Raw genomic sequence first — 57,671 nt, 5'->3', positions numbered from 1 at the left:
CCGCAGGCCGTACGGAACTCTCGGTGGCCGTCCAGCAGGCCGCCAGACTCGAATCGCTCGCCAACGCCGCCGGGCTCGAGGGCAACATCGTCGAGAGCAATCAGGTGGTCAGCGAGCTCGCCATTTCCCGCGACGGTGAATACCGCCGCGAGCTGATCTCGCTGATCGCCCCGATCGCGGAGACTCCGGATCTCCTCAAGACCCTCCGCACTCTCTACGCGCTGGACCTGGACCGGACGAGGACCGCCCGCCGACTCAACGTTGCACGGCGTACCCTGACCTACCGCCTGGAGAAGATCGAACAACTGACGGGGATCAACCCCGTCCGCACCCGCGGGATCCTGGCGTTCGTGCTCGCGCTCGCCGCCCAGGACCTCGATCAGGCCTTCGCCGTGTTGTAGAGCCCGGCTCGTGCCCGGCCGGTCCGGCGGTCTCTGCTCAGCAGGGACCGCCGGCGGGTGCCCGGCCTGTGAGGGCGAGCATGGCCGCACCCAGCCGGTCACGCGCACCGACGGAGTCCGATGCCGTCCGCCAGCCGATGAAGCCGTCAGGACGGACGAGCACGGCTCCCCCGGGACCGATTCCGTACAACGCCCGGAACGTCCCGTGGACATCCACATAGACGGGACCCTCGCCGGGCGTGCCATCACCGGGCCCCACGATCCGCAGTACGGTCACACCGGGTACCGAGGCCTGCCACAACTCGCCCTGGGCGTCGGTCATCAGGACGAAGCCGTCACCGAACAGGTCAAGCGTGGAGGTTGTCCGTCCCCCGTGGTCCAGCACCACATGGGGGGCCCTGGTTCCAGGACGGCCCGACGGTTCGTGGGGGTTCTCCGCGATCACGGCCTCGCCATCCGCCATGTCGCAGGCGTCCTTGCAGGGAACTGTCGCCCACAGCGACGGGTAGCAGTACCCGAGCTGCACCGTCGCGCGAGACTCGGTGGACGACTGTCCGATCCGCGCCATGGTCTCCTGCACGGTGAAGTCGGCGATCGGTCGACGCTCGGCGTCGTAGGTGTCGAGCAGTGCCGCGCCGGCGGAGCCGTCCAGCACTGCCGCCAGCTTCCAGGCCAGATTGTGTCCGTCCTGGACCCCTGTATTCCCGCCGAACCCGCCGGCCGGAGGCATGGCGTGTGCGGAGTCACCCACCAGGAACACGCGGCCGTCCCGGAACCGGTCGGCGACCAGGGCGGCGCTCTCCCAGGCCATGGCGCTGTGAACGGTGAGATCCAGCTCCGGGTCGTCGGCGGCAGTCCGCACCAGCTCCCGCGTCCGCTCACGCAGCCCCTCCGGGGAGGAGTCGATCCCCTCGAACAGCGGGAAGCCGAGCTGCCACCTGCGCGCCTCGCTGTTGCCGCGGGCGAACAGGAAGGAGCCGGCCCGCTTGACGATCACGGCCATGGCTCGCCGTCCCCTGATCACCGGTTCCAGATCGGCATCGAAAATCGCACTCACCGAGCGACCGAGTGGGCCGGGGCCGTGCCGGCCGATGCCCAGCGACTCCCGCACCGGGCTGCGGATCCCGTCCGCGGCCAGCAGGTAGTCGCAGCGCACGACCGAGGTTGCCGAACCGTCTGCCTGGCGCAGCGTGGCCGTGACCCCGTCCTCGTCCTGGACGAGGCTCTCGAAGCGCGTCCCGAACCGGACCTCGGCGCCCAATTCCCGCGCCCTCGCCAGCACCAGCGGTTCCAGCTGCTGCTGATCGCAGAGGCGCATACCGGTCGGGCTGATGTCGAGCGTCTCGTCGTGATGGTTCCCGGTCGGCGCGTAGTGCGCATCCGCGAGGGTGTCCACCACGACGAAACCGATCGGCCCCGGATCTCCGGCCTTGCGGACGGCCTCCTCGATGCCCACTGAACGGAACAGCTCCATCGAACGAGCCGTCACCAGTCGCGCCCGTGGATGTACCGACGTCCCTGGCCGCTGTTCCACGACCAGACACTCGACGCCCTTCGCAGCAAGGAACAGGGCGGCCGACAGGCCGCTCAGGCTCCCCCCGACGATCAGGACCCGTACCTGTCGTTCAGTGTTGTCTTGGTCTCGCATTCAAGCCCCTCGTCATGACCGATCACGGAGCGGTCCCGTTCCCGCCCTTGACCAACATAACGAAAGGCGGAGGCTGTTGATGGAGCAGCCGGCTCGGCTCGCTCTGCTGGAACGTGGACTTGAGGTGCCAGGCAGCTCGCTCCGCGTCCCGCTCCCGGGTCACCACCGAGATGCACGTGTCCGTGGCGGCGACCATCTCCACGGCGACCTCGGCGTCGCGCAGACACTCGAAGTACCGGGCGATGATCTCCGAGTTGGAGCGCAGGCTGGCACCGACCATGGCGACCCTGCCGATTCCGATGTCCACGCTGACGGACTCGAACCGGATGCCCTTCCGCGCCTGCTCCAGCACAGCCAGCGCCGTCGCCGCATTACTCTCGTGGACGACGAAGGACAAATCGTTGCGGCCGCCGGGCGCGGTGGTGTTCTGTGCCATGTCCGACTTGACGTCGGAATCGGCCAGACACCGGAAGACCTCCGCCGCGATGCCCGGCCGGGTCGGCGCGCCGGCGACCGTCACCCGTGCCACGTGGATGTCGTGGCACACACCGTAGATGATGGGGTGCTCCATCGAGAGCCTCCTGTCGTTGCACCAGCCTGACCCCTTGGCCCACGGCCGCTGCTGCTCCATTACCTGGACAGCGGCCGTGCCGCTGTCCAGGCCCGTGCGAAACCGGTCACCTCGATACCCATCGCGTCCAGCTGCGCCGCCGTACGGTCGTCCGGGCTGCCCGACAGGTCGGTCGGAGCAGCGCCGATCACCACCCCGAGCGGCGTCGGCCAGCCGCGCAGCGCGTGCACGATGTCCCGCAGGCTGCGCAGCGCAGCGGCCGGGCCCTGCGGCCCCGACCCCACTCCGATGCAGCCGACCACACGTTGCTCCAGATACGGACGGGAGTCCTCGCGCAGGTCCTCGAAGTAGTCCAGCGCGTTCTTCACCAGTCCCGAGACCGCGCCGTGGTAGGCGGGCGACGCGATCAGCAGGGCGTCGGCCCGGCGTACGGCCTCCAGAAGGCGCTGGGCCCGCACGTCGCGGACGCGCGACGAAGGGTCGTACAGCGGCAGTCTCAGCTGCTCCCCGACGAAGAACTCCGCCTCGGCGCCGGCGGCGACCGCCGCGGCGGCCGATCGCCGCAGGGCCGTCTCTGTCCGCGACGGGCGTCCCGCAGGCCCGATGCTGCCGCCGATCGCGACCAGCCGTACGCTCATTCCTTGTAACCGACCGCGAGCCCGTCCCCGAGCGGGATCAGGGTGGTGAACAGCGATTCCTCGGCGAGCATGGCATCCACTGTCTCGCCGATCGCGCGGCCCAACGGGTCACGCGTGTAGCCGGTCAGCGCGTCTCCGTTCCAGAAGATGTTGTCGGCGACGAACAGACCGCCGTTGACCAGTCGCGGGAGGGCCGTGGCGAACACTTCGGGATAGAGGCGCTTGTCGATGTCGCACAGAATGAGGTCGAAGTCGCCGTCGACCGCGCGGAAGGACTCCAGTGCATCCCCGACCAAGAGCTCGACCCGGTCCGAGACGCCCGCCTTCTCGATGAACGACGCGGCCTTGGCGGCGAGCTCCGGATCGGACTCGGTGTAGTAGACCTTGCCCTCGGGCCCCACGGCCCGCGCCAACCAGATGGTGGAGAAGCCCACCGCCGAGCCGAACTCGAACACCCGCTTGGCGCCGGAGATCTTCGCCAGCTGCCACAGGAGTCGACCGGACAGCGGCCCGATGATCGGTACGTTCTTCTCCCAGGCGTACATACCGATCTCGGTCATCACCGGATCGTTCTTGGGGGCCTTCTTCCATGCCCAGTTGAGTGCCGCATCGTAGCGGAAGTCGAACCGGTAGATCTCGGTCGGGATCAGCGACGGGTCGAACGCCCCCGGGCCCCGGCCCGAGTTCGCCGCCGGGGCGGCGGGGGCTCCCTGCCAGGCGCTCGGGCCGAGCGCCATCGACCGGAACATCTGCCGCAGTCCGGCGGCGACCGCCTCGGCTGCGGGACCGCCCGAACCGGTGGTGTCCGGTGCCGCCGCCTGTGTCTGGAACGCGGCGATGCTCTCCACCAGGGGACGGCGCTCCGTCTCGTACTCGGCCAGCGAACCGGCAGAGAGGTCCTGCTCGGCCAGGGCCCGTACGGCCGTCCGGGCCGCGGCCTGGGCGTCGTACAGCGCCAGGTTCATGTTCTGGCCGCCGAAGGTGGTCAGGCTGTGTGCGGTACTGCCGATCAGCATCACGCCGTCCGCCACCCACGTTTCCGCGATGTGCCCGGGGAAGGCGTGGTGGCGCACGTCCTCCCAGCTCCTGATCCCCTCCAGGGCGGGACGCAGCCGGGGCTCCACCGAGAGGATCCGGTCCAGCAGTGCGTCGAGTCCCTGAGCCCTGACCTCCTCGAAGGAGCCGCTGCGGATCCCCCACAGGACGCTGAGCTCGTCGGGGGAGTAGGCGGCCAGGCCCAGATAACGGTTGTCACTGGCACGGTAGTTGCTCAGCACGGAGGGCCAGCCGTCCGGACGCGGGGCGAGGAACGTGATCGCCTCGTAGTCCCAGGTCGCGGGCTGTACCGAGATCCCGGCCAGGGCGCGCGTGGGCGAGCCCTCGCCGTCGGCGGCCACCAGGAGGCGGCACTCCACGGCGCGCTCGGTGCCGTCCTGGGTGAAGGACACGCCGTTGAGGGTGCCGTACGCGTCCTTGAGCAGGGCGCCGACAGCGGCCCCGTCGAAGATCTCGAAGTCCGGGTGCCCGACGAGCTCGTCGAGGAACGCGTGCTGCATGACCCGGTACGGCACGCCGAGGCCATGGCCGAACGGGCTGTCCTCGATGTCGGCGTAGCGCAGCGCGGCGATGCGGTCGCCGTCGACGTAGTAGTCGTACCCATCGAGGCGGTGCGTCTGTGCCTCCACTGCCGGGCGGACCCCCAGGGAGTCCAGCACCTTGATGGCTCCCGGCTGGATCAGCATGGTCTGGCGCTTGCCGGAGCGGTCGGTCTCGCGGTCCACCACGGCGACGCTGTGTCCGGCGTCGATCAGGGCCTTCGCGAAGGCGAGGCCGTGGGGCCCGGCGCCGACGACGCAGACGTCCACCTTCGATGCGAGGTAGTCAGACATGGATGGTGCTCCTTTGGTCGCAAGTCAGGAAGTAGAGGAGTCCGTCGGCCGAACCCGCGGTGAGCCGGCTGTCGTCTCGGGCGACGCACAGAACGGTGTGACCAGCCTGATGGCGCCCCAGTTCACGGCCGTCGCGGTCCAGGAGGTAGAGGTGGTGGTCGGCCGAGGCCACGGCGACGGTGTCCGCTCGCACGTCCACCCCCTTGACCCAGGATCCCGTGGTGAAGCGCCAGAGCTCGGTGAGCGCGGAGTCGTACGAGCGCAGCGTCCCGTCCACGCAGGCGGCGAGCAGCTCGCTGCCACCTGCGCGGACGGTCATGCGGACGGCGTGGGTGGCCCGGCGCTGCACGACCGTGCCCGACAGGTCGAGGACGGCCAGGGACCCCTCGGCGGTCCCCACGGCGTAGCCGCCGTCGACCGCCGTGCATCCGTACACCGGGTAGGGCTCGGTGTACCGCCAGAGCAGTTCCCCGGTCGCTGCCGCGCGGCAGCTGACGGAGCCCTCGGTGCTCGGCGTGGCCACGAGGCCGTACCCGAGACAGATGTCCCAGGCCGAGGGACCGGACTCGGTCCACAGCGGCTTGAGCTGCTGATCGACCAGGGCGACCGAGCCGTTGCGGTCGACTGCCACGAACCCGCCTGCGTCGCCGGCCAGCCGCCACCCGCCGACCCCGTCGCGCCGCTCCAACACCTCGCCCCGCCCGGAGACGAGTACGAGACTCCCCGCTTCCAGGGACAGCAGCCAGCCGTCCGGATGGGCTGCGAGATCGGTGATGGCGCTGTCGAAGCCGATCACGAGGTCCGGTCCGGTGCTGCCCCAGGTACCCAGTGCCAGGCGGCCGGGTGCGGCGGCTGCCGCGACCTGTTCCTCGCGCAGCCGCACGGTGGTGACCCAGCCGTCGAGCCGCCAGGTGTTCCGGACGGTCAGCTCCGCACCACGTGGGTGAGTTTCCAATTCTTGAAGCCTCCTCCCCGCTTGGTGAGTTCGTTGAAGTCGAAGGACAGCTCGATCTCCAGGGGCAGGTCCCGCGCGAGCAGTGCGGCCTCGGCGAGTCGGGTGATCTCGGCGCACCTGGCCGGGTCCTGGTGGTCGCGCTCCACCTCCAGGCAGAGCAGAGGCCGGCCGTCGTCCTCGAACCGGATGCAGTAGCCGAGCAGACCGGGGATCGCGAAGACGATCTCCTCGACGTCGTACGGGCGAAGCCGGCGGCCGGCGATCTCCAGTTCGTCGGTGACCCGGCCCAGCACCTCCACCACTGGCAGGCCGAGACCGCACGGACAGTCGCCGGGCAGGCGTCGGACCAGGTCGCCGGTGCGGTACCGGAGCAGCGGCCGGGCGTCGGCGGTGAGCGTGGTCACCACGAGCTCAGCGGTCTCCGCGGTGGTGGGGGACCCCGTATGCGGGTCCACCCACTCGAAGTGGTACATGTGCTCCAGCAGGTGCATGCGCTTCTCGGGGCACGAGGTGGAGCAGGTTCCCATCTCGGAAGAGCCGTAGGAGTTGATGTAGACCTGCGCGTTCCACATCCGCTCCAGCATGCCCCGCATGGGTTCCGTGAGCAGTTCACCCAGGAGCAGGATGGTGCGGATGCCGAAGGCGGTCGGGTCCAGGCCACGGTTCTTGAGCTCCGCGTAGAAGTGCAGGCTCAGGCCCGGAGTGGTGAGGACCGTGGTGATACCGGTCTCCCGGCATATCCGCACGATCTGGTCCCATCCGGAGACACCCCGGGTGAAGGGGAACGCACGGACGCTGAAGACGTCCATCGCCTCCAGGCCGTAGACCATGGCGTCGGCGACCGGCGCGATGTCGGAGGGGACGAGCAGGATCGCCTTGTCCTCGCGAGGCCGCAGGATCCGCCGCCAGTTCAGCAGCAGCCCCTCGGTGTTGGCCGCGATGTCCTTCTTGGTCTTGGGCGTCGGCGTGGGTGTGCCGGTCGTCCCCGAGGACTCGTAGTAGCGGACGGTCTCGGCCAGGGGTACGGACAGGAAGCGCAGCCCCGCCTCGCGCAGCTGCGCCTTGTCCGTGAACGGCAGCCGTTGCAGGAGACCGAAGTCGGCGCTCTGTAACGCCTCGGTGCCGAGGCCCGCGAGCACGGGGGCGTAGTACGGCGACTTCGCGGCCTGGGCCAGGGTGGTGCGCAGCAGCCGCAGCCGCTCGGTTCCGCTCAGGCCGCCGGGGACGTCGTGGCGGGCCGCGGTGGCCGAGGTCATGCCGCCTCCGCTGCCGGTGCCGGGTTCCGGGTGAAGCACCAGGTGCAGCCGCCCGGCTTGAGCTCGAACGTCGCCGTGAGGTTCTGCTTGGCCGCGATGGACGACTGGAGCTTCGTGCAGTACTCGCGGCACGGGTCGTCGAAGGTGAGCTCGATGCCCAGCTTCGCGGCGCTCTGCCGGTAGGAGAGGATGCCGCAGTCCGCGATGTCCACCTCGGACCTGTCGGCCGATGCAGTGCGCACGGTCACCTCCGAGCCCCAGCAGTCTCCCAGGATCCGGGACAGGTTCTCGGTGAAGGGGATGGCCCCCTCGGTCTTGTAGCGGTCCGACTGCTTCGCGGTGGCCTCTGCCGAGAAGTCGATCCACTCGTCGATGGCGCCGTAGCCGTAGTTGGAGACCATGTAGCGCTCCATGCCGGCCTGGGCGCGGAAGTACATCGCCTTCCACATCTCGGCCTTTGCCTCGGCCGTCATCGTCGGCCGGCTGTTGATGTCCGTCACGTCAGTTCTCCTGGGAAGATCCGGTGTAGTCGAGGCCGCGTCCGCCCTGGCCGCGCGTGCGCAGGTAGACGGGCTTGAACATGGCTTCCTGCTCGGCCTGCCGGTCGAGCGTCATGCCGGTGCCGGGCGGGACCACGCTGATCGCGGAGCGCATCCCGAGCCGGTCTTGAAGCGCGGCGGCCAGGCCCTCGGTGCGCCGGCGGACCTCGGCCGAGCCGGAGTCCGTGGCCTCCAGGACCAGCGTCAGGAGGTCGTCGTCCACCTCGCCGGACCAGAAGACCGGTTCGCAGCCGAACAGCGCCCCGTACACGACGTCTTCGACGTCGATCGGGAACAGGCTCCGCCCGCGTACGGTGAACCGGTCTGCGGCCCGGCCGTGGACCAGCACCCGGGGACGGTCGCTGCCGCACCGGCACCCGGCCCCGTCCGACACGGTCACGATGTCGCCCATCCGGTACCGCACGATCGGCATGGCCCGGCGGTGGTACGAGGTGACCACCAGCTCGCCCGTGCCGTACGGGGAGCAGTGCCCGGTAGCCTCGTCCAGGACCTCGAAGAGGAAGCGGTCAGACCACAGGTGCAGGGAGCCGGCGGCGCATGCGCCGCCCAGGGTGGTGGTCTCCGTCGAGCCGTAGTCGGGGTAGAGGGTGATGGACCAGAGCTCCTCCAGGAAGCGCTTCTTGGCGGCGCTGAGCACCTCGCCGTTGACGACGGCGGCCCGCAGTTCCGGGAAGTCCTTCGCGGGGTCGAGGCCGGCGCCGAGAGCGCGCCGGGCGAAGAGCATCAGCTCCACCGGCATGCAGTAGGCGACCGTCACCCGGTAGTCGCGGAGCAGCCGCAGGGCACGGCTGTAGGGCATCAGCTCGGTCCGGTTGCCGGCCGGGATGACGGTGGCACCTGCCCGCTGAGCGGCCCCGTGCATCTGGTGGGCGGTGGTGAGCATCGAGTACGGGGTCTTGACGAGCACGACGTCACGCTCGGAGAGCCCGACGCCGTTGAACAGCATCCGGTCCAGCCACTCGTCGATGTCGCCCCGGGTGAAGTACGCCGGCGTGGGTTCCCCGGTCGTGCCGCTGGACTCGTGGACGACGGCGACCTCGGCGGGGTCGACGGCGAGCAGGCCGTCGGGGTAGGCGAGCCGCAGGTCGTCCTTCGTGGTGAAGGGCAGCCGGCTGAACAGCCCGTCCGACCAGGAGGTCGGATCGATCCCCGTGGCCTGGTACTTCGCCCGCAGATACGGTGCGTTGAGATACGCGTGGGCCACGATGGCAGCCGTCGCGTCGTGGTCCGTCATGCGCTTGCTCCCTTCCCTGCGGTGGTGACGCGCCGGATGTTGCCGCCGAGCACGGCAGGCAGATGAACCTCGGCCACGGCCAGCGCGAGCTTGGTCAGCTCGACTCGGGGGTGCTGGATGGGGAACTCCGAACCGAACACGACGCGTTCGGGTCCGAGCGTCTCCACCGCGTCCTTGATCACGAAGTCGAAACCGCCGGACGTCTCGAACAGCACGTTCCGCGTGTCCCGGATCTCCTGGGCGGCGTCCAGATCGAAGTTGCCGCGCCCCGCGTGACCCAGGATGAACGTCACCCCGGGGTTGCGGCGCGCCAGTCGGGCGTACGCCTCGACGGAGAGGGCGCCGTTGCCGATGCAGTGTGAGTACACGGGCAGCCCCCGTTCCGCCGCGACGTCGACGTACGACTGCACCCGTGGGTCAAGATGGCCGATGCCGTGCACACCCGGGGCGAACTTGATCCCGGCGCACTTCCCGACCAGACGGTCGTCCGCCTCGTCGGCCGCCCGGTGCGGATTGACGAAGCAGAAGGCGGCCAGCGAAGACTCGTCCCGGATCGCCTCCAGCAGCCCGGCGTTGTCGGCGTCGACGTCCCGACCCGGGCCCTCCGTCACGATGGTGTGGGACAGCTCGGCGGGGGAGACGACGCCCCCGGCGACCAGGAACGCCGCGGAGATGCGCTCCGCCGCCATGGTGGCGAGCAGGCGCGGCACGAGAGCCGGGTTGGCGTGGGCGTGGGCGTCGATCACGTCCACGCCGTCCCAGGGATCACTGCTCAATGATCAGCTCATCCACTTTGACGCCCACGTGCCGGCCCGGCTCCTGGGTGAAGCCGAAGAGCTCGTCGCCCGGCTTGAGCTCGGTGATGTTGCGCGGCTTGGAGTCGGTGCCGAAGACGCGGACGTGCCAGTCCTCCTGCATGATCGTGGTGATCCTGGTGCCGTCAGCCGCCTCCGCGGTGATCTGCAGCATGGGGCGCCGCTCGATCTTGACGCGCCCGACGGTGACCGGCCGCGCGGTGCCGTCGGTGCGGACCGCGAGGACTTCCATGCCCGCGCGCAGGTCGGACAGGTACCACGTGCGGTTGTCCGGGGCGAGCACGTACATCTGCAGGGCGCCCGCGTTGACGCGGAACGGGCGCGTGGGCATGTACGGCAGCGGGTGCGTCTCACTGGTGGCGAGGATGCCGCCGCCGGAGAAGCAGCCGAGGAGCACGCCCTCGTCGAGTCCGAGGTACGAGGTGAAGTCGAGGCACGCCCGGTCGCCCATGCCCACGTGCTTGGTCTCCAGGACGGTCAGCTTCTGCAGCTGCTGGCCATGCGTGCGCTGCGCGGCGACGAGGACCTCGTGCAGGCGGTGTACCGCGGTGAGGTCGTCGACCTCGACGAGGACGCCGTCGGCGCCGATCTCCAGGACCCCGAAAACCACATTGGCCTCGACGCTGTCCTGCACCCCCATCACGGTCTGGCAACCGTGGTTCTGCGCGTCGGCGAGGACGATCTCCAGCGGGATCTTGGTGGAGTCCTTGAAGGTGACGAGCAGCAGCTTGACCAGGCGCGTCATCTCGACGGCGCGTTCCAGCGAACGGGGGTCGACGACATCGACCGCGGCGCCGACCGTGATGCCGATCCTCGCCTCGTTCTCGACGAACCAGTTGCTCGCCACGACATCCGCGTCCAGGACGAGTACGTCGTAGTCCTTGCGGATCTTCTCGAGCTTCTCCGGCGAGGGAACGCCGGAGAAGAGCTTGACCTTCCGCAGGCCCGAGGGCACCAGGGCGAGCTGCTCCTCGTCCACGACCACGGCGCCGCCGGCGTGCAGGCGCCGTACCGCCTCGAAGATCTCGGCGGTGTCGGGCCGACCGGCGGACTTGCGGAAGTCGTGCCAGGTGTACTTCTCCCCGGGAGGGAGTGGCGCCTGCACCGGGGCCGGCTCCGGTGCGGCCGTCTTCTTGTGCGGTTCCTGCGTCCGCTGCTTGGCGGAAGCGGCCTTGGGCTTGTCCTCGATGACGTCAGTCATTGTTCGCCTTCTGTTCGATCAGCGGAATGTGAGGAGTGCGGCGTGGCACTCAGACGGCGGCGAGCTGCCGGGTCGCGAGGTGGTCCTGATAGGCGTCGTAGGCGCGGTCCGCGGACCAGCCCTGGTGGACCAGCAGTCCGAGGTGGCGGGTCAGGACGGTCGCGTCGGGTGACTCGAAGATGTTGCGGCCCATCGACACGCCCGCCGCCCCGGCGCCGAGCGCCTCGGCCACGGTCGTGAAGAGCTTGCGGACGTCCCCGTGCGCGGCCCCGCCCGCGATCAGGACGGGAACCGGGCATCCCGCGACGACCTCGGAAAAGGTGTGGGGGTCCCCGGTGTAGTGGCACTTGACGAGATCGGCACCGAGCTCGGCGGCCATACGGGCGGCGTGGCCCACCTTCACGGGGTCGTACTCGTCCTCCGGGGAACTGCGGACGTAGACCATCGCCAGCAGGGGTACGCCCCACAGGGCGCATTCCTCGGCGATCTTGGCCGTGTCCACGATCTGCTCCGGCTCCGTCTCGGTGCCGGCGTTGATGTGCAGGCTCACCGCGTCCGCGCCGAGCCGTACCGCCTCGGCCACCGTGCAGACCGCCACCTTGCGGTTGAGGTGGCCGCCCAGCGAGGTCGAGGCGCTCATGTGCACGATCAGCGCCGTTTCCGGGCGGAGGCCCTTCTGTACGGTGGGCACCAGGCCCTTGTGCACGACGATCCCGTTGGCGCCCCCGTCGGATACCTGTCCGACCGTTGCGGCGATGTCACGGAGACCTGTGGTCGCGCCCACACTGATGCCGTGGTCCATCGGGACGATCAGCGACCGTCCGGATGCGGACATCAGCCGGCGCGCGCGCAGACTCTTCCCCTCGTTCACAGCTGGTTCCCCTCGTTGTTGCGCGGTTTCGGGGTGCCGAAACCGCGGGATCCTTTGTCACTGACCGCTCTCATCGCGCGGTGGCGCGTTCTGCGGCCGGGTCGAAGAGCCGCTCGACCGGGAGGAGCTTGCCCGAGGCAGGGGGTACGAGGGCGTCGACCAGGCGGACCTCCACAGAGGCGCCCTCGCCGAAGACCGGCGCGACGCGCTGGGCCACCCGCTCGGCCAGGTCCGGTGTGCTGTCCGGCAGCGGCACCACGGAGACCGTCACCCGGTCCGGGGTTTCCTGCACCAGTCGGAAGCGCCTGACCCCGCTGATGGTCTCGAACATCTCCATGAAGACTCCCTGCGGCACCGGGGCCAGGCCGGTCCCCGAACGCCGGTAGAGCAGGGTGTTCTCCCGGCCCAGCAGTTCCTTGACCACCGGAAGGCTGCGGCCGCACGCGCAACGCTCCGTACTCACCGACATCAGGTCACCGAGTCTGTAGCGGATGACCGGTAGGCTGCGGTGCCAGAAGGTGCTGATGACGATCGAGCCGAACTCGCCGTCAGCCACCGGCCGGTTGTCCTCGTCGAGGATCTCGATGCGCATGCAGTCCGTGTTGAGGTGCATCGAGCCCTGCTCGCACGTCCAGCCGATGTAGCCGGTGTCCGTGGAGCCGTACAGGTCGAAGATGCGGACGCCATCGAAGGCGGCGAGGGCCCGCTGCTGTACGTCGCGCTCCAGCGTCGCACCCGTGTTGATCAGGGCGAGCGGGCGCCAGGCGAAGTCCGGGTGGGACTCCTTGTACTCGGTGAGCATGCGCAGCGTCGAACCGAAACAGGTGAGGATCTGGGGATTGAAGTCCGCCAGCTCCGCGGCCGTCTCCTCGACGGTCACCGCACGGCCCTCCCGGAGGACGGGGATCATGCGGAAGAACTCCGGCGGCAGATGCTGCTGCATCTTGTACCCGATCATGTGGGCGCCGGTCACGATGATGGCCGCCGACCGCAGCGGTCCGCCAGGAGTGATCGAGGCGAGGACCGCCCGCATGAACCGGAAGTACTGGGCCCGGATGTGCGCCTGTTCCTGCGGGTCGTAGACGAAGTATCCGGGTTTGCCTGAGGTTCCTGCGGTGCTGACCACCAGAAGGTCCGCGTTATTGAAAGGCCTGTCGACCAGGGACCGGTCGGACAGGTAGCGCTCGACCTCGGTGAACGGGATGTCGTTGCGCGTCCTGATCTCGTCGAAGTGCTTGAGCATGACGGACTTGTCCATCAGAGGCAGGCTGCCCCAGAGTTCCGGCTGCCCCAGCAGATCCTCGGTTCGATGGTGACGCAGGATATTCGCGAAGTAGGGAGAGTCCTTCCGTGCGTACTCGAGCTGAGTGCGCATGAGATTCCGTTGTCGCGCCGCAAGTTGTTCTGCGGGCAGTCCTTCGTTCTCCTCCAGGAAGTTGTAGACCCCCAGGATGGAGGATTGTCCGGCAATCATCCGGTCGCGTATGACGTCCAATGAAACCTGCTCCTCCGCTGGCTGATGGGATCCAGTATTGGTCGCGGCTCACCCATGCTCTGCTGCGCATCCTGGCCGGGAAACGACATCGCTTGCGTCTTTGGGAAGAGACGTCCGCTCGGGTTCCGTGAAAGAGTGACGGGGGCGGCGTGGAAGCCCGGCCCCGGAACAGTTCCCCATGTCGGGCGTCACGTCGGGTGGGATCGCCGCCATCGGTTTCGCCGGCCAGGGGCGGGAAGGTCCCCTTCCCTTTCCTTAAGGGCAGCCTGAATTCATTGATGATTCGGGTGTTGAATTTCGGATCGCGTGGCGAACTCTTTGTGTGGTTTCGTTCTGGTTCGTCATCTTGCCACCCCTCCTGTCCTCAACTGTGCCGGTAGGTGATGGTCGCCCTTCGTAGGCAGAGATGCCTGGGTGCGCAACCTGGAAGCGGGAGCGTTGGGGCTGCGCCGTTGGGAAGTTGAGCCGAGCACGACCTTCCGACAAGCTGGCGGGAGGTCCGTCAGGACGTGTTGGCAGGGGAAAGGAAACCGTTACGGATGAACGCTGCGACGACGACTGAGAAAGAGCCAATCGGTCATCTGCTCACCCCGGTATGGGGTTTCATTCTGGCGATGACGGTCTCGGCGCTTGATGCGACCATTGCGGGAACAGTTACTCCCACCATTGTCGCGGAGTTCGGCCGTGTCGAGTTATCGGCCTGGGTTTTCGGCAGTTATATGCTTGCGCTCACCGCCTTGTTGCCACTGTATGGAAAATTTTCCGACCACTTCGGTCGCAAGCGCATGATCAATATTGGAATCGCCATCTTCCTGGTGGGCTCCATCTGGTGCGGATTCGCCCGGAGCATGCCCGAACTGGTCGCGGCGCGCGGGCTCCAGGGGGTGGGCGCAGCCGCGCTCTTCCCCATCGGAATGGCAGCCATCGGCCTCCAGTTCCCGCCGCGACTGCGCAGCCGGCTGCAAGGCGTTTTCGCCTCGGTGTTCGGCCTGAGCAGCCTGCTCGGCCCGCTGGTGGGCAGCGGAATCGGTGAGTACGCGGGCTGGCGCTGGGCGTTCTTCATCAACCCGCCGCTGCTGCTGCTGGCCGCCTGGCTGATCCACCGCAACTACCGCGAGCATCAGACCGAGGCCTCCGGGCAGAAGGTCGACATCCTTGGCGCCGTCCTCATCACGTACGCCATCGCCGGAGTGCTCTACGCACTCTACGAGGCCGGCGAGAACCGCGATCTGGGGGAGTGGTCCGTGTGGGCGGCCCTGCTGACCGGCATCGCCGCGTTCGTCGTCTTCATCGTCGTCGAGCGGCGCCACGAGTCGCCGATCATCCCGCTGACCCTGTTCTCCAACAGCGCGCTGAGCGCCGCGTTCGTCGTGAACTTCGTCATCGGCCTGGTGATGTACAGCGCAATCTTCTTCGTCCCGGTCTTCGCCCAAGGCGTGACGGGCGGCTCGATCGGGAAGACGGGACTGACCCTCTTTCCCTTCCAGGTCGCCAGCATCGTGGGCAGCCTCGTCGCGGGTCGCGCCATCTTCAAGGCGGGCATCCGGAGCATGGGAATGCTCTCCATGTTCCTGCTCGCGGCCGGCTTCGGCCTGTTGATGACGATGGACACCCACACCTCGGCGTGGGTCACGGCGGCCTACACGCTGCTGATCGGCGCGGGTACCGGCGTCGGCCTGCCGGTCCTGATGATCGCGGTCCAGTCGGCGCTTCCGCCGCACCTGATGGGAATCGGCTCGTCCATCACCCAGCTCGCGCGTGAGTTCGGCGGCATGATCGGCGTGAGCATGCTCGGAGTCCTCCAGTACTACCTCTTCGTCAACGAGACCGAGCAACTCACGGGCCAGGCCGCGGAACTCGTACGCGAAGCCGGCCCACGCGGCGTCAGCGAAATGCTCTTCTCGGAGCAGTCCGCCTTCCCCGCCGACCTCGTCGAGCTACTCCGCTCCGGCCTCAGCTCGGCTCTGACCAGTGTCTTCATGGTCACCGGCATCATCTGTGTGCTCGGCATTCTGGTGAGCACCCGGATGGCCAAGGAGATGCGCCGTCCGGGCCCGCCGCCCGGAATGCGGCCCCCTGGAATGCCGCCGGCCGACGTACCCGCTCCCGGGGGCGGTTCCGCCCCCGCGGGCCACCAGTGAGGAACCCATGACGGACATCCACGTCCCCACCCGCGTCCCGGTACTCGTCGTCGGCGGTGGCACCGTAGGCCTCGCCACCGCTCTCTTCCTCGGCCGGCACGGTGTGCCCGCGCTCGTCGTGGAGCGGCAGCCCGGACCGATGCCGCACCCCCGCGCGCTCGGCGTCAACGAACGCACCATGGAGCTCTTCCGCGAGGCCGGTCTGGAAGAGGCCATCCGCGCCGCATCCGTCCGGCCCCGCACCACGGTGTGGAAGGGCTCCGTGCCCACCCTGGCGGAGTCGGCGTTCCCGCCCGGCGGCGGCCAGTTGGACTTCCGCAACCCGGCCCTCGCCGCGGTGACCCCGGTGGAGGTGGCGGGCAACTGCCCCCAGGACCGGATCGACGCGCTGCTGCTGCCCGCAGCCCGCGCAGCGGGCGCCACGGTGCGCTACGGCACCGCCGTGACCTCGGTGGAGTCCCGGGCAGACGGCGCCGTCGCCCGGTTGGCCGACGGCAGCACGGTGCACGCCGACTTCGTGGTCGCCGCCGATGGGGCGTCCAGTACCGTGCGCCGCGGGTTGGGCATCGGCGTGGAGGGGCCCGGCGTCCTCGGCGTACCCAAGATGAACATCGTCTTCCGCGCCGATCTGTACGGGCGGTTCGGCAGCGTCCCGTTCATGACCGACATCACGGCGCCGGGCGCGTGGGCCGTGCTGATCACCGTCGATGCCGAAGAACGCTGGATGCTGCACGTCGACTTCGACCCGGAGGCCGGCCAGGGCCTCGAGGACTTCACCGACGAGCGCTGCGAGGAGCTCGTACGCGCCGCGATCGGCCACCCCGAGGTCGACGTGGAGGTCCTCAGCACCGCACCCTGGCGGCTGACCGCCCAGGTCGCCGAACGCTTCCGGGAGGGGCGGGTCTTCCTGGCCGGTGACGCGGCCCACACCATTCCGCCGCTCGGTGCCTTCGGAATGAACGCGGGGATCGCCGACGCCCACAACCTGGCCTGGAAGCTCGCCCAGGTGCTGCAGGGTGGGGCCGCGGACCTGCTGCTCGACAGCTACCATGCCGAGCGGCACCCCGTGGCCGTCTTCACCCTGCAGCAGGCCATGCTCCGGCTGCGCCACCCCGCACTGCACTGGAACCCCTTCGCCGGGGCGCAGCGCCAGGAGGCGGGGATGGTCAACACCCCGGTCGTGCACCTCGGGTACCGCTACGACTCGGCCGCCGTCGTGGATCCCGGCCCCCGACTGCCCTCCAGCGAGGACGTCGCCGCGTGCCTGGACGGTTCCCCCGGATCACGGCTTCCGCACCACTGGGTGACCCGCGTCGGCGAGCGCCTTTCCACCCTTGACCTGGCGGCAGCCCGCTGGACCCTGCTGGCCGGCCCCGGCGGCGGAGACTGGTGCGAGGCGGCTGCCAAGCAGGCCGAGGAGGTCGGCCTCGACCTTGTGGCCCACCGTATGGGAGGCGACGGGGCGGAGATCCAGGACCCCACGGCCGACTGGGGCGACGTCGCCGGTACCGGCCCCGCCGGCGCACTCCTGGTCAGGCCCGACGGTTTCGTGGCCTGGCGCGCACAGGGCGCCGTGCCGGACCCGGGCCAGACCTTGGCCGCTGCGCTGTCGATGCTGCTGGGCCACCCGGCCTGCAAGGAAACCGAGGTGCACAGTGACACCCGGTCCGCCCCCTCCTGAGGAGTACACGTCATGGAAGCAGTTTCCTACACCGCTCAGTGGACCGCCGCGGCCCGCGCGCTCGAAACGGAGCGACCCGACGCGCTGTTCAACGACCCGTACGCCCGCACGGTCGCCGGCGACATGGGCTTCGAACTGCTCAAGCGGTACGCCAGCCCCGTCACGGTCGACTATCTCGCGCTGCGCACGGCCTATCTCGACCAGGTGCTGCTGAACACGCTGGAGAAGCACGACATCGACCAGGTCGTTCTCGTCGCCGCCGGCATGGACACCCGTGCCTACCGGCTCGACTGGGGCACTGAGGTTTCCGTCTTCGAACTCGACCGCGCCGCGCTGCTGGACGTCAAGGCGGACCTGCTGGCTGATGCGACGCCCTCCGAGGGACTGACGCACATCACCGTCGGTGTCGACCTCGCAGGTTCCTGGGAATCGGCGCTGCGAGACGCGGGCTTCAACACCGACGCGCGCACGCTCTGGATCGTCGAGGGCCTGTTGTACTACCTGGAGGAGACAGCTGTACGCGGACTGCTGGGCACCCTGGCCAAGCTCTCGGGATCCGGGGCCAGGGTGGCCGGCGACCTCATCAGCGCCGCGGCACTCAACAACCCGGTGGCCCGACCGTTCATCAAGGCGCTCGAGGAGGACGGAGCACCTTGGCTGTTCGGCACCGACGCACCTGAGGAACTGCTCCGGGAGTGCGGCTGGGACACGGAGGAGATCAAGCAGCCGGGTGAGGAAGGCTCCGGCCGCTGGCCCTACCTTGTACTGCCGCGCCAGGTACCGGACGTGCCGCGCAACTTCCTGTTCACGGCGAAACTGCGCTGACGCGACGGTGTCAGGTGATCGACGTGATCGCCTGAAAGTACCGGGCCGGTTGCGCTGGATGGCCCTGCCCGCCGAGTTCGGGTGGTGAAGGCCGCCCACCACCGCCGGCGCCCGGCCCGTCGACGGGCCCGGCCGGCGAGCAGCGGGCCCCGCCCGCAGGTGCGGCCCGGACCACGAAGTCCGGGCCGTCACCTTCGACGGGGCCCGCTCGATGTCCTACTCGGTGCGGGACTTGCGCCACGCTGCGAGTACGTCTTCGATGTCGAATTCGCAGAGCATGAGGGGCGGCCCCGGCGGGGGCATGCGCAGCGCCGTGCGGATCTTCTCGTTGATCTCGGTGAGGATGGCCCGCACCTGACGCTCGGAACGCGCCGTGTGGACCGCCCCCATCGCGTCTTCTACTTCCTTGCGAAGTGCGAGTCCGGGTGGCAGAGAGGCGAATCCCTCGCGGTGCATCTTGCCTTTGATCCACCACATCTCGTCGTACGGTGCGTCAAGAGAGGGTAACGGCTTCCCCCAACCCGGTAGGTTCTCGAAGTCGCCGCGGTCGCTGGCTTCCCTGATCTGGCGGTCCACCCAAGACTCGAAATCCACACCAGGTGGCTTGCGGTCGGTCAAGGCCCCTCCTCGGGTCTATTTCAGACTTGTTCGACGTTCTGTTTCATGACTTTCCGTCAAAAGGGTTCCACACGGGCCCCCTTGTATTCCAGTGCAAGCGTATAGCCAGGCTTCGGGGATTTACCCGTGGGGTCGTTTCTGTTTGTCGGACAGGTGTGTTGCGCCGGTCGGATGCGGTCGTTTCACACGTGGCTGGGATTCGGTATCCGAATTTCTCCGCCAGCGCGGGCATCGGCGAGGGGGGTTCGCGTTGTCGCCGACCGGGATCGCGGCGACCCGCGGGCCGGACATCAGGATGATGCCTCTTCAGGCCTCCCCGTCCCAGGTGTCGAAGTACGCGGGAAAACCAGCACGGCGGGCGGCTTCGACGGAGCCGTGCGTGGTCGCGTCCTGGCATCAGGTCCCGCCACTCGGGCGTGGTCAGGGCGCGTACCTGGTCTTGCCCGTCGGGGTCCACAGCCGGAGCTCCTGGGGCGTCAGTCGCGGCGCGGGGCGGACGTGTCCGCGACGGGATAGGGGACGAAGGTGCTGCTGTTCTCGTCCACGGCCAGCACCCGGCCGAGCGGGGGTACCGCCCGCTGGGGGCAGTCGAGGCGTTCGCAGAGCCGGCAGCCCATCCCGATCGGGGTGGCGGCGGCCGTGTTGTCCAGGTCGAGCCCGTCGGCGTACACCAGGCGGGAGGCGTGCCGGATCTCGCAGCCCAGCCCGATCGCGAAGGTCTTGCCGGGCTCGCCCCAGCCGCCGCGGTGACGGGTGACGGCCCGGGCGGTCCACAGGTACCGCCGGCCGTCGGGCATGGCGGCGACCTGGACGTGGATGCGGCCCGGGGCGGTGAAGGCCTCGTAGACGTTCCACAGCGGGCAGGTGCCCCCGGCGCGGGAGAAGTGGAATCTGGTGGCGGACTGCCGTTTGGACATGTTTCCGGCCCGGTCCACCCGGACGAAGGAGAAGGGGACCCCGCGCAGCCTGGGGCGTTGCAGGGTGCTGAGCCGATGGCAGACGGTCTCGTAGCCGAGACCGAAGTGGTCCGTGAGGCGCTCGATGTCGTAACGGAATTCCTCGGCCGCCTGGTGGAAGGCCCCGTACGGGAGGATCAGCGCGGCCGCGAAGTAGTTGGCGATGCCGATCCGGGCCAAGGGGTGTGCGGCCGACCCGGCCGGGAAGTCCTCGGCGGCCAGCCGGTCCAGTTCGTTCCCGTACTCGAGGAGGGCCAGCTGCGTGGCCATCCGGAACGCCTGCTGGCCGGGGCGGAGGCGGTTCGACAGGTGCAGAACGCGCGCCCCGGCGTCGTAGTGGTGCAGCCGGTCGGAGTCCGGGGCGATCCTGACCCCGTGCCGGTCGGTGAGGCGGTGGGTCAGGGCACGGATGACGTCCCCGGGGCGGATGCTGATCTCGCGGGCCAGTGCCTCGGCGGCGAGGTCGGTGTCGTGGAGGTAGTTCTGCCGGCGGTAGAAGAACTCGCGGATCTCCTCGTGGGGCGAGCGCGGTGCCTCCGCGACACCGCCACGCCCCTCGGCCGCATCCGTCAGCCGCTCCGCGAGGAGCTGGCTGCGCCGGCCCAGGTCCAGGAGGACGGAGGCGACCGCAGGCATCCGAGTGGCGAGCTCGGCCAGGTCGGAGGAGGAGACGCGGGCTTCCGCGACCTCTTTGGCGAGGGCCTCGCGCAGGTCCGCGACCATACGGCTGGTGTCCCGCTCGGAGAAGAAGCCGGGGTCCACCCCGAAGGCCTCGGTGAGGCGCAGCAACACCGGGACGGTCAGCGGGCGGGAGTCGTGCTCCATCTGGTTCAGGTAGCTGGGCGAGATGCCCAGCACCCTCGCCAGGTCGGCCTGCGTCATCCGCCGCTCCTCGCGCAACCGTCGCAGCCGGGCTCCCGCGTACGTCTTGCTCACCGGACTCCTCCACCGTCGGACCCGTCGGACGGGCTCCGCCAGCCTACGGGGACCTGACTCGTCAGTAACCTTCGCAAGCTTGGCAATTTCAGCCTCGAAGATTCGCAAACCTTGGCAGCCGTACCTCCTTGATGGCACCCGGTGCCAGTGTCAGAGTCAGTCCTGCGGCCAGCCGGAACCGGTGGCCGGGATGGACCCCAGACCTTCGATTCATGCCCTGATTTCGGTGATCTGGCCGTCCGCTCCCGGCAGATCGGCAGCATTGCTCAGCTCCGGCCCACGGGCGGGTTCGGCGGCCGCACCCCTCTTTCTCAGGCACAGAGTGTCAATGCGTTGATCCCTGGCGGGGGCATTGGCAAGACAAGCGACGCGACGGAAACGGTGACGGTCATGGCAGAGGCGAACAAGGCGGCGGCCGAGCAGCTCAGGCAGCGCTGGGCGGACGACCCGCGCTGGGCAGGGATCGAGCGCACTTACACGGCCGAGGACGTGGTGCGGCTCTCGGGCAGTGTCCGCGAGGAGCACACCCTGGCCCGGCGCGGCGCCGAGCGGCTGTGGCGCCAGCTCCACGAGCAGGACTACATCCACGCCCTGGGCGCGCTGACCGGCGGCCAGGCCGTCCAGCAGGTCCGGGCCGGGCTCCAGGCGATCTACCTCTCCGGCTGGCAGGTCGCCGCCGACGCGAATCAGGCCGGGCACACCTACCCCGACCAGAGCCTGTACCCGGTCAACTCGGTGCCGCAGGTGGTCCGCAGGATCAACAACGCCCTGCTGCGCGCCGACCAGATCGCCACCGCCGAGGGCGGCTCGGACACGACGGACTGGCTGGCCCCGATCGTCGCGGACGCCGAGGCCGGATTCGGCGGCCCCCTCAACGCCTTCGAGCTGACCAAGGCGATGATCGCGGCGGGTGCGGCCGGCATCCACTACGAGGACCAGCTCGCCTCCGAGAAGAAGTGCGGCCACCTCGGCGGCAAGGTCCTCGTCCCCACCTCCCAGCACGTCCGCACCCTGAACGCGGCCCGTCTGGCGGCCGACATCGCGGACACCCCGACCCTGATCATCGCCCGCACCGACGCCCTGGCCGCGACCCTGCTGACCAGTGACGTGGACGAGCGGGACGCCGAGTTCTGCACCGGCGAGCGCACCGCCGAGGGCTTCTACCACGTTCGCAACGGCATGGCCCCGGTCATCGCCCGCGGCCTCGCCTACGCCCCGTACGCCGACCTCATCTGGGTGGAGACCGGCACCCCGGACCTGGCCCAGGCCCGCGAGTTCGCCGAGGCGATCCATGCGCAGTACCCGGACCAGATGCTGGCCTACAACTGCTCCCCGTCCTTCAACTGGAAGGCGGCGCTGGACGACGACCAGATCGCCAAGTTCCAGCGGGAGCTCGGCGCGATGGGCTACCGCTTCCAGTTCATCACCCTGGCCGGCTTCCACTCCCTCAACCACGGCATGTTCGACCTCGCCCGCGGCTACGCCGAGCACGGCATGACCGCCTACGTCGACCTCCAGGAGCGGGAGTTCGCCGCCCAGGCGCAGGGCTTCACCGCGGTCAGGCACCAGCGTGAGGTCGGCACGGGCTACTTCGACCTGGTCTCCACGGCCGTCAACCCGGCCTCCTCCACCACCGCGCTCTCCGGCTCCACCGAGGAAGAGCAGTTCCACTAGGAACCTCTGCCCCCGGAGAGTGTCCTGCCGAGCCCGGCCCGGCATCCTGCCGCTCGCCGTCCGACGGCGCCCGAGGGCCGTCCCCCTCGGGCGCCCGCCGCCCCACGCTGAGGAGAAGAACCGCATGTCCGTCACGCCCCTGATCAGCAGCGTCCGGGTTCTCGGTGCACCGGGTGAGCGCCACGAGGAGATCCTGACCCCCGAGGCCCTGGAGTTCCTCGGCCGCCTCGACGCGGCCTTCGCGGACCGCCGCTCGGAGATCCTCAAGGAGCGCCGCCGCCGGTCCGCCCGCCTCGCCTCCGGAACCCCGCTGGATTTCTCCCGGGCCGCCGCAGCCGTCCGCGCCGACACCGACTGGCAGGTCGCCGCGCCGGCGCTCGGTCTGACCGACCGCCGAGTGGAGATCACCGGCCCCCCGGAGCGCCGTATGGCGGTCAACGCCCTGAACTCCGGGGCGAAGGTCTGGATGGCCGACTTCGAGGACGCCACCGCCCCGGCCTGGGCCAACGTCATCGGCGGCCAGCTCACCCTGCTCGACGCCATCGAGCGGCGCATCGACTTCACCACCCCCGAGGGAAAGGAGTACCGCCTCGGGCAGGACCTCGCGACCCTCATGGTCCGCCCGCGGGGCTGGCACCTGACCGAGGAGCACCTGGAGATCGACGGCCGGCCCGTGTCCGCGTCACTCGTCGACTTCGGTCTGTACTTCTTCCACTGCGCGCAGCGGCAGATCGACGCCGGGTACGGCCCGTACTTCTACCTCCCCAAGCTGGAGAACCGTTACGAGGCCCGCCTCTGGAACGACATCTTCGGGTACGCCCAGGAACTCCTCGGCATCCCGCGAGGCACCGTCCGCGCGACCGTCCTCATCGAGACGATCACCGCCGCCTTCGAGATGGAGGAGATCCTCTACGAGCTGCGCGAACACAGCGCCGGTCTGAATGCCGGCCGCTGGGACTACCTCTTCAGCCTCATCAAGACCTTCGGGCACCGCACCGACTTCCAGCTGCCCGACCGGGCCGCCGTCACGATGACCGCCCCCTTCATGCGCTCCTACACCGAACTCCTCGTCCGCACCTGCCACCGACGGGGCGCTCATGCCATCGGCGGCATGGCCGCCCACGTTCCGAGCAAGGACCCGGACACGAACGTCGCCGCGTTCGCGAAGGTCCGCCTCGACAAGGAGAGGGAGGCCGAGGACGGCTTCGACGGCTCCTGGGTCGCCCATCCCGGACTCGTCCCCGTCTGCCGCGAGGTCTTCGACGGCGTCCTCGGGTCCCGGCCCAACCAGCTCGAGCGCACCCGAGAAGACGTCGAGGTCACGGCCGCCGACCTGCTGTCCGTCCGCAGGATCGCCGCTCCGCCGACCTCCGAGGGAATCCGCTCCAACGTGGCCGTGGCCGTGCGCTACTTGGACGCCTGGCTGCGCGGCAGCGGCGCCGTCGCCCTGAACGGCCTGATGGAGGACGCCGCCACCGCCGAGATCGCCCGCGTTCAGATCTGGCAGTGGCTCCGCCACGACCGGGTGGATCGGGGGACGGTCACCGACCTCCTCGACGCCGAATGCGCGGCCCTGGAGGCCGAGGACCCGCAGGCGCTGGTCCTCGAAGCCCGCGAGGTCTTCGTCGACACCGCGCTCTCGGTGCACCTCCCGCCGTTCTTCACGCCCGAGGCCTACAGCCGCCACCTGGTCCGCCGCGCCCCCGCGCAGGTGAACGCGTGAACCCCGTTGCGCAGCCGGGCCGGATCCGGCGCGTCGGAGTCGTCGGAGGAGGCCAGATGGGCGCCGGCATCGCCGAGGTGTGCGCCCGCGCCGGACTCGACACCGTCGTCGCCGAAGCGGATGCCACCGCGGCCCGCGCCGCTGGGCAGCGGGTGGCCGTCTCCCTGGAACGCGCCGTCCAGCGCGGCAAGCTCGACCGGCTCTCCGCCGAGGACGCCCTGGCCCGGCTCGTTTTGACCGGAGACCTGGAGGACCTCGGCGATCGGCAGCTCGTCATCGAGGCCGTCACCGAGAACCCCGAGGCCAAGACGGAGATCTTCACGGCCCTCGACAAGATCGTCGCGGACCCGGACGCGATCCTCGCCACGAACACCTCGGCCATCCCGATCATGCGGCTGGGCATGGCCACCGGGCGTGCGGACAGGGTGGTGGGCCTGCACTTCTTCAACCCCGTCCCCGTGCTGCCGCTGGTCGAGGTGGTCTCTTCCCTGCACACGTCGGCGGACACCCTCGCCGCAGTCGAAGCCTTCGCCCGTGATGCTCTGGGGAAGACCACGGTCCGATCCCAGGACCGGGCGGGTTTCGTCGTCAACGCGCTGCTGATCCCCTACCTCCTCTCGGCCATTCGCATGGCCGAGTCCGGGTTCGCGAGCGCCGCCGACGTGGACGCCGGCATGGAGCTGGGCTGCGCCCACCCGATGGGACCGCTCAAGCTCGCCGACCTGATCGGGCTCGACACGGTCGCGGCGATCGCCGATTCCCTCTACGAGGAGTTCAAGGAACCGCTCTACGCCCCGCCCCCGCTGCTCCAGCGGATGGTGCAGGCGGGGCTGCTGGGACGCAAGAGCGGCCGCGGGTTCCACACATACGGCCGGGGCTGAGGGTCCCGGCAGGTCTCCGGGCTGAGGGTGCGCCGGAGGCACGCATGACGGCGGGGGTGCGGCGAGTGGTGTCGCCGCACCCCCGCCATGTCTCATTTCACCGTCCGCTATCTGGATGACTCTGTCCATTCTCCAGTTCGGCGCCCTAGGGTGGACCCCGCAGCTGGTTCGCCCCCGTCCGCCAGGCGGGATGCGTCGTAAGAGGGAACCCGGTGGGAATCCGGGACTGCCCCGCAGCGGTGAGCGGGAACGACCGCCGTCATACGCACTGGGACCGGAACCGGTCCTGGGAAGCGACGGCCAGTAGGTGTCTGCCCGAGTGGCCGGCGTGCCCGCGAGTCCGAAGACCTGCCCGTTGCCCGTGCGCGGACGATTCCGTGTGCGGTTTCCCGGTGACCTCGTGGGCGGGTCGGCGTGCTTCAGGCGGATCCTCCCCGTCGCGTACCCAGCTGTACGTGACCCCGGCGGTCCGCCCGTTCCGGCACCCCCCTCGCGCCCTCGGCCCCCACCGGGTCCATGGAGACACGCTCGCGAAGGAGAGTTCCGTGACCACCGAGTCCGCAGCCGCGGCAGTACAGGCCACCGTGTACGGATACCCCCGCCAGGGCCAGAACCGCGAACTGAAGAAGGCCGTCGAGGGCTACTGGAAGGGCCGCGTCACCGCCGACGCCCTCCGGGAGACCGCCCGCGACCTGCGCCGCACCAACTGGGCCCAGCTCACCGAGGCAGGCATCAGCGAGGTTCCGACCGGCGACTTCTCGTTCTACGACCATGTCCTGGACACCACGGTCATGGTCGGCGCGATCCCCGGCCGCCACCGGGCCGCCGTCGACGCGGACGCCCTGGACGGGTACTTCGCGATGGCGCGCGGCACCCAGGACGTCGCGCCGCTGGAGATGACCAAGTGGTTCGACACCAACTACCACTACCTGGTCCCCGAACTCGGGCCTGACACCGTCTTCACGGCCGACCCCGCCAAACAGGTCGCCGAGCTGAAGGAGGCCCTGACCCTCGGCCACCCCGCCCGCCCCGTCCTCGTCGGCCCGGTGACGTACCTCCTCCTTGCCAAGCCGGCGCCCGGCGTTGCCGCCGACTTCGAGCCGATCACGCTCCTGGACCGGCTGCTGCCCGTCTACGCCCAGGTGCTGGCCGAGCTGCGCGCGGCCGGCGCCGAGTGGGTCCAGCTCGACGAGCCGGCCCTGGTCCAGGACCGCACCCCCGCCGAACTGGGCGTCGCCGCCCGCACCTACCGGGAGCTCGGCGCGCTGACCGAGCGCCCCAAGCTGCTCGTGGCCTCGTACTTCGACCGCCTCGGCGAGGCCCTGCCCGTCCTGGCGAAGGCGCCCGTGGAGGGCCTCGCCCTCGACTTCACCGACCGCGCCGCCGCCAACCTCGCCGACCTCGCCGCAGTTGGCGGCCTGCCCGGCAAGCGGCTGGTCGCGGGCGTGGTCAACGGCCGCAACATCTGGATCAACGACTACCAGAAGTCGCTGAGCACCCTCGGTACTCTTCTCGGCCTGGCCGACCGGGTGGACGTCGCCGCGTCCTGCTCGTTGCTGCACGTCCCACTGGACGCGGCCGTCGAGCGCGACATCGATCCGCAGGTCCGGCGCTGGCTCGCCTTCGCCCTGCAGAAGACCGTCGAGATCACCACGCTGGCCCGTGGCCTTGCCCGGGGCGCCGGAGCGATCACCGCCGAACTCGCCGCGAATCGCGCCGACCTGGCCGCTCGGGCCACGTCACCGATCACCCGTGACCCTGCGGTCCGGGCACGCACTGAGGCGATCACCGATGCGGACGGCCGCCGCGCCCAGCCGTACGCCGATCGCACCGCCACCCAGCGGGCCCACCTGGGATTGCCGCTGCTGCCGACGACCACCATCGGGTCGTTCCCGCAGACCGACGAGCTGCGGGTGGCCCGCGCCGACCTGCGGGCCGGCCGGATCGACACCGCCGGGTACGAGGAGCGCATCGAGGACGAGATCCGCGAGGTGCTCTCCTTCCAGGAGAAGACCGGCATCGACGTCCTCGTGCACGGCGAGCCCGAACGCAACGACATGGTCCAGTACTTCGCCGAGCAGCTGACGGGCTACCTCGCCACCCAGCACGGCTGGGTGCAGTCGTACGGCACCCGCTACGTACGGCCGCCGGTCCTGGCCGGGGACATCTCCCGCCCGGAACCGATGACCGTCCGCTGGACGACGTACGCGCAGGCGCAGACGAGCAAGCCGGTCAAGGGCATGCTCACCGGGCCCGTCACCATGCTCGCCTGGTCCTTCGTCCGCGACGACCAGCCCCTCGGGGAGACCGCCCGCCAGGTCGGCCTCGCCCTGCGCGACGAGGTCAACGACCTGGAGGCGGCCGGGACCCCGGTCATCCAGGTCGACGAGCCCGCCCTGCGCGAAACACTCCCGCTGCGTGCCGACGGGCACGCGGCCTACCTGGCGTGGGCCACCGAGTCGTTCCGCCTCACGACCTCGGGCGTGCGGCCGGAGACCCAGATCCACACCCACATGTGCTACGCGGAGTTCGGCGACATCGTCCGGGCCATCGACGACCTCGACGCGGACGTCATCAGCCTGGAGGCGGCCCGCTCCCACATGCAGGTCGCGACCGAGCTCGCCGAGCACGGCTACCCGCGCCAGGCCGGACCCGGCGTGTGGGACATCCACTCCCCGCGCATCCCCTCGGCCGCCGAGGCGGCCGCTCTCCTGCGCAAGGGGCTGGAGGCGATCCCGGCCGAGCGGCTCTGGGTCAACCCCGACTGCGGCCTGAAGACCCGTGGTTGGACGGAGACCCGGGCCTCCCTGGAGAACCTGGTGGCCGCGGCTCGCGAGGTCCGTACGGAGACCGGTAGCGCGACCGTCTGATCTGCATTCGGGCCGGAACGTCCGTCTCCTGATGTTCCGGCCCGGTTGCGTCCCCATCCGGGGGGTGTGTTTGGATGCTCCTTCAACTCGTCCGGTGTCCAGGGACCTTCAACGAGCAGACCCCGGGGGAACGATGACCGCCAAACGCGTGCCGCAGCCCGTCATAGGTCAGGTCCGGGCGGACAGTGACGACCTGGGTCACGATGCCCGGGTAAGGGCCTCAGTGGAAGCGCTTCTCGGTGATGCGCACCAGAGGGTCGCGCGGGCTCGTCGAGTGGGCGGCGTACGCGCCACGCCGGCGCGTCCTTCCCGGGAGGCCCGGTAGCCGGTCGGTGCGGAAGGCCGCCCGACCGGCCACCGGGTGGCTTGGTTGGAAGGAGGTCCAGGTGAAGGTGACCTGGTCGCCGGCCTTCAGCTTGAACTGGCAGCCGCGGAGGGGCGTCGGGGCGCCGTCGAGGGTCTGCCCGACTGGGACCGCTGCGCGGTCATGGGCGTGGTCAACGTGACCCCGGCCTCGTTCTCCGACGGGGCCACTGGTTCGACACGGCCGCGGCCATCAAGCGCGGCCCGAGCCTGGTGGCCGACGGCGCCGACCCGGTCGACATCGGCGGCGAATCGACCCGTCCCGGCGCGTCCCGCGTCGACGAGCACGAGGAGTTGCGTCGGGTCGTCCCGGTCGTCCAGGGGCTGGCCGCCGAGGGCGTCATGGTGTCCGTCGACACCCTGCGCGCGGCCGTCGCCCGGCGGGCGGTCGAGGCGGGCGCGGTCCTCGTCAACGACGTCAGCGGGGGCCTGGCCGACCCCGCCATGATTCCGGCCGGGGCAGCCTGCGGCGTCCCCATCGTCCTGATGCACTGGCGCGGATGCAGTCACGACATGGACAGCCGTGCCGTCTACGGGGACGTGGTGGCCGAGGTCGTCTCAGAGCTCCGCGACCGCATCGACGCCGCCGTCGCCGCGGGCATCGCACCGGAACGGCTCGTGGTCGACCCGGGACTCGGCTTCGCCGAGGAAGCACGGCACGACCTCGGCCTGGTGGCCGCTCTGGCCGACCTGCGCGCCCTGGGCCGGCCGGTACCGGTCGCCGGTTCCCGCAAGCGGTTCCTCGGGCACGTCCTGGCGGACGCGGACGGGACTCCGCCTCCGGCCCATCGACGGGACGCGGCAACAGCCGCTCTGTCAGCCATCGCCGCACACCAGGGTGTCCGGGCCGTCCGTGTCCACGACGTACGGGCAACGGCGGACGCGGTCAGGGTCGCCCGCGCGGTCACCCCCCCTGCGCGCAGGTTTGCCCGACTCTCTCTGGAGGCACCTCTAAATTTGGAAGAGTCTCCAAGTTTTCAGGGAGGGAGTGGGCATGCAGACCGTGCGCGTGCAGACAGCCGGAGGAGGGCTGCGCGAGCGGCACAAGGCCCGGAGACGGGTCCGGATTCTCGACGCGACGCGCGAACTCCTGCGGGAGAGCCCGGAATCGGTGGTCACTACCGAGCGGATCGCCGAGCGAGCGGAGGTCTCCCCGGCCACCGTGTACAACCTGATCGGACCGCGGGAGAAGATCTGGGAGGCCCTCGCCGACGGGTTCACGGACGAACTCGAGGACCGCCTGGCGGCGCTGGAAGCCGGTGACCCGCGGGAGGTCGTCAGGTCGACCGTCCAGCTCTTCGTCGGCGACCCGGTCGTGTCCCGTCGCATGGTGCGCAGCTGGGAGGAAAGCGGCCTCGTACTCGACCGCAGTCCGCTCGTCCAGCTCCGCCGGGCGATGGCGGACGCACGGACGCAGGGTCTCCTGCACGCCGACGTCGACACCGACGCGCTGGCCGCCGTGGTCAGCGCCTCGTGCGTGGGTGCACTGCACCAGTGGGTCGCCGCCCTGATCGATGACGACCGGTTCCTCGCACGTGCCCTGTTCGCGCTGGACGTCGCGCTCGCCGCGGCGGCTGCGGATCCTTACCGCGACCAGCTGCTGGCGCCGCTGCGAACCGGGGGCGCGGTATGACGGCCGGCGCACCGCCACGGCCGCGGGACTTCGTGGGCCACGGCGGGATCCGGCTCGCGGCGGACGTGTGGGGCGAGGCCTCCTGTCCCCCTCTCGTCCTGCTGCACGGCGGCGGCCAGACGCGGCACGCCTGGGACCGGACCGGTCCCCGGCTGGCCGCGCTGGGGTGGCGGGCCGTCGCCCCGGACCTGCGAGGGCACGGCACCAGCGCATGGTCGGCCGACGGAGACTACGCCCTCGACCTGTTCGCCGAGGACGTCCGGGCGATCGTCGCCGAGCTCGGTAGCCGGCCGGTGCTCGTCGGCGCCTCGCTCGGAGGCCTGGGTTCGCTGCTCGCCGCCGGAGAGGCACCGCAGGCGGCGATCCGCGCCCTGGTGCTCGTCGACGTCGCCCATCGACCGGATCCCCGCGGGTTCCGCCGGATCGTCGCGTTCATGCGCGGCCATCCGGACGGATTCGCCGACGTGGGGGAGGCGGCCGCGGCGGTGTCCGCCCACCAGCCGCACCGCCCGCGTCCGTCCGACCCCGAGGGGATACGGACCAACCTGCGGCGCCACGGCGACCGCTGGGTGTGGCACTGGGACCCGCGGATGGTGGACAGCTTCGAGGGCCGGATGGACCCGCCGGGCATGGCGGAGCGTCTCCTCGACGCCGCGCGCCACGCCGACGTGCCGATCCTGCTCGTCCGCGGCGGGATCAGCGACGTGGTGCGCGAAGACGTCGCCGAGGAGTTCTGCCGCAGGGTTCCCCACGCGCGGCGCACCGATGTCCTCGGCGCCGGGCACATGGTGGCCGGCGATCGGAACGAGCACTTCCTCGATGCGATCGTCCCGTTCCTGGAAAGGGTCGAGTGAGCGTGGGGACGAGCGGGGAGGACCGGCGGACCCACGGTCCGAGCAAGGAGGAAGTCCTCGCGGCCGTGGAGTCGCCGGGACTTCCGTCGACCGCGGAGGAAGTCGCCGAGCGGGTCGATGCGATGGCCGGACATGGTGACGGTGCGTCGCCGGCCTCGGTGGAAGTGGAAGCGGTGCTCGGCCTGCTGCGCGAGCTGGAGAGGACCGCGCAGGTCAAGAGCTACACGCCGGAACAGTGGAGGGCCCTGGGAGTCCGTACGGCCCGCGTGGCGCCCTATACGAGGCTGTGGTGGTCGGTGGACAAGTGGCGGGAAACCGCTGTCGCCGGAGCGCAGCGGTACCAGGAGAACAGGCGCGGTGATGAGCCGCAGTGGACAGGGGATCGGGAAGGCCCGGTCCGCAAGGCGGTGGACAGGATGCTGGAACAGCGCCGCAGGCGGGAGCGGTCCCGCAACCCCTTCGAAGGCCCGGGCGCCGGCTGACGACGTCGCCCGGTCCGTCTACGTGCACGCGTGCGGCCCGGCCCCGAGGGTGCGGGGACCGGGCTGCGGGCCGGCGGGTGCCGTGCTCCGTGCCTGTGACCCGGCCTGGGCCGTTGTCCGGGCGTGAGTACGACGTGGGTCCGTGCCTTCCTGCCTGCCGCTCTCGGGGCTCCGCTGATGTCGGACGTCGTCCCTGTTGGGCGAAGCGGTGTGCTCGGGGGCAGGCGCGTGATCGTTCAGTTGCAGGGGGAGGTGGAAGCAGCGTGATCGCCTGGCCGCTGTCGCCCTGCACACGGGCGAAAGCCCTCCGGCGGCCCCCTTCGCGACCGGGCCCGTCCCGCTGCACCTCCAGGGCCGAGCCCTGTGATCGTGAACAATTACACTCACCTTCGTGGCGTCCTCGTGCAGACACCACCGCGATACCGGTGCGCGCACCAGGGCCCGGGTCAGCCGCCGCGGGCTTCGTCGACGAGAGGGCTCTCAGTGGGAACGGGAAGTACGGAACAGTCTGAGCCACGCCAGCCTGTGATGGCCGATGTCGCGCGCGTCGCCGGTGTTTCACATCAGACGGTGTCGCGGGTGCTCAACGGCGCGCCCCACGTCCGGCCCGGCACGCGAGAGCGGGTGCTGGCGGCCATTCGCGAGCTGGACTACCGCCCCAATGTGGCGGCCCGAACCCTGGTGACCCGTCGGTCCCAGACGCTCGGCGTGGTCAGTTTCGGCAGCGCCCTCTACGGACCGGCCTCCATGCTGGACGGCATCGAGCAGGCCGCGCGCAGCGCGGGCTATTTCGTCAGTGTGGCGAGCCTCCGGTCACTGGACACGCGCTCGGTGCAGGAGGCTGTGGACCGGCTCCGGGACCAGGGTGTCGAAGGCATCGTGGTGATCGCGCCGCAGACGACGGCGGTGAGCGCGGTCGCCCAGCTGTCCACGGCGGTGCCCGTCGTCGCGGTCGGGGCCGGCAGCGGTTCGCCCGTACCCACGGTCTCGGTCGACAACGAGGCGGGGGCCGAAGCCGTCACGCGGCACCTGCTGGACCTCGGGCACGCCACGGTCCACCATATTGCCGGCCCGCCGGGCTGGCTGGAGACCGCGACTCGGCAGGCCGGCTGGCGCAAGGCCCTCGAGGCGGCGGGAGCCCCGGTGCCCGAGGCCCACCCCGGGGACTGGAGTGCCCGCGGCGGTTACCAGGCGGGCCTCCGGTTGGCCGCGGACCCCGCAGTCACCGCGGTGTTCTGTGCAAACGACCACCTGGCGCTGGGGCTGCTGCGCGCGCTGCACGAAGCGGGTCGGGCCATCCCGGGGGACATCAGTGTGGTCGGTTTCGACGACATCGCCGAAGCCGCGTACTTCGCCCCGCCGCTGACGACGGTCCGTCAGGACTTCGGTGAACTGGGCAGGCGGGCGCTGGAGCTGCTGGTAGACGAGGTGACCCGGAGCGGCCGCCCGAGCGGTGCGGCGGCCGGCAGGGGGCGCGCCGGGTCGCCGGAGTCCCCGGGCAGGCACGTCCTGGTGCCCACGGAAATCGTCCTGCGTCGCAGCTCGGGCCGCGCGCCGCGCTAGACCGGAATGCGGGCCCGGATCCAGAAGGGCCCCGGCATCTGCGCTGGTCAAGGGCCCCTCGGATGCTCCGGACGCACTGAGGTCGTCAGTCAAGATTGGGTAACGCTGTAGACGGGAGCCCTTGCCCCGGCCAATTGTGAGCGTTAACAATCGACCCAAGGCGGACCATGCCCGCCGCCCCCTCCGTCGCCCGGTGGTCATTGCGGGGCGCTGGGCTCCGTACAAAGGATGTGAACGTGACCTCGTCTCGCTCTCCGGCCGACCGGGACGCCGTGCGCTACGTCGTCGGCGTCGACTTCGGTTCGCTGTCCGGCCGTGCCGTGGTGGTTCGGGTGCACGATGGCGAGGACGTCGGTACCGCCGTCCATGAGTACCGCCACGGCGTCATCGACCGCCAACTGCCCACCACCGGGGTAGCCTTGCCGCCCGACTGGGCGCTCCAGCACCCCGACGACTGGCGCGAGGTGCTGCGCACCGCCGTCCCGGACGCCGTCGCCTCCGCGGGAGTGGACCCCGGGCTCGTCATCGGCATCGCGACCGACTTCACCGCCTGCACGGTCCTGCCCGTGCGGCGGGACGGAAGGCCGCTCTCCGAGACCGGCCTGGGCCACCGCCCCCACGCCTGGCCCAAGCTCTGGAAGCACCACGCCGCCCAGGGGCAGGCCGATCGGATCAACGACCTGGCCCACCTGCGCGCCGAGAAGTGGATCGCCCGCTACGGCGGCAGGATCTCCGCCGAATGGCAGTTCGCGAAGGCGCTGCAGGTACTGGAGGAGGACCCGCAGACGTACGCGGCGACCGAGCGCTGGATCGAGGCGGCCGACTGGATCGTCTGGCAGCTCACGGGCACCGAGACCCGCAACACCTGCACTGCCGGCTACAAGGGCATCCACCAGGACGGCAGGTACCCGAGCGAGGACTACCTCGCCGCCCTGCACCCGGACTTCGGGGACTTCGCCCGTACCCGCCTGGAGCATCCGCTCTCCCCGCTGGGCTCCCGGGCCGGCTCGCTCACCGCCGAGGCCGCCGCCTGGACGGGCCTCCCCGAGGGCATCGCGGTCGCCGTCGGCAACGTCGACGCCCACGTCGCTGCCGCCGCGGCCCAGGCAGTCGAGAACGGCCGGCTGCTCGCGGTCATGGGCACCTCCACCTGCCACGTGGTGAACGGCGCCGCGCTGGCCGACGTTCCCGGCATCTGCGGCGTCGTGGACGGCGGGATCGTCGACGGCGCGTACGGCTACGAGGCGGGACAGAGCGCCGTCGGCGACATCTTCGCCTGGTGGCTCGCCCAGGGCGTCCCGGCCGGTTACCAGGCGGAAGCCGATGCCCGCGGCGAGGACCTGCACCAGCTGCTGACCCGCAAGTGCGCCGGCCAGCCCGTCGGTGGTCACGGCCTGGTCGCCCTCGACTGGATGAACGGCAACCGCTCCACCCTGGTGGACCACCACCTCTCCGGCGTCATCGTCGGGCTCACCCTGGCGACGCGGCCCGAGGAGGTCTACCGCGCCCTGCTGGAGGCCACAGCCTTCGGCACCCGCACCATCGTCGACGCCCTGGAGCGGGGCGGGGTACCGGTGCACGAGTTCATCGTCACCGGCGGCCTGAAGAGGAACGCCCTGCTGATGCAGATCTACGCCGACGTGCTCCGCCGCCCGGTGTCCCTCGCGGCCTCCGCCCAGGGCCCGGCCCTCGGCGCCGCCATCCACGCGGCCGTCGCCGCCGGCGCACACCCTGACGTACGCGCCGCCGCGGCGGCCATGGGCCGCGTCCAGCGGTCCGCCTACCTGCCGGACCCCGGCCGGGCCGACGCCTACGACGCGCTGTACGCGGAGTACTGCGCCCTGCACGACCACTTCGGCACCGGCCCCGACAAGCAGCTGCACCGGCTGCGTGCCCTGCGCAACGCAGCCCTCACGGCCCCGAGCCCCGCCGCCCCGCCCTCCCCGACCGAGAGGCCCTGAACCGCTCATGACGTCACCCATCGAGCAGCTGCGCCGCGAGGTCAGCGACCTGCACCAGGAACTGGTCCGCTACGGCCTCGTCGTCTGGACGGCCGGGAACGTCTCCGCCCGTGTACCGGGTGAGGACCTGATGGTGATCAAACCCAGCGGGGTCCCCTACGAGGACCTGACCCCCGAGCGGATGATCGTCTGCGACCTGGACGGGGGAGTGGTCGAAGGCGACTACGCCCCCTCCTCCGACACCGCCGCGCACGCCTACGTCTACCGGCACATGCCGCAGGTGGCGGGGGTGGTGCACACCCATTCCACCTACGCCTGCGCCTGGGCGGCGCGCGGCGAGGCCGTCCCCTGCGTGCTGACCGCCATGGCCGACGAGTTCGGAGCCGAGATCCCGGTCGGCCCCTTCGCGCTGATCGGGGACGACTCCATCGGCCGGGGCATCGTCGAGACGCTGCGCGGACACCGCTCGCCCGCCGTCCTGATGAAGAGCCACGGGGTCTTCACCGTCGGCAAGGACGCCAAGGCAGCGGTCAAGGCGGCCGTGATGTGCGAGGACGTAGCCCGCACGGTCCACATCTCACGCCAGCTCGGGGAGCCGCTGCCCCTCGCGCAGGGCGACATCGACGCACTGAACCACCGCTACCAGAACGTGTACGGACAGCAGGCCGGCCGATGAGGAGCTTTCCCGTGGCAACGCTCGAAGACCGCGAAGTGTGGTTCCTGACCGGCAGCCAGTCCCTCTACGGGGAGGAGACCCTGCGCCAGGTGGCCCGGCAGTCCCAGCAGATAGCCGAAGCCCTCCAGGGCGACCCCGGCATCCCCGTCCGGATCGTCTGGAAGCCCGTCCTCACCGACGCCGAGGCGATCCGCCGCGTCTGCCTGGAGGCGAACTCCGACGACGCCTGCATCGGGCTGATCGCCTGGATGCACACGTTCTCCCCGGCCAAGATGTGGATCGCCGGGCTCGACGCGCTGCGCAAACCCCTCCTCCACCTCCACACCCAGGCCAACGTGGCCCTGCCCTGGTCGTCCATCGACATGGACTTCATGAACCTCAACCAAGCGGCGCACGGCGACCGGGAGTTCGGCTACATTCAGTCCCGCATCGGCGTGACCCGCAAGACCGTCGCGGGTCACGTCAGCGACCCGTCCGTGGCCGCCCGCATCGCCTCGTGGGTCCGGGCGGCCGCGGGGCGGGGCGAACTGCGCGGCCTCAGCCTGGCCCGCTTCGGCGACAACATGCGGGACGTCGCCGTCACCGAAGGCGACAAGGTGGAGGCGCAGCTGCGCTTCGGCGTCTCCGTCAACACGTACGGGGTCAACGACCTCGTCGAGACCGTCGACGGCGCCGCGGAGGCCGATGTCACCGAGCTCGTCAAGGAGTACGAGGACACCTACCGGGTCGCACCCGAACTGCGGTCGGGCGGGGACCGCCACGCCTCGCTGCGCTACGCCGCGCGCATCGAGCTCGGCCTGCGCGCGTTCCTCACCGAAGGCGGCTTCCGTGCCTTCACCACCAACTTCGAGGACCTCGGGGGCCTGCGGCAACTGCCGGGGCTGGCCGTGCAGCGTCTGATGGCCGACGGGTACGGCTTCGGCGGCGAGGGGGACTGGAAGACCTCGGTCCTGCTGCGCACGCTCAAGGTGATGGCACAGGGGCTGCCCGGCGGGGTGTCCTTCATGGAGGACTACACCTACCACCTGGAACCCGGCAGGGAGCTGATCCTCGGCGCGCACATGCTGGAGGTCTGCCCGACGATCGCGGCCGCGGTTCCCTCCTGCGAGGTCCACCCGCTGGGGATCGGCGGCCGGGAGGATCCCGTCCGCCTGGTCTTCGACGCGCACACCGGTCCGGCGGTGGTCGTCGGGCTCGCCGACATGGGCGACCGGTTCCGCCTGGTCGCCAACGAGATCGACCTGGTCGAGCCCGCCGAGCCCCTGCCGAACCTGCCGGTGGCCCGAGCCGTGTGGCGGCCCCGGCCGGACCTGCGGACCTCGACCGAAGCCTGGCTGATCGCCGGAGCCCCGCACCACACCGTGCTGTCGAGCGCCGTGGGCACCGAGGAACTGGGTGACCTCGCCGACATGCTCGGCACGGAGTTGCTGGTCATCGACGGGGACACCGGCATCCGCCGGTTCACGCAGGAGATGCGCTGGAACCAGGCCTACCACCGGCTGGCGCAGGGTTTCTGAGCCTGCCACCTCCGCGCCCGCCGTTCAGAAGGGACACACGTGATCCACTTCCGCTCGCGCCGCACCGCGTTACGCCGTACCGCACTACGACCTTCCCGTCCGCCGCTCTGGATCGCCCTGTCGGTCGTCCTGCTGGCGCTGCTCCCGACCACGGCGGTCGCCGGCGGCCCTGCCGAGGCCGCAGCCGGCCGGACGTACACCAACCCGGTGAAGGTCCAGAAGGGCGCCGACCCCTGGCTGCAGTACCACGCGGGCAACTACCACCTGGTCGCCTCGACCTTCACCGGCGAGATCACGATGCGCAAGTCGCCGACTCTGGAAGGTCTTTCCACCGCCCCGAGCGTACGGGTGTGGTCCGACGACACCCCCTCGCGCAGCACCAACATCTGGGCGCCGGAGATGCACTTCGTCGACGGGCGCTGGTACCTCTACTACTCGGCCGCGCAGGCAGGGTCCGCCTGCTGCGACTCGCAGCGCACCCACGTGCTGCAGAGCGCCGGCAGCGATCCGATGGGCCCGTACACCTACAAGAACATCCTGACCGGCGCCAACCTGGTACCCGGCGGATGGCTGATCGACGCGAGCCTGCTGCGGGTCGGCGAGAGGCTGTACCTGCTGGGCAGCGGCTTCGTCAACGGCAGCCGGCAGAGCCTGGTGATCGCTCCGCTCAGCAACCCCTACACCCTCAGCGGTCCGTTCAGGGTCATCTCCAGTCCCACCCTGAGCTGGGAGGGCCAAGGCGGATCGGTCAACGAGGGCCCCGAGCCGCTGTACCACGAAGGCCGGACGTTCCTCACCTACTCCGCCTCCAGTTGCAACACGCCGGACTACAAGCTGGGCCGGCTGGAGCTCACCGGCGCAGACCCGCTCAGCGCCGCGTCGTGGACCAAGGCACCCGCCCCGGTGTTCCAGCGCAGCGACGCGGCAGGGGTGTACGGGCCGGGCCACAACGGGTTCTTCACCTCCCCGGACGGAAGGGAGAACTGGCTCGTCTACCACGCCAACGACACCACCGCAGGCGGCTGCGACAACAGGCGCACCACACGGGCCCAGAAGTTCACCTGGCGCCCGGACGGCACACCGGACTTCGGCAGTCCGGTCGCCGCCGGAACGCCCCTGCCCGCCCCGGCGGGCGAGACGGGGACCGCCCCCGCCGCATACACGCTGGTGAACCCCCACAGCGGTAAGTGCCTGGACCTGGCGAACGGGTCCTCCGCCGACGGAGCGGACGTGAGGCTGTGGTCGTGCAACGGCAGCGCCGCGCAGAAATGGCGCTTCGAGGACCAGGGGGACGACACGAGCCGGTTGACCAACGCGGCCAGTGGCAAGGTGCTCGACGTGGCGGACTGCTCCACGGCCGACGGAGCGGAGCTGCGCCAGTGGACCTGGCTGGACAACGCCTGCCAGCGGTTCCGGCTCATCGCCGGCGCCGGCGGCCTGCTGCGGCTGGAGAACGCACACAGCGGGAAGGTCGCCGACGTCGCCGACTGCGGCACCCGCGACGGCACGGAAGTCCGCCAGTGGACCCGGCTCGCCGGCCCCTGCCAGGAGTGGCAGCTCCGGACCGGCTGACCCGGCGACTCCGTACGGAAGAGGAGAAGACATGACCGGAACACTCCTGTACGGCCGCGTCCTCGCGGCCGTGGCGGCCCTGCTCACCGGCGTCGTACTGCCACTCCCCGCCCACGCCCTGGCGGGCCCGCACAGCCCCGCCGCCTACACCAACCCGCTGGCCGAGCGGCGTGCGGACCCCCAGATCCTCAAGCACACCGACGGCTACTACTACTTCACGGCCACCGTCCCCGAGTACGACCGCATCGTCCTGCGCCGCGCCACCACCCTCCAGGGACTGTCGACCGCGCCGGAGACCGTGATCTGGACCAGGCACGCCACCGGTGAGATGGGGGCCCACATCTGGGCCCCCGAGATCCACTTCGTCAACGGCAAGTGGTACGTCTATTTCGCCGCCGGCCGGAGCGACGACATCTGGAAGATCCGGATGTACGTGCTGGAGAGCTCCGCGGCCAATCCGCTGACCGGCGGCTGGACCGAGAAGGGGCGGATCGCCACGCCCATGGACACCTTCGCGCTGGACGCCACCACCTTCGTGGTGGGCGGCATCCGCTACCTCAGCTGGGCGCAGAAGGATCCGGCCATCGCCACCAACTCGAACGTGTACATCGCCAGGATGGCGAACCCCTGGACCATCTCCGGCACACCGACCCGTCTGACGGTTCCCACCCACTCCTGGGAGACGGCCGGCTTCAAGGTGAACGAGGCTCCCGCCCTCATCGAGCACGCGGGCAGGGTGTTCCTCAGCTACTCCGCTTCCGCCACGGACAGCAACTACTGCCTCGGCCTGCTCTCCGCATCGGCGTCGGGCAACCTCCTGGACCCGGCCGCGTGGACCAAGAGCCCGACCCCGGTCTTCACCAGCAACACCGCCACCGGCCAGTACGGGCCGGGACACAACTCCTTCACCAAGACCGAGGACGGCAGGAGCGATGTCCTCGTCTACCACGACCGCGGTTACAAGGACATCTCCGGCGACCCGCTGAACGACCCCAACCGCCGTACGCGTATCCAGAAGCTGTACTGGAATGCCGACGGCACTCCCCACTTCGGCGTCCCGGTCGCCGACGGCGCCGCACCGTACGGCCTCGGCTCCGTCAACCCATGAGCTGTTCCGTCCAGATGGTCTTGCCGGCCGCCGTGTACCTGCTGCCCCAGCGGTGGGTGAGCTGTGCGACGAGGAACAGGCCGCGGCCGCCCTCGTCGGTGAGCTGCGCCCGGCGCAGATGCGGCTGCGTCTGCGCCGGATCGGAGACCTCGCAGATCAGCACGCGGTCCTTGATCAGCCGCAGACCGACCGGGCCGCCCGCGTACCGGATGGAGTTCGTGACCAACTCGCTGACGATCAGCTCCGTGGTGAACACCAGATCCTCCAGTTCCCAAGCGGTCAGCTGGTCCGAGACGAGCCGGCGGGCCCGCCCGACGAGAGAGGGGTCGGCGGGCAGCTCCCACACGGCGGTGGCGTCGGCGGACACCTCCCTGACCCGCACCACGAGCAGGGCGAGCTCGTCGAGCGTCGGCTCGCTCGCCAGGGCGCCCAGGATGCCGCGCCCGACCTGGTTGACCGGCAGCCCACGGTCAGCGCCCTCCCGCGCCCCTGCACCGATCACCCCCCGCTGCCGCTCGGAGCGGTCGGTGCCCTTGGCGAGCGCGCCACCGCAGAAGACGAGCACATCGCCGGCTCCCAGGCGCAGCTCCACCGGTTCGAACGGCTGCCCGCCGGTGCCCAGGACAGGGCCCGGACGGTAGGTCACCGTGCCGCTCCCGGCGCCTCCCCGGGCGGCCAGCACGGGCGGAGCGTGGCCGGCGCCTGCGAGCACGCAGGTACGGGACACCGGATCGTAAGTGGCGTAGAGACACGTGGCACCGGTCAGCGCGCTGGGCGCCCCCGCGGCCGGTTCCTGGCGGTCGTCGTCCTCGATGAAACGTACGACGAGGTCGTCCAGGTGGGCCAGTAGTTCGTCCGGACTGAGATCGAGATCGGCCAGGGTCTGCACCGCCGACCGAAGTCGCCCCATCGCGGCCGTGGCGTCGAGGCCGCGTCCTTCGACCGTGCCCATGACGAACGCAAGTCGTGTGGAGGGGAGTTGGATCACGTCGAACCAGCTGCTGCCGACGGCCGCGGTCGTGGCGCCGGCCACGTGGACCCCCGAGGTCTCGGCGCCGGTGACGTCCATGACCGGCCTGGGCAGGAGACTGCGCTGCAGAGTTTCCGCGGTACGGCGCTCACGGGTGTACCGGCGGGCGTTGTCCATGCTGAGCGAGGCCCGGGAGCCGATCTCCTCCGCGAGGACCGCGTCCTCCTGGTCGAAAGGGCGGCGCTCTGCGGTACGCCACAGGACCAGGGCGCCGAGCACCGAGCCGCGTGCTCTCAACGGGACCAGCATGAGAGAGGCCGACCGAGGCGGGAGCATCAGCCGTACGCGCTCCTCCTCTCCGGCGAGCACCGCGCGCAGCTCGGTCAGGTCGGGGATGAAGAACGCCGAGCCCCCGCGCAGGTGGGAGCTCTCGACGTTGCCGAGGCGGATGGTGTCGCCTACGCAGTGGCTCTCGGCCGGCCACCGCCCGTCGGCGGCCCGCACGGCGACGCGCCGCATCGGCGCTGCGGCGACCAGCTCTCCGGGCTCCTCGCCGAGCAGCACGGGTCGGGTGAGGTCGATGGCCGCGAGGTCGGCGAACGCGGGGACGAGCACGTCCACCAGCTGCTCGGCGTCGCGCACCATGTCCAGGGAGCTGCCGATCTCCGCGGCGGCCGCGTTGAGCAGCGCCTGCCGTTCGGCGGAGCGCTGGTCAGCGGGGGGCGCAGGGGGCGACCGGCGGACGTCTCCGGCGACGGCGACCGGTACCGAGTCGGCCGGATCTGCGGGCCGCAGGCGCAGCAGGAACCGCGCCGACGAGCCCTCCATCAGGGTGATGATGTCGACGTCGGCATCCAGGTGCCCGCCGTCCGCCCGCCGCAGTCGTGCGCGGGCGCGACGCTGGGCACCTCCGACAGCTCCGGCGATGAGCCGGGCCCACAGGTCGACATCCTCGAAGAGCACGTCCGCGTCGAGCTGACCGGTGTGGGGACCGCCGACCTGAGGAGCGCCCAGGAGAGCCGCCGCCGAGCGTGTGCCGGTCAGGACCCTGCCGGCGGAATCGAGTACCAGCACAGCCGTGGGGAAGTCCGCTGCTGCGACGGGATCTCCCGGGCCGTTGTCGCTCACTGGTTTCTCACTCCGGCTGGGATCGGCGGCGCCCCTGATCTCATTGAACACCTCGCACGCAGCGTGGGCGCGGCGGCCGGGGCGGTGCGCTTCCGTCCGTCGTCGGTCGCGTCTCTCAGGAGCCGGCCTTGCGCTTGTTCCATACGTCGAAACCGACCGCCGCCAGCAGAACGAGGCCCTTGATGACCTGCTGGTAGTCCGTGCCTATGCCCACGAGCGACATCCCGTTGTTCAGCACGCCCAGCACGAGCCCACCGATGATCGCGCCGAGTACGGTGCCGACACCGCCGGACGCCGAAGCGCCGCCGATGAAGGCCGCCGCGATCGCCTCCAGCTCGAAGTTGATGCCCGCCTGCGGCGTCCCCGCGTTGAGACGGGCGGCGAAGACCAGTCCGGCCAGCGCCGCCAGGACGCCCATGTTGACGAAGGCGAGGAAGACGATCCGCTTGCTCTTGACGCCGGACAGCCTGGCGGCGGGCTCGTTGCCACCGATGGCGTACGTGTGACGGCCCAGGACGGAGTTGCGCATCACGTAGCCGAAGGCGACCAGGAGCACGCCCAGGATGAGCAGCACGATCGGGAAGCCGTGGTAGCTGGCGAGCAGCAGGGTGAAGACCGACACCGCGGTGGCGATCGCCGCCAGCTTGACGAGGAAGAAGCCCATCGGCAGCAGCCGCAGTCCGTAGGCGGCGGCCTGCCGGCGGCCTCGCACCTCCTGCACGACGGCCAGCGCGAGCACGCCGAGTCCGAGCAGCAGGGTGAGGTTGTGGTAGTTCGTGTGCGGTCCGGCCTCAGGCAGGAAGCCGCTGCTGATCTGGCGGAAACCCCGGGGGAAGGGGGCCACCGACTGGCCCTGGAGCAGGATCTGCGTCCCGCCCCGGAAGAGCAGCATCCCCGCGAGGGTCACGATGAACGACGGGATGCCCACGTAGGCGATCCAGAAGCCCTGCCATGCTCCTGCCGCGGCCCCGATGAGGAGCGCGGCGGCGGCGGCCACGGGCCAGGGGATGTCGTGGTGCACCATCATCACCGCGGCCGCGGCGCCGACGAAGGCGGCCAGGGACCCCACCGACAGGTCGATGTGGCCGGCGATGATGACGATCATCATCCCGATGGCCAGGATGAGGATGTAGCCGTTCTGCTGGATCAGATTGGTGACGTTGAGCGGTTTGAGCAGTGTTCCGTCGGTCCAGACCTGGAACAGCACGATGATCAGCGCCAGCGCGACGAGCATGCCGTACTGCCGGATGTTGCCGCGCAGGAGGTGCGCGAGGAGGACGCGCGGACCTTCAGGCGTGCTGGTGTCCTTGTTCCCGCCAGGGGCGGTAGCCGCGGCATCGATGGCGGGGCTCTGGATCTGGGTCATGCGTCACACCTGCTCGTTCTGGATTGCGGCGCCCACGGTCATCAGGCGCATGAGGGATTCCTGGGTCGCGTCCGCTCGGGTCGTCTCGCCGGTGATGCGCCCCTCGGCCATGGTGTAAATGCGGTCGCACAGGCCGAGCAGCTCCGGCAGTTCCGAAGAGATCACCAGTACGGCCTTGCCCTGGGCCGCCAGCTCGGCGATCACCGCGTAGATCTCGGCCTTCGCACCGATGTCGATGCCCCGGGTGGGCTCGTCGAGGATGAGCACTTCGGGCTCGGAGAAGATCCACTTGCTGAGGACGACCTTCTGCTGGTTCCCGCCGCTGAGCTTGCCGGTCTCCGCGAACACCGAGGGCGCCTTGATGTTCATGGTGCGGCGGTACCCCTCGGCGACGCGCGTCTCCTCGTGCTGGTTCACCCAGCCCCGGCGGGAGACCTTGCCGAGCGCGCTCAGCGAGATGTTGCGGCGGATGTCCTCCGAGAGGTTGAGCCCGAGGTGCTTGCGGTCCTCGGTCACGTACGCGAGGCCGTGGGAGATCGCCTCGGGGACCGTACGCGTACGGATCTCCTTGCCGTCGAGCAGGACCCGGCCGCCGGTGTGGCGTCCGTAGGAGCGCCCGAAGACGCTCATCGCGAGCTCGGTCCGGCCTGCGCCCATCAGGCCCGCCATGCCGACGATCTCGCCGCGCCGGACCGTGATCGACGCTCCGTCGACCACCCTGCGGTGCACGTCGATCGGGTGCAGGACGGTCCAGTCCTCGACCGTCAGCGCGACCTCGCCGATGTCCGGGGTGCGCTCGGGATAGCGGTGCTCCAGGTCGCGGCCGACCATCCCGCGGATGATGCGGTCCTCGGAGATGCCCTCGGCGTCGACCGAGATGGTCTCGATGGTCCGGCCGTCGCGCAGGATGGTCACGGCGTCGGCGACGCGCGCGATCTCGTTCAGCTTGTGCGAGATGACGATGCAGGCGATGCCCTGGGCCTTGAGCTCGATGATGAGATCGAGCAGTTTGCGGCTGTCCTCGTCGTTGAGCGCGGCCGTGGGTTCGTCCAGGATCAGCAGCCTGACCTCCTTCGCAAGGGCCTTGGCGATCTCGACGAGCTGCTGCTTGCCCACGCCGATGTCCGCGACGCGGGTCTGCGGGTTGTCCGGCAGGCCGACGCGTTCGAGCAGGGCCCGGGCGTGGGTGAGCGTCCGATGCCAGCTGATGAAGCCCCGCGAGGCGTGCTCGTTGCCGAGGAAGATGTTCTCTGCGATGGACAAGTAGGGGACGAGCGCAAGTTCCTGATGGATGATCACGATGCCGCGGCGCTCGCTGGACCGGATGTCGCCGAAGGTGCACGGTTCGCCCTGGAACCGGATCTCGCCTTCGTAGGAACCGTGCGGGTGCACGCCGCTGAGCACCTTCATCAGGGTGGACTTGCCTGCCCCGTTCTCGCCGCAGATGGCATGGACCTCGCCGGCGGCGACGGTCAGGTTGACGTCCGACAGCGCCTTGACGCCGGGGAAGGACTTGCTGATCGAACGCATCTCGAGGACGGGTTCGGCCATGGTGGTGAGTCCGTTCGACTGGGGTGATGCGGCGGACCGGTCGGGGCTGCGCCGCATCACCGGCTCTTCGGCCCCGGTGGGTGGGCCCGGTGGCGGCTACTTCAGCTGGTCGGCGGTGTACTGCCCGGAGTCGACGAGCAGCTTCTGGTAGTTCTCCTTGTCTACGCTGACGGGCTGCAACAGATAGGAGGGCACGACCTTCACCCCGTTGTCGTACTGCTTGGTGTCGTTGACCTCGGGCTGGTGACCGGTGAGCAGAGCGTCACCCATCTGCACGGCCACCTTGGCGAGTTCGCGGGTGTCCTTGTACACGGTCTGAGTCTGTTCGCCGGCGATGATGGACTTCACGGAGGCGAGCTCGGCGTCCTGGCCGGTGACGATGGGCAGCGGCTTGCCCGCGCCGCCGTAGCCGACTCCCTTGAGGGACGACACGACGCCGATCGAGATGCCGTCGTAGGGCGAGAGCACCGCGTCGACGGTGGCGGACGTGTAGGCCTTGCTGAGCAGGTTGTCCATCCGGGACTGGGCGACGCCGCCGTCCCACCGCAGGGTGGCTGCCTGGGTGAATTCGGTCTGGGCGCTCCGGACGACGAGCCGCTTGGCGTCGATGTGGGGCTGGAGGACGCTCATGGCGCCCTGGTAGAAGAACGCGGCGTTGTTGTCGTCCGGTGATCCGGCGAAGAGCTCGACGTTGAAGGGGCCCTTGCCGTCCTGGAGGCCGAGCCGGTCGGCGATGTACGTGGCCTGCAGGACGCCGACCTTGTAATTGTCGAAGGTGGCGTAGTAGTCGACGTCCCCGGTGCCACGTATGAGGCGGTCGTAGGAGATGACCCGGATCTTCGCGTCGGCTGCCTTCTGCAGCACGTCGCTGAGCGAGGAGCCGTCGATCGGAGCGATGACCAGCAGTTTGGCGCCCTTGGTGATCATGTTCTCGACCTGGGCCACCTGGTTCTCGACGACATTGTCGCCGAACTGCAGATCCGTCTTGTAGCCCTTGGCCTGGAACTGCTTGACCATGTTGGTGCCGTCGTTGATCCAGCGCTCGGAGGACTTCGTCGGCATGGCGATCCCGACCAGGCCCCCCTTGGCGCCGCCCGCGTCCGCCTCGCTCCCGACGCCGTTCGCGCTCTGGCCGCAGGCCGCCAGGGTCAGGCCGAGCACTGTCACAACCACACCTGTCGAGATTCTTCGCACGTTTCCTCCAGTGGAGCGCCGGGACGCGGCGCGGTGAGGGGGCCTGGCCCGGGTGGCCCGGCGGGTTCCCGGGCGGCGGGGCCTACGCCGGCCGCTGGGGGGTGCACTGCCCGACCAGGCTGTTCCGGCCTGGCGTGAGACGATTGTTAACGCTCACAACTTTGTCGTCAAGGCTCCCGGGTCACGTTTGCGAAGCCATCGCACAGCCCCTTCGGGCCCCTGAGTCCCGGGCCCGGGCCGCCCCGCCGCCGCTTTCGGCGCCGGAGCGGCGGGTCCTCAGCCTCGTGCGGGCTCACGGAACACATGGCGCCCGGGTGGGTGCGCCTGTCCTGGCGGGGTCGGCGCGTGCGGCTGACGGGCCGGATGCGTTCACGGACGTGTCAGCACGCGGTGACGATGTGGGCGACGATCCTCAGCGGTGGAGCCGGGTCCCCGTTGCCGGGCCGGTAGCCGGCTCTGCGCCGGACCGCCTCGGCTTCGGCCGGGGTGGTTCCGGCGCGGTGAGGCCGAGGGGGAGGGAGCCGGCTGGCGGGATCGCGGTTACCGGGCTGCATCGTCCGGCTCGTCCGGACGGCAGGTGTCTGGCGCATGCGGATCGTTCTCCTCGCGACTCGGGAAAGTGCGGGGCGTGTGGAGAGCGTGAGCACAAGCTTTGAACCAGTGGGAGCGCTCCCACTGTGCGCACACGGCGCTACGACGTCAAGACGCGCGAAGAAACGAAGGCGGGCCCGTGAGAATTTTCGACGGCTTCTCTTTCGCCGGGCGACAGTTGGCGCTACGGTCTGGCCCCAACCAGTGGGAGCGATTCCGTCAGTCGGCGCGCCGTCAGAGCGCGCCCTCGCTGCAAGGAGTCGCTCATGCGACATCCCCCGCGTTTGTCCGCGTTGCTCGGCGGAGCGGTGCTCACTTTGGCGAGCACTGCTCTCGCAGTGGTGGGTACGGCCCCAGGAGCAGCGGCCGCACCCCTGTGCACCGTTCAGTACTCCGTCGTCGGCTCCTGGGCCGGCGGCTTCCAAGGGTCCGTCACCCTCACCAACAACAGTGCGACGTTGCACGGTTGGACTCTCGGCTTCAGCTTCCCCGGCGGTCAGGAGATCGGTCAGGGCTGGGGCGCCAAGTGGTCCCAGTCCGGGGCGAGCGCCACAGCCCTGAACGAAAGCTGGAACGGGACGGTCGGCACGGGCGCCAGCGTCACCGTCGGCTTCATCGCCTCCTGGTCGGGCTCCAACAGCGCGCCCACCACCTTCACGCTCGACGGCGCGGCCTGCAGCGCCGTGCCAGGCCCCACCAACCCGACCCCGACCCCGACCGCGACACCCACGCCGACACCCACCGGCCCTACCGATCCCCCCGGCCCGGTCTCCGGGGCGCCCGAGCTGAGCGTCACCGGAAACCGCCTCACCGACCAGAACGGCGCCACCCGTCGCCTCCTCGGTGTCAATCGGTCCGGGGCCGAGTTCATGTGCGTCCAAGGCCACGGCATCTTCGACGGTCCCGTCGACGACGCCTCGCTGCGCGCCATCGCCGAATGGGAGGCCAACACCGTCCGCATTCCCCTCAACGAGGAGTGCTGGCTCGGCCTCGACAACATCAAGCCCGAGTACCGGGGCAGTAATTACGTCGACGCCGTCAGGGGCCTGGTCAGCCGCGTCCTCGCGCACGGCATGACTCCGGTCGTCGAACTGCACTGGACGTACGGCCAGTACACCGGCAACTCCTCAGGGTGCTCGGACGTCCACGCCTCCTGCCAGAAGCCGATGCCGGACGCCCAGTACGCCCCGGCGTTCTGGACCTCGGTGGCGAACGCCTTCAAGACCGACCGGCGGGTGGTCTTCGACCTGTTCAACGAGCCGTACCCCGACCGGGCGACCCCCGCCACCGGGCAGCCCTGGTCCTGCTGGCGCGACGGCGGCACGTGCCCGGGCATCGGATACGAGGTCGCCGGCATGCAGGACCTGGTGGACTCGGTCCGTGCGACCGGAGCCCGCAATCTCGTCCTCGTGCCCGGCATCGCGTACTCCAACGACCTGAGCGAGTGGCTCACCCACTCGCCGGTCGACCCGACGGGCAATCTGGCCGCGGCCTGGCACGTCTACAACTTCAACACCTGTTCCAACGAGGCGTGCTGGCAGTCCTCCCTTGCCCCGGTCGCCGCCCGGGTCCCCCTGGTGGCGGGCGAGATCGGTGAGAACACCTGCGGACACGCGTTCATCGACCACGTCATGAAGTGGTTCGACGACCGCTCGCTCTCGTATCTCGGCTGGACCTGGAACACCTGGAACTGCAACTCCGGTCCGGCCCTGATCACCTCGTACGACGGAACCCCCACCGCATTCGGCACCGGGCTGCGCGATCACCTGCGCGCCCTGAACTGAAGGGCACCCCACGAAATGAGCCGCACAACCGCACGCCCGACGAGCCGCACCGCCCTGCTGGCAGCCATCGGCCTCGTCACGGCCGCCGGCGCCACCGCCACCGTGTTCGGCACCACCGCCGGCGCCGCTACCGCCGGATGCAAGGTCGAGTACCAGGTCACCAGCCAGTGGAACACCGGGTTCGGTGCCCATGTGACCGTCACCAACACCGGCGATCCGGTCGCCGCCTGGACCCTCGAGTGGTCCTACGGGGGCGACCAGAAGGTCACCCAGGGCTGGAACGCCACCCTCACCCAGTCCGGTTCGGCCGTGACCGCCAAGAACGTCTCCTACAACGGGTCCCTGGCCACGGGCGCTTCGACGTCCTTCGGCTTCAACGGCTCGTACAGCGGCACCAACACCGTCCCCGCGACCTTCAAGCTCAACGGCGTCACCTGCAACGGCACCACCGTGCCGACGGAGCCGCCGACCACTCCGCCGACGACGCCGCCCACCACCCCGCCGCCCTCCGGCGGCAAGGCCGACAACCCGTACGCCGGCGCCAAGGTGTACGTGAACCCCGAGTGGTCCGCGAAGGCGGCCGCCGAGCCGGGCGGCACCAAGGTGTCGAACCAGCCCACCGGCGTCTGGCTGGACCGCACCGCCGCCATCCAGGGCGTGAACGGCGGGATGGGTCTGCGCGCCCACCTGGACGCGGCTCTGGCACAGAAGGGCAGCGGCGAGCTCGTCGTGCAACTGGTGATCTACAACCTGCCGGGACGGGACTGCGCCGCTCTCGCCTCCAACGGCGAACTGGGCCCCACGGAGATCGACAAGTACAAGACCCAGTACATCGACCCCATCGCCACGATCCTCGCCGACTCCAAGTACGCCGGTCTGCGGATCGTCACCACCGTCGAGATCGACTCCCTGCCGAACCTCGTCACCAACGTCTCCGGACGCCCGACGGCCACCGCCAACTGCGATGCGATGAAGAACAACGGCAACTACATCAAGGGCGTCGGCTACGCGCTGAACAAGCTGGGCTCGATCGCCAACGTCTACAACTACGTGGACGCGGGCCACCACGGGTGGCTCGGCTGGGACGACAACTTCGGCGCCTCCGCGGAGACGTTCAGGCAGGCGGCCACGGCCGAGGGCTCCACGCTCTCCAAGGTGCACGGCTTCATCGTGAACACGGCCAACTACAGCGCCCTGAAGGAAGACCACTTCAGGATCGAGGACTCCGTCAACGGCACGTCCGTACGCCAGTCGAAGTGGGTCGACTGGAACCGGTACACGGACGAGTTGTCGTACGCCCAGGCCATGCGGTCCAAGCTGGTCTCCCTGGGGTTCGACGCGAACCTCGGCATGCTGATCGACACCTCCCGCAACGGCTGGGGCGGCACGGCCAGGCCGACCGGACCCGGCGCGCTGACCAACGTCGACACGTACGTCAACGGCGGCCGCTACGACCGGCGCATCCACCTCGGCAACTGGTGCAACCAGTCGGGTGCCGGGCTCGGCGAGAGGCCGCAGGCGGCACCGGCCGCGGGCATCGACGCGTACGTGTGGATCAAGCCGCCGGGCGAGTCGGACGGGGCGAGCAAGGAGATCCCGAACAACGAGGGCAAGGGATTCGACCGGATGTGCGACCCGACGTACACGGGCAACGCCCGCAACGGCAACAGCATGTCGGGGTCCCTCCCGAACGCGCCGCTCTCGGGCCAGTGGTTCTCGGCCCAGTTCCAGGAGCTCCTGAACAACGCCCACCCGGCGCTGTGACGCACCGCCCATGACAACGGGAGCCGTACGGAACCTCCTGGTTCCGTACGGCTCGCGCATCGTGTGACGCACCTCGCACGACCTTCCTCCCGTCCCCGGCAACCTCGACGGGTGCGGCGGCAACTGAAGGGAGACAGAGCAGTACCCTGCTCCACCTTCGTACAAGGAACACCACCCGATGCGCCCTTCCTCTCACCGCCGCTTCCCCGCCCGTCGCCGTCTCGCACTGGTCACCACGGGACTCGTCACCGCGGCGGGTCTCGGCTTCCTGCCGCTCGCCACGCGTGCCGACGCGGGTGCCGTCGATCTCGCCCGCGCCGCCCTGGCCGCAAAGGACGGGTGGGCCTCGAGCGGCTCCGGCACCACCGGCGGACAGGCCGCCGACGCCCAGCACGACACCACCGTCACCACACGGGCCGAGCTGGTCAAGGCGCTCCGCGCCGGCCCGTCCGGCGTCCCGAGGATCATTCGGGTCAAGGGCCGGATCGACGCCAACACCGACGATCAGGGCCGCCCGTTGACCTGCACCGACTACGCGAAGGGCACGGGCTACACGCTCGCCGCCTACCTCAAGGCCTACGACCCCGCGGTATGGGGTCGGTCCAAGCTGCCGTCCGGCGCGCAGGAGTCTGCGCGGGCGGCGGCGCAGGCGAAGCAGGCCGAGCGGGTGGGCATCGCCGTGCCGTCGAACACCACCATCATCGGTGTGCCCGGCACCGACGCGGGCATCAACGGAGGCAGTCTTCTGGTGCAGAAGGCGGACGACGTCATCATCCGCAACCTGACCTTCGCCGACACCCGTGACTGTTTCCCCCAGTGGGACCCCACGGACGGCTCGGAGGGCAACTGGAACTCCGCCTACGATGCCGTCACCCTGCGGGGGGCGACGCACGTGTGGGCCGACCACAACTCGTTCACCGACAGCCCCCACTTCGACGCCTCGAACCCCCGCCACTTCGGCCGCGAGTACCAGGTGCACGACGGGGCCCTCGACATCACCAACGCCTCGGACCTGGTCACCGTCTCCTTCAACCGGTTCGCCGACCACGACAAGACCATGCTCATCGGCAGCAGTGACAAGGACTCCAAACTCCGTGTCACCCTGCACCACAACGTCTTCCAGGGCATCGTGCAGCGCGCACCGCCAGCCCGGGTCGGACAGGTCCACCTCTACAACAACCACTTCGACACCACCCCGCGGGACGGTTACATCCACAGCTACAGCGTGAACGCGCGTGCCGGCGTCCAGATCGTGGCGCAGAACAACCACTGGACGCTCTCCTCCGACCGCAAGACGTCCCAACTCCTGTCGGGCGACGGCACGGGCGCTTTCGCCGGCAGCGGGAACATGGTCAACGGCACGGTCACCGACCTCGTCGCCGCCCACAACGCCGCGAACAAGAAGAAGATCAAGCCCGAGGTGGCGTGGAAGCCCGCCCTCGCGAGCGGGCTGGAGGCCTCGGCTGCGAGCCTGCCCACGTCCCTCGCCCGCCGTGCGGGCGCGGGCGTCCTGAAGTGATCCACCGTCCCGGTGTCCGGGCGGGCGCGCCTGCCCCGCCCGGACACCGCGGCGAGCCGCCGAGGACGCAACGACCGCCCCACCCCACCAGGAGAGAGCGGACCGAACGGTTGGTACGCTCACCGCCCCCGTCCCCACCGGCGGGCACGAACACCGGCACTGACTCGGGCAGGAGCACGGACACACCACACGGAGGCTCCGGTATGGCCCTCGACGACGCGTCCGCGGAGTTCCACGACTTCTTCGAGCGCCACCACGCCGAACTGGCGCGCCTCGCCCATCTGCTCACCGGCGACGCGGACACCGCCGACGACCTGGCCGCCGACGCCTTCGTGGCGCTCTGGCACCGTTGGGACCGCGTCCAGCGAGCCGACCACCCGGTGGCCTACGCCCGCGGCGTGGTCACCAACATGGCCCGCGCCCGCATCCGCGCCGTCACCCGCGAACGGCGCCGCATCCACCTCTTCTGGACGAGCCTGCCGGGCCGCGCGCAGCACCCCGACGTGGATGCCGTCATGGACGTGCGCCGCGCGCTGGCGCGCCTGCCGTTCCGCAAACGCGCGTGCGTCGTGCTGCGCCACGCACTGGACCTGTCGGAGAAGGACACCGCCCTCGCCCTCGGGACGTCCGTCGGTACGGTGAAGAGCCAGACCTCCAAGGCCATGGCCGAACTGCAACGCCTCCTCGGTGCGCAGGCCGCCGAAGAACTGACCGGAACGAGGAAGTGATGCAGGACCTGAAGCGCCGGCTCCGGGATGCGGCGGCGGCTCACGAACCCGACCGGGACGGAATGCTGGAGCGCGTCCGGCACGGCATGTCCAGCACCCCCCGTCCCGGCCGCCGTGCGGCCCGGCCCCTGTCCTGGCCCCGCGTCACCCTCGTCACCCTCGCCTCGACGGCAGCGCTCGTGGCGGGCGGATACACGATCGCCACCACCGTCCACACGAACAACTCCGGACGGGCAGCCGCCACGACCCCGGCAGAGCCGGCGCCCCCGTCCGCGGCAGACGGTGCCCTCACCCCTTCCGCCCCTCCCGTACCGCCCCGCACCCAGGACGGTCCGCTCCGCTCCGACGGCGCCGTCGACCCCCACGTCAATGCCTACTGGTCCCAGTCCGACATCACCCTCCAGACCGGTGCGCCCCTGGATGCGCTCACGCTGGAGGTCCGCATCGCCCAGACGGGCGGCGTCGTGTCCACCGGCGCCTGGCGGACCCTGCCCGAGGGCGACTTCACCCTGACCACCACCGACGAGGGCGGCACCCTCACCTACCGGTGGACCCTCAAGCCGGGCCGAACCATCCCCCCGGGACAGCACGTCTTCGCCGTCCAGTACAACCACGCCGCGGGCTCGCGACCCGCGACCGCCGACGCCTACACCGCGACGGCCGCCACGAGGACGGGGCAACAGCTCACCGTCACCGGAACGTTCCGCCCGGCGGTGGGCGCCAAGAGCTGACGGAGCCTCGGGCCCCCCCGCGCACCGCGTCGGACGGGCCCCCTTCTCCCACCGGTCTACGGGGTCCAGTCGCCCAGCCAGTCCGAGACCTCCTGGGACGCGGCCTGGGAGTCGGTCAGGTGCGGCTGGTCGGCGCTCTTCGAGCCCGCACCCGGACCGACGTTCATGTACTCGGCGAAGCGGTCGTCCTTCCAGGAGAAGCCGCCCATGTCGGTCCAGGGAGTGCGCTTGATCGCGGCGCTGAGGGTGGAGTTGCGGACGGTGACCTGCGGGTCGACGGTCTTGTCGCCACCGGGGTGCCAGTTCCGGCCGAGATGGAAGGAGGACGCGGCCACGTCACCGTTGACCGTGGAGCGGTTGATGAGGATGCCGTTGCGGCCCGCCGGGGTGCTCGGGGCGGTGACGAAACCGGCCGAGGTGCCGTTCCAGCGCTTCTTGAGGGTGATGACCGACTGGTCGATCACAGCGGTGGCACGGCCGAAGACGAAGTCGACGTTGCCGACCACGTAGGAGTTGGTGACGTAGACGCGGCCGGGCTTGTCCTTCGCCGCCGTTTCCAGCTCCAGGGTGTCCTGGTCGCCGGTGACGATGACACCGTCCAGCACGATCTTGTCCGCGGTCGTGAGCAGGGCGACCGCCTGGTGGCCGTCCAGGGACTGGTTCGCGGCCTCGTCGAAGTCGTTGGAGACGGTGAGGTTGCGGAGCCGGGAGTCGTCCGACCGGATGGCGGCCGTGGCACTGCCCGGAGTACCGTACGTGCCCGAACCGTCCGGCTTCTGCATGCCGGCCGCGTTGCCGTACACGATCACCGTGTCCTTGCGGCTCGCGCCCGAACCCTGGATGGTGACGTGCGGCTTGTTCGCCGGAACGCTCACCGTCCCACGGTACGTACCCGGCTTGACCGCGATGACCACGCGGGAGGGATTGCCGGCGGGTACGGCGTCCACCGCGGCCTGGACCGTCTTGTACCGGCCGGTGCCGTCCTTGGCGACGGTGAGGGTCCTGGCGGTAGCGGTGGTCGAGGCCCCCGCACCCAGGGAACTCCTGGGGCCGGCCCCGGACTTCACCAGCGCCGGAACCTTGCCGGCGGCGTCCAGGGCGTAGTCGTAGTACGTCTTCGGGTCGAAGGCCGTACCGCCGCCGCTCTCGTTGCGTCCGCTCGTCCCGGAGAAGACGTTGCCGCGCTGGACGAGGGTGGCAGTGGAGTCCCTGATCACGGGGTTGCCCATGCCCTGGAAGTAGGAGTTTTCCAGCAGCATCCGCGTCCTGCCGCGTGCGTAGTTGCCGTAGGAGGACGTGATGGACGTGCCCGGGGTGTCTTCCATGAGGTTGTTGTAGAGGTGCGCGTGGGCGGCGTTGTCCGTGGACGGGTTGCGCTGCTCGGTCTCACGGATCCAGTTGTGATGGATCGTGATGTCGGTGACGAGATTCTCGGTCCACCCGATGCCGAAGGCCTTGTTGGCGTTGCTCAGCCTGTTCCAGGACACGGTCACGTACGTGCTGTCCTGGCGGACGTCGATCAGTCCGTCGGCGGTGCGCCGCAGGTCGTTGTGGTCGATCCACACATGGTGGGCGCCGTCCATCTGGATGGCGTCGAAGTCGTGCTCCTTGTCGTTCCACACGCCCTGGTACGAGTCCCTGATCGTCAGGTTCCGGATGATCACGTTGTGAACGCCCTGACCGAGGAAGAAGCCGCCGCCGACGATGTGCCCCAGGGTGCCGGAGCCGATGATCGTCTTGTTCGAAGCGACCTTGATCTCCTTGCCGACGGGGGCCATGTCGATCGTGCCCGCGACGACGATGACGTACGGCTCCGGGGCAGTGGCGTACCTCTCGAGGTCGGCGAGCGACCTGACGGTGACGGTCCTGCCATCCCGACCGCCGTACGTACCGTTCTGTCCGAGAGCGTTGACCGAGGCGAACCCGTCGGCGGCAGCAGTTGCCCAGGCCGAGGCCTCCGCCGCCGCGGCCCTCTCACCCAGTCCGAAGGCGGACCCGTACGCCGCGACTCCGGAAGCGGCCAGTGCCAGCGGCACGCCGATGGCCAGGAGCCTTTGCGGTCTGCGATGACGGGCCGTGCGGCGGGTCGAACTCATGGGCGGTTTCCGTTCCGTGAAGAGGGGGCGATCGGTGTGGGGTTGCCGCCGGGGGCGAAAGGGTTGCCGTGCTCGTCGAGAAATCCGAAATGGCTGCTGAAGTCGGCGGGCCCTGGTGCGCGCGCACGGAGGGACGGCGGTATCGGCGGCGGCAGGGCGTACCGGCGCTCCGCCTCCTCGCGGGCCGGGTGAGCTGGAGTATTACGAGCGGATCTCAGCCTTCCGCATGCACTTGACTCCACTGTCCGATGAGGATGTCATGTGCCAACACGTGCAAAAATGTTAGTTTCTGATTGCTCGTGATCTGCCGTGCGCGGCCGGCCCGTGGACGGCAGCCGCTGTTCCTTCGTTCCGCGGGCACCGGTCGCTGCGCCGCAGGTCACCACCGCATCCCCCCTCATCTCAAGGACGGTTCATGTTCCAGCGTTACAGCCGCAGACGTCGGGTCGGCGCAGCATTGGCGGCCGTGTTGGTGGTGGGACTCGGGGCCACCGAGGCCGTCGCCGACCGTGCGTTGACTTCCGTCCCCTTCAAGGACGGGTTCGAGTCCGGAGCCACTGCCGCGTTTCCCCGCAAGGGCATCGACGGCACGGGCACCGTGGACGTCAAGGCCGCACCCGGCGGGCGTGGTGGCAAGGCCGTCCGGTTCGCCATGCCCGACGACGGGAAGTCCTACCGCACGGAGATAGCCACAGCGCGCGTGCCCTACGGCAGTTACCGTTACACCTTCGCCAACTACCTGCCCGGCGACTGGATTCGCTACGACGCCCAGACCATCGTCTCCCAGTGGCACGGCGGGACGGGCACCTATCCCGCGGTCGTCCTCGCCGTCAAGGGTGACCGCTGGATGTTGATCGTCCACTGGAAGACGGGTTCAGAGCAGGCGGACGAGAGCAAGAAGCCGGCGCACGAGATCAAGTACGACCTCGGCCCGGTACGACTCGGACACTGGAACCAGTGGTCCTTCGACATCACCTGGTCCACCCCCACCACCACCGGCTCCATCACCGCCCGGCTCGACGGGGCCGAGGTGGGATCGCACCGCGGTCCCAACAGCTATCACCAGGACACCGCCCCTTACCACAAGATCGGTCTGTACCGCCCCAACTGGCAGGCCTGGAAGGGGCACAAGGCAGGCGGCACACCGGCCGTGGTGAACTACTACGACGACGTCACCATCACCGCCATTTCCCCGGGAGCCGCCGTACCGCCGCCGGCCACGCCCTCTGCGAACACCACGGCGACCTCCGCACCCGACCGGTCCGGCGCATCGGCATCCCCGTCGGCGCAGGCATCCGCGTCGGCCCGGATGCCGGGACCGGCCGCGCCGGGCTCGGCACCCGACGCCGCGGACGACATCCCCCTGGACACCGGCTCCGACAAGGACACCGACAACGACGCCGGACCCCTGGCCGAGACCGGTGCCTCCAGCAGAATCCCGATCATCCTCGCCTTCGGCAGCGCACTGCTCGCCGCCGGCCTCGTCCTCGTCTTCCGCAGCCGCGTCAGGACGGCACGGCGCCGGGCGGGCGGCCGGAGGGGATAACCCGGGGCGCGCGCAGGCGAGCCCCACCGTCCCGAGGCGGTGTCAGGGGGGGCTTCCATGCTGGTTGGACGGGGCGCGGGGAAGATGTCCGGGGAGCGTCATGCCTGAATGGCTGCTCGCTGTGCTCATTCCGACAGGTTTGCCGGGGGCCCGAGGGCGGGGGTTGAGGGTCTGCGGTGCCGGGAGAGCTCACGGAGGGGAGATCCGCGTGCTGCGGTGGAAGCCGGGCCGAGGGTCGCGCCACCAGGGGAGGCCGTGGCGAAGGCGTCGGTCACCTGGTGGAGCGACTGCCGGGCGCCGCCATCTCCCACACCGGCCGTCCCCGTCGGGGATGAAGCCGTCGGACCGCACTTCACTCGCAGCCGTCCTCGCATCCGGCCGACCAGCCGCCGACGTGGCGGATCGGAGTGATGGGGGCGGTCGCGGTGGACGGCTTCCGGGGCGGCGTTCAGCTGTCCAGGCGGTGCTTGCTGAGCCGGGCCACCATCTCGGGGTCGCGGTGGTCGAAGAACACCGTCGTGCCGGTGTCGAGATGGGCGATCTGCACCATCTGCTCGTCGGTGAGTTCGAAGTCGAAGACGTCGAAGTTCTGCGCCATCCGGTCGGGACTGACCGTCTTGGGGATCGTGACGATGCTTCGCTGGATAAGCCAGCGAAGGACCGCGGACTTGTCGTGCGCCGTGCCGATCTCACTGAGGACGGGGTGGGTGAACAGGTCGTTCCTGCCTTCGGCGAAGCCGCCCCAGGACTGGTGCTGTACGCCGTGGTCACGCATGAGGTCGTGGTCGGTGGTGCGCTGGAAGAAGGGGTGGGTCTCGATCTGGTTGACCGCCGGGGTGACCTCGTTGTTGAGGATGACGTCCAGGAGCCGGTCGGGGTAGAAGTTGGCGACGCCGATCGCCTTGGCCAGCCCTTCGCGGTTGACGGCTTCCATCGCGCGCCACTGTCCGTAGACGTCGCCGTAGGGCTGGTGCATCAGGTACAGGTCGACGTGGTCCAGACCCAGCTTGGCCAGGGAGGTCTCGAAGGCGCGGCGGGCGTTGTCCTCGGCCGGAGCGTCCTGGACCCAGAGCTTGGTGGTGACGAACAGCTCCTCGCGGGGGATGCCGCTGCTCTTGACGGCTCGGCCGACCGC

The 57,671-nt window shown here is 70.0% G+C and carries 42 protein-coding genes, 2 pseudogenes and 1 riboswitch (2 of these 45 running past the window's edge); of the genes and pseudogenes, 24 read left to right on the top strand and 20 right to left on the bottom strand.

From position 1 onward, the window contains the following. On the top strand, positions 1 to 401 hold the 3' end of the coding sequence (locus ACGFZK_RS03635) for a PucR family transcriptional regulator (RefSeq protein ID WP_393847167.1). The gene continues 778 nt to the left of window position 1, outside the view; 401 of the gene's 1,179 nt are visible here — the last part of the coding sequence; its start codon lies off the left edge, out of view; it ends in the stop codon at positions 399 to 401. A gap of 37 nt (positions 402 to 438) precedes the next feature. Here ACGFZK_RS03635 and ACGFZK_RS03630 read toward each other — a convergent pair whose 3' ends face one another. The 12 genes from ACGFZK_RS03630 to ACGFZK_RS03575 form a co-directional block, all read right to left on the bottom strand. Then, on the bottom strand, positions 439 to 2,049 hold the full coding sequence (locus ACGFZK_RS03630; protein WP_393847166.1) for an FAD-dependent monooxygenase: 1,611 nt from the start codon (positions 2,047 to 2,049) through the stop codon (positions 439 to 441). A gap of 22 nt (positions 2,050 to 2,071) precedes the next feature. Further along, a complete protein-coding gene (locus ACGFZK_RS03625) occupies positions 2,072 to 2,620 on the bottom strand; it encodes an ACT domain-containing protein (RefSeq protein ID WP_393847165.1) in 549 nt (182 codons plus the stop codon). A 59-nt stretch (positions 2,621 to 2,679) separates the two neighbouring features. Next, positions 2,680 to 3,258, bottom strand: a complete 579-nt coding sequence (locus tag ACGFZK_RS03620) for an NADPH-dependent FMN reductase (protein ID WP_393847164.1) — start codon at positions 3,256 to 3,258, stop codon at positions 2,680 to 2,682. Beyond that, positions 3,255 to 5,147 carry an FAD-dependent monooxygenase gene (locus ACGFZK_RS03615; RefSeq protein ID WP_393847163.1) on the bottom strand — a complete coding sequence of 631 codons (1,893 nt, stop codon included), beginning with the start codon at positions 5,145 to 5,147 and terminating at the stop codon, positions 3,255 to 3,257. Before ACGFZK_RS03615 ends, ACGFZK_RS03620 begins: the two co-directional genes overlap by 4 nt. Continuing rightward, complete coding sequence (locus tag ACGFZK_RS03610; RefSeq protein WP_393847162.1) at positions 5,140 to 6,102, bottom strand: PQQ-binding-like beta-propeller repeat protein; 963 nt, start codon at positions 6,100 to 6,102, stop codon at positions 5,140 to 5,142. The genes ACGFZK_RS03615 and ACGFZK_RS03610 overlap by 8 nt, the downstream gene beginning before the upstream one ends. Next, positions 6,072 to 7,358, bottom strand: coding sequence for a phenylacetate--CoA ligase family protein (locus ACGFZK_RS03605; protein ID WP_393847161.1), 1,287 nt, complete (start codon positions 7,356 to 7,358; stop codon positions 6,072 to 6,074). The genes ACGFZK_RS03610 and ACGFZK_RS03605 overlap by 31 nt, the downstream gene beginning before the upstream one ends. Continuing rightward, on the bottom strand, positions 7,355 to 7,858 hold the full coding sequence (locus ACGFZK_RS03600) for a hypothetical protein (RefSeq protein WP_393847160.1): 504 nt from the start codon (positions 7,856 to 7,858) through the stop codon (positions 7,355 to 7,357). The genes ACGFZK_RS03605 and ACGFZK_RS03600 overlap by 4 nt, the downstream gene beginning before the upstream one ends. Before the next feature lies 1 nt (position 7,859). Beyond that, positions 7,860 to 9,152: a phenylacetate--CoA ligase family protein gene (locus ACGFZK_RS03595; protein WP_393847159.1), complete on the bottom strand. Its 1,293-nt coding sequence runs from the start codon at positions 9,150 to 9,152 to the stop codon at positions 7,860 to 7,862. Further along, entirely contained in the window at positions 9,149 to 9,928 is a 780-nt protein-coding gene (locus tag ACGFZK_RS03590; RefSeq protein ID WP_393847158.1) for an amidohydrolase family protein, read from the bottom strand. Before ACGFZK_RS03590 ends, ACGFZK_RS03595 begins: the two co-directional genes overlap by 4 nt. After that, a complete protein-coding gene (locus ACGFZK_RS03585) occupies positions 9,918 to 11,168 on the bottom strand; it encodes a 3-dehydroquinate synthase II (protein ID WP_393847157.1) in 1,251 nt (416 codons plus the stop codon). The genes ACGFZK_RS03590 and ACGFZK_RS03585 overlap by 11 nt, the downstream gene beginning before the upstream one ends. Positions 11,169 to 11,217: 49 nt before the next feature. Then, positions 11,218 to 12,039 (bottom strand): 2-amino-3,7-dideoxy-D-threo-hept-6-ulosonate synthase, encoded by an 822-nt coding sequence (locus tag ACGFZK_RS03580; RefSeq protein ID WP_393847156.1) that lies wholly within the window; start codon positions 12,037 to 12,039, stop codon positions 11,218 to 11,220. A gap of 70 nt (positions 12,040 to 12,109) precedes the next feature. Further along, positions 12,110 to 13,297 (bottom strand): phenylacetate--CoA ligase family protein, encoded by a 1,188-nt coding sequence (locus ACGFZK_RS03575; RefSeq protein ID WP_393847155.1) that lies wholly within the window; start codon positions 13,295 to 13,297, stop codon positions 12,110 to 12,112. A 776-nt stretch (positions 13,298 to 14,073) separates the two neighbouring features. Here ACGFZK_RS03575 and ACGFZK_RS03570 point away from each other — a divergent pair. The 3 genes from ACGFZK_RS03570 to ACGFZK_RS03560 are packed head-to-tail and all read left to right on the top strand — an operon-like array spanning position 14,074 to position 18,181. After that, positions 14,074 to 15,675, top strand: a complete 1,602-nt coding sequence (locus ACGFZK_RS03570) for an MDR family MFS transporter (protein ID WP_393847154.1) — start codon at positions 14,074 to 14,076, stop codon at positions 15,673 to 15,675. Between the two features lie 7 nt (positions 15,676 to 15,682). Continuing rightward, positions 15,683 to 17,356 (top strand): FAD-dependent monooxygenase, encoded by a 1,674-nt coding sequence (locus tag ACGFZK_RS03565; RefSeq protein WP_393847153.1) that lies wholly within the window; start codon positions 15,683 to 15,685, stop codon positions 17,354 to 17,356. Positions 17,357 to 17,368: 12 nt separating this feature from the next. Continuing rightward, positions 17,369 to 18,181 carry a class I SAM-dependent methyltransferase gene (locus ACGFZK_RS03560; RefSeq protein WP_393847152.1) on the top strand — a complete coding sequence of 271 codons (813 nt, stop codon included), beginning with the start codon at positions 17,369 to 17,371 and terminating at the stop codon, positions 18,179 to 18,181. Between the two features lie 216 nt (positions 18,182 to 18,397). Here the strand turns inward: ACGFZK_RS03560 and ACGFZK_RS03555 are convergent, their stop codons facing one another. Beyond that, complete coding sequence (locus tag ACGFZK_RS03555; RefSeq protein WP_393847151.1) at positions 18,398 to 18,799, bottom strand: DUF1992 domain-containing protein; 402 nt, start codon at positions 18,797 to 18,799, stop codon at positions 18,398 to 18,400. Between the two features lie 476 nt (positions 18,800 to 19,275). Then, the gene (locus ACGFZK_RS03550; RefSeq protein WP_393847150.1) at positions 19,276 to 20,691 is read right to left on the bottom strand and encodes a short-chain fatty acyl-CoA regulator family protein; all 1,416 of its coding nucleotides are present in this window, start codon (positions 20,689 to 20,691) and stop codon (positions 19,276 to 19,278) included. A 390-nt stretch (positions 20,692 to 21,081) separates the two neighbouring features. On the opposite strand from ACGFZK_RS03550, the gene aceA reads away from it, so the two are divergent. From aceA to ACGFZK_RS03480, 14 genes and pseudogenes are all read left to right on the top strand, one after another. Further along, positions 21,082 to 22,365, top strand: coding sequence for an isocitrate lyase (aceA, locus tag ACGFZK_RS03545; protein ID WP_393847149.1), 1,284 nt, complete (start codon positions 21,082 to 21,084; stop codon positions 22,363 to 22,365). Between the two features lie 124 nt (positions 22,366 to 22,489). Continuing rightward, positions 22,490 to 24,088 (top strand): malate synthase A, encoded by a 1,599-nt coding sequence (aceB, locus tag ACGFZK_RS03540; protein WP_393847148.1) that lies wholly within the window; start codon positions 22,490 to 22,492, stop codon positions 24,086 to 24,088. Beyond that, complete coding sequence (locus ACGFZK_RS03535) at positions 24,085 to 24,969, top strand: 3-hydroxybutyryl-CoA dehydrogenase (protein ID WP_393847147.1); 885 nt, start codon at positions 24,085 to 24,087, stop codon at positions 24,967 to 24,969. Before aceB ends, ACGFZK_RS03535 begins: the two co-directional genes overlap by 4 nt. Positions 24,970 to 25,167: 198 nt before the next feature. After that, positions 25,168 to 25,319: riboswitch (cobalamin riboswitch) on the top strand. 195 nt (positions 25,320 to 25,514) lie between these two features. Next, on the top strand, positions 25,515 to 27,839 hold the full coding sequence (gene metE / locus ACGFZK_RS03530; protein ID WP_393847146.1) for a 5-methyltetrahydropteroyltriglutamate--homocysteine S-methyltransferase: 2,325 nt from the start codon (positions 25,515 to 25,517) through the stop codon (positions 27,837 to 27,839). Positions 27,840 to 28,326: 487 nt separating this feature from the next. Then, positions 28,327 to 29,108, top strand: a pseudogene (folP, locus tag ACGFZK_RS03525) (dihydropteroate synthase); the annotation flags it as partial. 88 nt (positions 29,109 to 29,196) lie between these two features. Then, positions 29,197 to 29,835: a TetR/AcrR family transcriptional regulator gene (locus ACGFZK_RS03520; RefSeq protein ID WP_393847145.1), complete on the top strand. Its 639-nt coding sequence runs from the start codon at positions 29,197 to 29,199 to the stop codon at positions 29,833 to 29,835. Further along, the gene (locus tag ACGFZK_RS03515; RefSeq protein ID WP_393847144.1) at positions 29,832 to 30,689 is read left to right on the top strand and encodes an alpha/beta fold hydrolase; all 858 of its coding nucleotides are present in this window, start codon (positions 29,832 to 29,834) and stop codon (positions 30,687 to 30,689) included. The genes ACGFZK_RS03520 and ACGFZK_RS03515 overlap by 4 nt, the downstream gene beginning before the upstream one ends. Before the next feature lie 2 nt (positions 30,690 to 30,691). Further along, positions 30,692 to 31,171 carry a hypothetical protein gene (locus ACGFZK_RS03510; RefSeq protein WP_393847143.1) on the top strand — a complete coding sequence of 160 codons (480 nt, stop codon included), beginning with the start codon at positions 30,692 to 30,694 and terminating at the stop codon, positions 31,169 to 31,171. Positions 31,172 to 31,699: 528 nt separating this feature from the next. After that, entirely contained in the window at positions 31,700 to 32,734 is a 1,035-nt protein-coding gene (locus ACGFZK_RS03505) for a LacI family DNA-binding transcriptional regulator (protein WP_393847142.1), read from the top strand. A gap of 167 nt (positions 32,735 to 32,901) precedes the next feature. After that, entirely contained in the window at positions 32,902 to 34,695 is a 1,794-nt protein-coding gene (locus ACGFZK_RS03500) for a ribulokinase (protein ID WP_393847141.1), read from the top strand. 7 nt (positions 34,696 to 34,702) lie between these two features. Next, complete coding sequence (locus tag ACGFZK_RS03495) at positions 34,703 to 35,371, top strand: L-ribulose-5-phosphate 4-epimerase (protein ID WP_393847140.1); 669 nt, start codon at positions 34,703 to 34,705, stop codon at positions 35,369 to 35,371. 11 nt (positions 35,372 to 35,382) lie between these two features. Then, complete coding sequence (gene araA, locus ACGFZK_RS03490; RefSeq protein WP_393847139.1) at positions 35,383 to 36,888, top strand: L-arabinose isomerase; 1,506 nt, start codon at positions 35,383 to 35,385, stop codon at positions 36,886 to 36,888. Between the two features lie 39 nt (positions 36,889 to 36,927). Further along, entirely contained in the window at positions 36,928 to 38,460 is a 1,533-nt protein-coding gene (locus tag ACGFZK_RS03485) for a family 43 glycosylhydrolase (RefSeq protein ID WP_393847138.1), read from the top strand. Between the two features lie 31 nt (positions 38,461 to 38,491). Then, positions 38,492 to 39,562 (top strand): annotated as a pseudogene (locus ACGFZK_RS03480) (family 43 glycosylhydrolase); the annotation flags it as partial. On the opposite strand, the gene ACGFZK_RS03475 reads toward ACGFZK_RS03480, so the two are convergent. From ACGFZK_RS03475 to chvE, 4 genes are all read right to left on the bottom strand, one after another. After that, positions 39,558 to 41,057: a SpoIIE family protein phosphatase gene (locus ACGFZK_RS03475; protein ID WP_393847270.1), complete on the bottom strand. Its 1,500-nt coding sequence runs from the start codon at positions 41,055 to 41,057 to the stop codon at positions 39,558 to 39,560. The pseudogene ACGFZK_RS03480 and the gene ACGFZK_RS03475 sit on opposite strands and share 5 nt — an antisense overlap. Positions 41,058 to 41,781: 724 nt before the next feature. Continuing rightward, positions 41,782 to 43,032 (bottom strand): multiple monosaccharide ABC transporter permease, encoded by a 1,251-nt coding sequence (mmsB, locus tag ACGFZK_RS03470; RefSeq protein WP_393847137.1) that lies wholly within the window; start codon positions 43,030 to 43,032, stop codon positions 41,782 to 41,784. Positions 43,033 to 43,035: 3 nt separating this feature from the next. Continuing rightward, on the bottom strand, positions 43,036 to 44,583 hold the full coding sequence (gene mmsA, locus ACGFZK_RS03465) for a multiple monosaccharide ABC transporter ATP-binding protein (RefSeq protein WP_393847269.1): 1,548 nt from the start codon (positions 44,581 to 44,583) through the stop codon (positions 43,036 to 43,038). A 96-nt stretch (positions 44,584 to 44,679) separates the two neighbouring features. Next, positions 44,680 to 45,756, bottom strand: coding sequence for a multiple monosaccharide ABC transporter substrate-binding protein (gene chvE, locus ACGFZK_RS03460; RefSeq protein ID WP_393847136.1), 1,077 nt, complete (start codon positions 45,754 to 45,756; stop codon positions 44,680 to 44,682). An 878-nt stretch (positions 45,757 to 46,634) separates the two neighbouring features. Here chvE and ACGFZK_RS03455 point away from each other — a divergent pair. The 5 genes from ACGFZK_RS03455 (at position 46,635) to ACGFZK_RS03435 (ending at position 52,894) form a co-directional block, all read left to right on the top strand. Beyond that, positions 46,635 to 48,152 carry a cellulase family glycosylhydrolase gene (locus tag ACGFZK_RS03455; RefSeq protein WP_393847135.1) on the top strand — a complete coding sequence of 506 codons (1,518 nt, stop codon included), beginning with the start codon at positions 46,635 to 46,637 and terminating at the stop codon, positions 48,150 to 48,152. A gap of 15 nt (positions 48,153 to 48,167) precedes the next feature. Beyond that, a complete protein-coding gene (locus ACGFZK_RS03450; RefSeq protein ID WP_393847134.1) occupies positions 48,168 to 49,916 on the top strand; it encodes a glycoside hydrolase family 6 protein in 1,749 nt (582 codons plus the stop codon). Positions 49,917 to 50,094: 178 nt separating this feature from the next. After that, positions 50,095 to 51,435, top strand: coding sequence for a polysaccharide lyase family 1 protein (locus tag ACGFZK_RS03445; protein ID WP_393847133.1), 1,341 nt, complete (start codon positions 50,095 to 50,097; stop codon positions 51,433 to 51,435). 203 nt (positions 51,436 to 51,638) lie between these two features. Then, on the top strand, positions 51,639 to 52,163 hold the full coding sequence (locus ACGFZK_RS03440; RefSeq protein WP_393847132.1) for a SigE family RNA polymerase sigma factor: 525 nt from the start codon (positions 51,639 to 51,641) through the stop codon (positions 52,161 to 52,163). Then, positions 52,163 to 52,894: a hypothetical protein gene (locus tag ACGFZK_RS03435; protein WP_393847131.1), complete on the top strand. Its 732-nt coding sequence runs from the start codon at positions 52,163 to 52,165 to the stop codon at positions 52,892 to 52,894. Before ACGFZK_RS03440 ends, ACGFZK_RS03435 begins: the two co-directional genes overlap by 1 nt. Positions 52,895 to 52,950: 56 nt before the next feature. On the opposite strand, the gene ACGFZK_RS03430 is transcribed toward ACGFZK_RS03435, so the two are convergent. Beyond that, a complete protein-coding gene (locus tag ACGFZK_RS03430) occupies positions 52,951 to 54,990 on the bottom strand; it encodes a pectinesterase family protein (protein ID WP_393847130.1) in 2,040 nt (679 codons plus the stop codon). Positions 54,991 to 55,405: 415 nt separating this feature from the next. On the opposite strand from ACGFZK_RS03430, the gene ACGFZK_RS03425 reads away from it, so the two are divergent. After that, positions 55,406 to 56,536, top strand: coding sequence for a polysaccharide lyase (locus tag ACGFZK_RS03425; protein ID WP_393847129.1), 1,131 nt, complete (start codon positions 55,406 to 55,408; stop codon positions 56,534 to 56,536). Between the two features lie 448 nt (positions 56,537 to 56,984). Here the strand turns inward: ACGFZK_RS03425 and ACGFZK_RS03420 are convergent, their stop codons facing one another. After that, positions 56,985 to 57,671, bottom strand: the 3' portion of a protein-coding gene (locus ACGFZK_RS03420) for an aldo/keto reductase (protein WP_393847128.1). It continues 156 nt past the right edge of the window; 687 of the gene's 843 nt are visible here — the last part of the coding sequence; its start codon lies beyond the right edge, outside the window; it ends in the stop codon at positions 56,985 to 56,987.

Origin of the sequence: Streptomyces sp. NPDC048257 (assembly GCF_043201855.1) — a bacterium.
Lineage (GTDB): Bacteria > Actinomycetota > Actinomycetes > Streptomycetales > Streptomycetaceae > Streptomyces.
Note: the sequence above shows the minus strand (reverse complement) of the source record. Positions and strands in the feature narration are given on the sequence as shown.

Coding starts and splice junctions, on each gene's coding strand:
- ACGFZK_RS03630 (WP_393847166.1), bottom strand. CDS start 2,049: ATGCGAGACCAAGACAACACTGAACGACAGGTACGGGTCCTGATCGTC.
- ACGFZK_RS03625 (WP_393847165.1), bottom strand. CDS start 2,620: ATGGAGCACCCCATCATCTACGGTGTGTGCCACGACATCCACGTGGCA.
- ACGFZK_RS03620 (WP_393847164.1), bottom strand. CDS start 3,258: ATGAGCGTACGGCTGGTCGCGATCGGCGGCAGCATCGGGCCTGCGGGA.
- ACGFZK_RS03615 (WP_393847163.1), bottom strand. CDS start 5,147: ATGTCTGACTACCTCGCATCGAAGGTGGACGTCTGCGTCGTCGGCGCC.
- ACGFZK_RS03605 (WP_393847161.1), bottom strand. CDS start 7,358: ATGACCTCGGCCACCGCGGCCCGCCACGACGTCCCCGGCGGCCTGAGC.
- ACGFZK_RS03595 (WP_393847159.1), bottom strand. CDS start 9,152: ATGACGGACCACGACGCGACGGCTGCCATCGTGGCCCACGCGTATCTC.
- ACGFZK_RS03585 (WP_393847157.1), bottom strand. CDS start 11,168: ATGACTGACGTCATCGAGGACAAGCCCAAGGCCGCTTCCGCCAAGCAG.
- ACGFZK_RS03575 (WP_393847155.1), bottom strand. CDS start 13,297: ATGGACAAGTCCGTCATGCTCAAGCACTTCGACGAGATCAGGACGCGC.
- ACGFZK_RS03570 (WP_393847154.1), top strand. CDS start 14,074: ATGAACGCTGCGACGACGACTGAGAAAGAGCCAATCGGTCATCTGCTC.
- ACGFZK_RS03565 (WP_393847153.1), top strand. CDS start 15,683: ATGACGGACATCCACGTCCCCACCCGCGTCCCGGTACTCGTCGTCGGC.
- ACGFZK_RS03560 (WP_393847152.1), top strand. CDS start 17,369: ATGGAAGCAGTTTCCTACACCGCTCAGTGGACCGCCGCGGCCCGCGCG.
- aceA (WP_393847149.1), top strand. CDS start 21,082: ATGGCAGAGGCGAACAAGGCGGCGGCCGAGCAGCTCAGGCAGCGCTGG.
- aceB (WP_393847148.1), top strand. CDS start 22,490: ATGTCCGTCACGCCCCTGATCAGCAGCGTCCGGGTTCTCGGTGCACCG.
- ACGFZK_RS03520 (WP_393847145.1), top strand. CDS start 29,197: ATGCAGACCGTGCGCGTGCAGACAGCCGGAGGAGGGCTGCGCGAGCGG.
- ACGFZK_RS03515 (WP_393847144.1), top strand. CDS start 29,832: ATGACGGCCGGCGCACCGCCACGGCCGCGGGACTTCGTGGGCCACGGC.
- ACGFZK_RS03505 (WP_393847142.1), top strand. CDS start 31,700: ATGGCCGATGTCGCGCGCGTCGCCGGTGTTTCACATCAGACGGTGTCG.
- ACGFZK_RS03500 (WP_393847141.1), top strand. CDS start 32,902: ATGCCCGCCGCCCCCTCCGTCGCCCGGTGGTCATTGCGGGGCGCTGGG.
- ACGFZK_RS03495 (WP_393847140.1), top strand. CDS start 34,703: ATGACGTCACCCATCGAGCAGCTGCGCCGCGAGGTCAGCGACCTGCAC.
- ACGFZK_RS03475 (WP_393847270.1), bottom strand. CDS start 41,057: ATGCGGCGCGTCGCCGTGCGGGCCGCCGACGGGCGGTGGCCGGCCGAG.
- mmsB (WP_393847137.1), bottom strand. CDS start 43,032: ATGACCCAGATCCAGAGCCCCGCCATCGATGCCGCGGCTACCGCCCCT.
- mmsA (WP_393847269.1), bottom strand. CDS start 44,583: ATGGCCGAACCCGTCCTCGAGATGCGTTCGATCAGCAAGTCCTTCCCC.
- ACGFZK_RS03455 (WP_393847135.1), top strand. CDS start 46,635: ATGCGACATCCCCCGCGTTTGTCCGCGTTGCTCGGCGGAGCGGTGCTC.
- ACGFZK_RS03450 (WP_393847134.1), top strand. CDS start 48,168: ATGAGCCGCACAACCGCACGCCCGACGAGCCGCACCGCCCTGCTGGCA.
- ACGFZK_RS03445 (WP_393847133.1), top strand. CDS start 50,095: ATGCGCCCTTCCTCTCACCGCCGCTTCCCCGCCCGTCGCCGTCTCGCA.
- ACGFZK_RS03440 (WP_393847132.1), top strand. CDS start 51,639: ATGGCCCTCGACGACGCGTCCGCGGAGTTCCACGACTTCTTCGAGCGC.
- ACGFZK_RS03435 (WP_393847131.1), top strand. CDS start 52,163: ATGCAGGACCTGAAGCGCCGGCTCCGGGATGCGGCGGCGGCTCACGAA.
- ACGFZK_RS03430 (WP_393847130.1), bottom strand. CDS start 54,990: ATGAGTTCGACCCGCCGCACGGCCCGTCATCGCAGACCGCAAAGGCTC.
- ACGFZK_RS03425 (WP_393847129.1), top strand. CDS start 55,406: ATGTTCCAGCGTTACAGCCGCAGACGTCGGGTCGGCGCAGCATTGGCG.